We start from the raw sequence: 55,651 nt of genomic DNA on the forward strand, positions 1-55,651 counted from the left end.
AGTATCTGGGCCACCGTGCCCACCACCATACCTTTCGGATACACCGCCACTTGGCGGAAGTCCCTGACCGTCAAGGTCATACCTATACCGATCATGATGATAAACAGGGCAATCGGCAGCCCCGCAGAGATCAGCGGACTCGATTCCACAGTGCCTCCAGGAATTCTTGTTGTGATTAGATTAGCCAGCTAGTGAAAATAGCATAAGCCACCAGAAAAGAGTGAATATGGATTCGCAACAACATGTAATCGCGGGAAGAACAGGAATGGGATTACACGCAAAAAGCTGAACCTTTCAGCGTGCCAGTTCGTGTGATTGTCCCGGTTGTTGCGTATACTTTCGAACAACAACTATACGAATCCAAACGCATCAGATTCAGTGCAGTTTGGCAGCTTCATAAAGCAAGAGGACGATCAATGAAACGCCTGGGCACACTGGACGCTTCCTGGTTGGCGGTGGAATCGGAAGACACCCCGATGCACGTCGGCAACCTGCAGATTTTTTCACTACCGGAAGATGCTCCGGAGACGTTTCTAAGAGACATGCTCGCCCGCATGAAAGCGGATGCCGATGTAGCGCCGCCCTGGTGCTACAAGCTCGCCTTTTCGGGGTTCCTGGGCCGCCTGGTCGCCCCGTCCTGGAAGGTCGACAAGAAGCTGGATCTCGACTACCACGTTCGACACTCGGCGTTGCCGCGCCCCGGTAGTGAACGGGAACTTGGCATCCTGGTATCCAGGCTGCATTCCAACCCGCTGGATTTTTCCCGCCCACTGTGGGAATGCCACATCATCGAGGGTTTGGAGAACAACCGTTTTGCCCTCTATACCAAGATGCATCACTCCATGATTGATGGCATCAGCGGTGTGCGGCTGATGCAGCGGGTGCTCAGCAAGGACCCCGGTGAGGTTAATATGCTGCCGCCATGGTCGGTACGCCCGGAACGTACACGGGGCAGCAAGACAGATTCCGAAGCCAGTATTTCGGCCGCCCTGTCCCAGGCCATGGAAGCCCTGAGGATTCAGGCCGACATGGCGCCGAGGCTCTGGAATGCGATGAACCGCCTGATCCAGTCCGCACGGCACCCGGAAGAGGGGTTGACCGCGCCCTTTGCCGGCCCGGTTTCCGCCCTCAATCACCGCGTCACCGGTCAGCGGCGGTTTGCCACCCAGCACTACCAGCTTGAGCGAATCAAAAAGGTCGCCCAGGCGTCCAACGGCTCCCTGAACGACATTGTGCTCTACCTCTGTGGCACTGCCCTGCGCCGCTTTCTTGTTGAACAGGATGGTTTGCCGGATACGCCACTCACCGCCGGAATTCCGGTGAATATCCGCCCCTCCGATGACCAGGGCACGGGTACCCAGATCAGCTTCATGATTGCCTCACTGGCGACCGACGAAGCCGACCCCCTCGAGCGGCTGAAGAACATCAAACACTCTACCCGCAGGGCCAAGCAGCACCTTCAGAAACTGCCGCGTAAAGCCCTGACCCAATACACCATGCTGCTGATGTCGCCCTACATCCTGCAGTTGATGTCAGGCCTGGGCGGGCGAATGCGCCCGGTGTTCAACGTGACGATTTCCAATGTGCCAGGGCCAGGGGAAACCCTTTACTATGAAGGAGCACGACTGGAGGCGATGTACCCGGTTTCGCTCATTGCCCACGGCGGTGCGCTCAACATTACTTGCCTGAGCTACGCCGGCTCGCTCAACTTCGGTTTCACGGGCTGCCGCGATACGTTGCCCAGTATGCAGAAGCTGGCGGTCTACACCGGTGAAGCTTTGGATGAACTGGAAATGCTTGTTCTTCCACCCGATACCGCCACTCAAAAATCCGTCCGCAGAAAGGTCGCCGCCTCCAACAAAAAGTAGCGCAACACCTGAGAACGGGAGCCAGAGCCATGTCCGAACAACTTTCAATTCCGTCAAAAAGAGATCAAGTCAGCAAGGAAGAATGGCAGCTCCGAGTCGACCTCGCCGCGGCCTATCGTCTGGTCGCCCTGTACGGCTGGGACGATCTGGTATTCACCCACATCTCCGCACGGATACCCGGTGACGAGCACCATTTTCTTATTAATCCATACGGTATGATGTTCGAGGAAATGACAGCCTCCAGCCTGGTGCGAGTGGATCAGGACGCCAACAAGATCAACCCCGACGACTTCGATATCAATCCCGCGGGTTTTACCATCCATAGCGCGATCCACCAGGTCAGGGACGATGCCGCCTGCGTCATGCATTTGCATACCACCGACGGTATTGCTGTATCCGCCCAACAGGAGGGCCTGCTGCCGCTATCCCAGCAGAGCCTGTTTGCACTGGCGAGCCTGTCGTATCACGACTATGAAGGTGTGGCGCTAAGGGAAGACGAGAAGGCCCGCCTGCAAAAGGATCTCGGCAATACCAATTTCATGATTCTTCGCAACCACGGCCTGCTCACCACCGGCACCAGTATTCCCGATGCCTTCCTGGCCATGTACATACTGCAAACGTCCTGTCAGATTCAGATCAGGGCACTGTCGGGCGATCGCCCGCTGACGCCGATTCCTGCCGGCATTGTGGATACCATCCGGCAACAGGCGGATCAGGTGACCAAAGGCCTGGGCGGCAAGCTGGCCTGGCCGGGCCTGCTACGCAAGCTCGACCGCATTGATGCCAGTTTCCGCGAGTAATGGTCGACCTTCAGGACTGACTCTTCCAGTTGGCTGCGCCCACAAATATCAGTTGTAGAAAGCGTGCGGTTCGCTGCCGTACCTGTTCTTCCTGATAGTTGTCGTCGGGAGAAATCCCCAGGATGTCCGTCAGGCTGAAGGCCACACTGCGCACCACCAGCTCACAGGTCATATCCAGATCGGCGTCGCTCAGGTGGTCGACCAGCTTCAATCGACGTAAGTCGTTGGCCAACTCGCTGGCAAAATAACGCATTTCGCTGCGGATGCCTTCCTGTACCGCCCGGCTCTCCCCCGCCAGCCCCTGGGCCATAAACATGAAAAAACTGCGATTATTGCGGGCATGGGAGATAAAAATACCGACTGATTCGTCGATCAGTTTGTCCGCCTGCAATACGTTCGCCCGCGCCTCGCGCATCATCCGTCGAAGCACCAGCCCCAGTTCGTCCACCAACTGCAGCCCAAGGTCATCCATGTTGCGGAAATGCCGGTAAAACGACGTCGGCACCACGCCTGCCTGCCGGGTGACTTCGCGGATGCCCAGGCTGGCAAAGTGCCGCCCCTTTCCCACCAGGGCCAATGCCGCGTTCATCAGTTTCTCGCGGGTTTCACCCGGCTTACGTCGTTGTTTTTCTGCCATCGCCTGGAACTAGCCCATCAGTTGGTCACAAGCCAACAAGTGTACACAGGCCCACACTAAAAATAACCCGAACTTGTCATTAGAGGACAATGTTAATGACTTGATTGCCGCCCAACACTTCGGTGTGTACAGTCGTACACATTAGTGAACACTTGTACACATCAGTACAAAGGAGAGCAATCATGATATCTGTACTGGAAAAGTCACCGACCCTGCACTGGCTGGGCAGGCAGCTTTTTAACCGGGACGACCCGGCTGCCTTTTTTGATCCCCTGCTGGAGCGCATCAACCCAATGTGGGTACGGCAATATACGCCGGCCAGGGTGAAGGCCATCTACAACGAAACCGCTGACACCAAAACCTTTGTCCTGGCGCCGGCCGGGCGCTGGAAAGGCTTTGCCGCCGGCCAGCACGTCAATATTGGCATCGATGTTGACGGTGTGCGTCGCAACCGAACCTTCAGCCTGTCCAGTTCGCCCATTCAATGGCGCGCTGACGGCACCGTCACCCTGACCATTAAACGGCTTCCCGGTGGCCTGGTGACCAACTGGATGCACGACCACCTGGAGCCAGGCGCTGTCATCGGCCTGGGCGAGGCGTTCGGCGACTTCCGGATTCCCGATCCGCAGGAGCCAGCCCTGTACATCGCTGGTGGCAGCGGTATCACCCCGGTGCTGAGCCAGCTGGAAACCATGGCGGCATCAGACTACCGGGCGCCGGTGACCCTGCTGTATTTCGTGCGCACCCAGGCCGATGTGATTGCTGCGGAAAAGCTGCACGCGCTGGCCAGTCGCTGGCCGGCGTTCACCCTGAAGGTGTTTGCCACCAGCGATACCAATCCGCCTCAGTTCCTCGGCGAGCAACATCTGGATGAAGTTCCTGGCATTACGGCCCGGCGGTGCTATCTCTGCGGGCCGAAAGGGCTTATGGATCTGGCCAACGACCTCCTTTATCGAAGGGGCATTGGCGAAGACCGCATTCACAGCACTTTTTTCTCGGCACCGTCCGCAAATCTCGACACCGAGACCCTCGGAGGAGCGGTGCATTTCCAACGCAGCAACCTGGATGTCTCGTCCGAAGGCGATGCGGTGCTGCTGGAGATTGCCGAGGCCGCGAAACTGTCACCACGCTACGGCTGCCGCATGGGCATCTGCCACCAGTGCAGTTGCCGCAAAACCAGCGGCACCGTGATCAACCGCCTGACCGGGAAAGCATCCGGCCCGGGCGAGGAAACCATTCAGCTTTGTGTGTCTGTTCCGAGCGGGCCGGTGACTGTTGAACTCTGACCGGCCGCACCACAACGCCTGAACCCATTATTGGCAGACATGGTTCGACCATTCTGCAAGGAGTCACCATGAAGACGATGAACGAAACACAACTGAAAGAGCTTGAAAACGACCTGGACGCCATTCGTGACCAAGTGATTTCCGATCTCGGCGAACGGGATGCCCGTTACATCCGCAGGATCGTTCGGCTTCACCGATCCCTGGAAATCGGTGGCCGGGTGCTGATGCCCTTCGGGTTTATCCCGCCGGTGTTTCTGGCGGCCACCACGGCACTGGGTATCTCCAAGATTATCGAAAACATGGAGATCGGCCACAACGTCATGCACGGCCAATACGACTGGATGAACGACCCGTCACTCCACTCGCAGACCTATGAATGGGATACGGTTTGCACTGGCGATTCCTGGCGCCGCACCCATAACTACGAGCACCACACCTACACCAATATCATCGGCAAGGACCGGGACTACGGCTACGCCCTGCTCCGCCTGAGCGACGACGACAAATGGAAGCCGGCCCACACCCTGCAGTTCATCAACTACATTCTGCTGAGCGTGTTCTTCCAGTGGGGCGTCGGGCTGCATGAGCTGGAGTCTGAACGAATCCGCCGCCGGGAAATTTCAGTACGGGAAAAGACTCCGTTCCTGAAGGATTTCTTCCGCAAGGGTGGCCGTCAGGCCTTCAAGGACTATGTGTTCTTCCCGCTGATTACCTTTCCGGTTGCCCCGGTGGTGCTGGCGGGCAACATTGGCGCCAACCTGATCCGTAACCTGTGGTCGTCTACGGTCATTTTCTGTGGCCACTTTACCCAGGATGCGGAGACGTTCACCGAAGAAGAGTGCGAAGGAGAAAGCAAGGGGCACTGGTACCTCCGCCAACTGACAGGCTCCAGCAACTTTACCGGCAGTAAGTGGGTGCACCTGCTGAGCGGCCATCTGAGCTATCAGATTGAACACCATGTGTTCCCGGACCTGCCAGCCCACCGCTACCCCGAGATCTCGGAGAAGGTTCAAGCGGTGTGTGAAAAGCACGGTATTCCGTACAACACCGGCACCTTCGCCAAACAGTATTCAACCGTGCTGAAACGCATTTTCGGCTATTCACTGCCTGACCGGATGCGCAACCGGCTGTTGCCGGAATTCAGCGACCGAGCCGTGAGTTAAGCGATTTGCAGGCACGGCCTTCCTTTACTTGCCAAATTGCTATTTTGTCGATATTGGGTTGGGTTATTCACCACACTTTGGTTATGCTGGTTGTATACAAAACCAGACGGGGAATTTACCCATGCCCAACGCCACGCTGACAGACCGTTTTGGTCGCACCGTCAACTATGTGCGTCTGTCCGTCACAGACCGCTGCGATTTCCGGTGCGTGTATTGCATGGCAGAGGAGATGACCTTCCTGCCACGGCAGCAGGTGCTGACGCTTGAAGAGATTGCCCAGGTGGCAAAGACCTTCGTATCCCTGGGCACCGAAAAGATTCGGTTGACCGGGGGAGAGCCGCTTGTAAGACGGGGCATTCTGGAACTGGTCAAGGAAATCGGCACATTGGGCCTGCGGGACTTCGCCATGACCACCAATGGCAGCCAGTTGCCCACCATGGCAGAGCCACTGCGCAAGGCCGGGCTCAAACGATTGAATATCAGCCTGGATTCCCTGGATGCCGAGAAATTCAGCCGCATCACCCGCACTGGCCGGCTTGCCCAGGTTCTTGATGGTATAGACGCCGCAAAAGAGGCGGGGTTTGAGGGCATCAAACTCAATACCGTTGTCATGAAAGGTGGCAACGACCAGGAAGTACCAGAGCTGGTTGAGTTTGCCCGCAAAAAGAAGGTGGACATTACCTTCATTGAGGAAATGCCACTGGGTGAAATTTCCGATCATGATCGCGGTCAGGTGCTGTGCACCAGCGACGAAGTGCGCGATATCATCAGCCAGCGCCATAAGCTGGTTCCCACACCGGAAGATTCCGGCGGCCCCGCCCGCTACTACCGCATGCCGGACAGCGACATCCGGGTCGGTTTCATCTCGCCCCATTCCCACAATTTTTGCTCCACCTGCAACCGCGTTCGGGTCACGGTGGAAGGCCGTCTGCTGCTATGCCTGGGCAACGAGCATTCCGTTGATCTGCGTCGCGTGCTGCGCGGCCACCCGGAAACCGATGACAAACTCCGTGAAACCATCATCAACGCCATGGACCTGAAACCGGAGCGCCATCACTTTTCCAGCGAGGGTGACGTTCAGATTCTTCGCTTTATGAATATGACCGGCGGCTAGCTTCCAGCTGAACCAGCCTTGCGCCGCTGGCGTATCCTTCGTACCACATCGTGGCGATCATGGGTGATTGCTGCCCCAGGTACGGAGGTCGTTTCCCGCTATGCCCAATCTGATTCTGATACTCGGCGACCAGCTGACCACCGCCATCAGCGCACTCGACAACGCTGACAGGGAACGAGACAGAATCGTGATGGCAGAGGTCCACGACGAGGCCAGCTACACCAATCACCACAAGAAGAAACTGGTTCTGCTGTTCAGCGCCATGCGCCATTTCGCACAGCGGCTGGAGGATGACGGCTGGCGGGTCCAATACCAGCGGTACCACCCGGACAACGCTATCCATAGCCTGGAAGCGGTGGTCGCCTGCGAACTGAGTGAGAGCCACGCCGAGAGAATCATCACTACGGAATGCGGCGAATGGCGCCTGCACGATCAGATCAGCCACTGGCGTGAGCGACTGGGCGTGCCCGTGGAAATTCGCCCTGACACACGCTTTATGGCCAGCAAGCAGGAGTTTGCAGACTGGGCCGATGGCCGAAAACAGCTGCGAATGGAGTTCTTCTACCGGGAAATGCGGCGAAAAACCGGTTTATTGATGACGCCAGAAGGCAAACCGGAGGGCGGAGAGTGGAATTTCGATGCCGACAATCGCCGCAAGTGGACGGGAAAACCGGCGGCACCGGCCCCGTTTCGTGTTGAACCCGACGAGGTGACCCGGGACGTGATTGAACTGGTAGAGCAACACTTTACCGATCACTTCGGCACCACGGAGGATTTCCACTTTGCCGTCACCCACGAGGACGCTGAACAGGCGCTGGATTACTTCATCGATTTCGCCCTGCCCTGTTTCGGCGATTTCCAGGACGCCATGTCCGACAATGAAGACTGGTTGTTTCACTCCATCCTGTCGCCCTATATCAATTGCGGCTTGCTGGACCCACTGGCCGTCTGCGAGGCCGCCGCACAGGCCTGGTATTCAGGGCGCGCGCCGATAAACGCAGTGGAGGGTTTTATTCGGCAGATCCTGGGCTGGAGAGAGTTTGTGCGGGGTATCTACTGGTTGCATATGCCAGGGTACGCAAAGGAAAACCGGCTCGGTAATACCCGTTCCCTACCCTGGTTCTACTGGACCGGGGACACCAGGATGCGCTGCATGCACAAGGCTATTGATGCCACCCGTCGCAACGCCTATGCACACCATATACAGCGGCTGATGGTGACCGGTAATTTTGCGCTGCTGGCCGGCGTCAAGCCGGAGGAGATCTGTGACTGGTACCTGGCCGTGTATGCCGATGCCTACGACTGGGTGGAGCTACCCAACGTGCTGGGCATGGTGATGCACGCAGACGGTGGCTATCTGGGATCGAAACCCTATGCCGCCAGCGGCAAATACATCCAGCGCATGTCGGACCACTGCAGCAACTGCCACTACAAGGTCAACAAGGCCACGGAAGACGACGCCTGCCCGTTCAATTCGCTCTATTGGCATTTCATCAATCGCCATCGGGAAGACTTTGCCAGCAATCCACGCATGGGCATGATGTACCGCAACTGGGACAAGCAGAAACCAGAAAGGCGGGAGGCGCTGCTCCAGCGTGCCGACAACTTGCTGGCACACCTGGAGCAACTCTGAAAACAGAGAGGGACTGGCGCGACTATGGGCGGATGCGCTTCTCGCTGTCCGGGTCGAAAAACACGACCTTTCTCATGTCGAACATCAGCTCTGCCTCTTCACCCCAGTTCACCGGGTGCTCTGCATCCAGCCGGCACTGCACATCCACATTGTTGAGGCGAATCACGGCGAGGATATCCGGCCCGGTGGGTTCGGTCACTTCCACCGTAAAACGGCTCTCGGCCACCATCTGGCTATCCCTTTTCTGTTCGTCTGGCTGGCTTATGTGCTCCGGGCGGATGCCGAGCACCACCTGTTTGCCGGCCCACCCCTGCAGGTAATCCGGCACTGGCAGGGCAAGTTTCCGGCCATCGCTGCCCTCAACGTTGACCACCAGACCCGGCCCGGCCGGCTCTACCGTCACGTTAATAAAACTCATGGACGGCGAGCCCATAAAGCCGGCGACAAACAGGTTTTCCGGGGTGTCGTAGACTTCCTTCGGTGTGCCCAGTTGCTGAAGTTCGCCGTCTTTGAGCACCGCGATCCGGTCCGCCAGCGTCATGGCTTCGATCTGATCGTGGGTCACGTACACAATGGTGGTTTTCAGGCGCTGGTGCAGCTTCTTGATTTCGGTGCGCATTTCCACCCGCAGCTTGGCGTCCAGGTTGGACAACGGCTCGTCGAACAGATAAATCTTCGGCCTGCGAGCCAGCGCGCGCCCCATGGCGACCCGCTGTTGCTGACCGCCTGAAAGCCGGGCCGGCTTCTTGTCCAGCAACGCGGAAATCTGCAGCAGATCGGCGACCCGCTCCACTTCCTGCTGGATCTCGTCTTTCGGCATACCACGGATTTTCAGGCCGAAGGCAATGTTCTCGCTCACCGACATGGTGGGGTAGAGCGCGTAGGACTGGAACACCATGGCGATGTCCCGGTCCTTCGGCTCCATGGTGGATATGTCCTTGCCTTCCACCACAATCGACCCACCGGTAATGGATTCCAGGCCGGCAATGCTGTTCATCAGGGTTGACTTGCCGCAGCCGGAAGGTCCAACGAGAGTCAGAAACTCACCGGATGCGATGTCAATATTAATGCCTTTGAGCGTCTCATCGAGAGCCCCCGGGTATGTCTTGCGGATGTCCCGCAGTTCAAGTTGTGACATGTTGTTTTACCCTTTAACCGAGCCGGCCGTCAGGCCGCGTATAAAGTACTTGCCGGCCACGATGTACACCACCAGCGTTGGCAGGGCGGCAATCATGGCGGCGGCCATATCCACGTTGTATTCCTTCACCCCGGTACTGGTGTTCACCAGGTTATTCAGGGCGACCGTTATCGGCTGGCTGTCGCCGCTGGCGAAGACCACGCCGAACAGGAAGTCGTTCCAGATCTGGGTGAACTGCCAGATCAGTGACACCATGAAGATGGGTGTGGACATGGGCAGAAGGATGCGGAAGAAGATGGTGAAAAAGCCGGCGCCGTCGAGCCGGGCCGCCTTCACCAAAGCGTCGGGAATGGCCACGTAATAGTTGCGGAAAAACAGCGTGGTAAAGGCCACCCCGTAGATCACGTGGACCAGTACCAATCCAGCGGTGGTGTTGGCCATGCCCAGCTTGCCAAGGGTTGCTGCCATGGGCAGCAGCACCACCTGGAAGGGCACAAAGCAGCCGAAGAGCAGCATGCCAAACATCAGGTCCGAGCCCTTGAACTTCCACTTCGAGAGCACATAGCCGTTAAAGGCGCCCAGCAGGGTGGAGATCATCACCGCCGGCACAGTCATCTTGAACGAGTTCCAGAAATATCCCTTTACGCCTTCGCACTGCACCCCTGTGCAGGCCTCGGACCAGGCCTTGGTCCAGCCGATGGTTGTCCAGTCTGCCGGCAGTGCCAGCAGGTTGCCGGACCGGATATCCATGGGCGTTTTGAAACTGGTGATCAACATCACGATCAGAGGAATCAGATACACCAGGCAGGCCAGTAACAGCACCCCGTAAATGGCGATGCGGCTGGGGCGAAAGCCGGTACGAACCATATCAGTCATGGCGCTTCTCCCTCAGTTCGGAATACAGGTAAGGCACCAGCAGCGCCAGGATGGCTCCCAGCATTAGCATCGCGCTGGCGGAGCCCAGGCCCATCTGGCCACGGGTGAAGGTGTGTGCGTACATGTACACGGCAGGTAAGTCGGTGGAATAGCCGGGGCCGCCGGCGGTCATCGCCATTACCAGGTCAAAACTCTTGATGGCGATGTGAGCCAGCACCATCACGGAGCTGAAGAATACCGGCCGTAACGAGGGCAGGATGATTTTCCAATAGATCACCGGCAGGCTGGCACCATCCACCCGCGCTGCGCGAATGATTGACGAATCGACGCCCCTCAGGCCGGCCAGGAACAGAGCCATGACAAAGCCAGATGCCTGCCAGACGGCGGCCATCACGATGGTGTAGATGGCAAAGTCGGAGTTCACCAACCAGTCAAAGCTGAAGGACGTCCAGCCCCAGTCATGCATCAGCTTTTCCAGCCCCAGACGCGGATTCAGAATCCATCGCCACACGGTGCCGGTGACAATCATGGACAGCGCCATGGGATAGAGATAGATCGTCCGGATCGCACCTTCCTGGCGGATACGCTGATCCAGGAATATCGCCAGCACCACACCGATCAACAGGCAGATGCCGATAAAGAGTCCACCAAAGATGGCCAGATTCCATGAAGCGACTATCCAGCGCTCGCTCTCCATCAGCTTGGCGTATTGCTCCAGGCCAACGAAATTGTAACTGGGCAGGAAGCTGGAATTGGTAAATGACAGCACGCCCGTCCATAGCATGTAGCCATAGATCCCGATGCCAACCAGCAGGAAGGTCGGGGCCACCACCAGTTTCGGCAACCAGCGCTGCAGGCCATCCATCAGGCCAGACGATGCCCTGGCCACCCCGGTGGGGCGACGTTGAGTGTGTTCCATGAGGAATCCCCTGAAGAAACCCGAAGGCCGCCCACCGGGCGGCCTGATACGGCATTACATCGCGGACTGGATGGCGGCTGCCAGCTGGTCCGTGGTTTTTGCCGGGTCCGGGTTGTTGGAGTTTACGAAGTTGGTGACCACATCAAAGATCTGGCCCTGGATGTAGCTGGTCGTTGCCAGGCCATGGGAGAAGCTCGGCACCAGACCACCATCATCGGCACTGGACTTGAAGGTATCCATTGACGCCTGGGCACAGGTATCGAAATCACTCATGTCCATGTCGGTACGAACCGGGATCGAGCCTTTGTTCTGATTGAACAGGGTCTGGAATTCCGGTTCCAGAATGGTTCGGGCGAGGTCCTTCTGGGCCTTGATGTCCTCTTCCTCGGAGAGGGTGAACATGGCGAAGGAGTCCACGTTGAAGGTAAATTGCCCTGTTGTGCCGGGAGCCGGCGCGCACACGTAATCCTCGCCCGGTGTCAGACCGGCCGCGGTGAACTCGCCCTTGGCCCAATCGCCCATGATCTGCATGGCAGCCTCACCGCGAATCACCATGCCAGTGGCAGTGTTCCAGTCGCGACCCGCCGCATCGTCATCGACGTAGCTCATGACCTTGGCAAACTGTGCGAAGACCTCTTCCATTTTGTCGCTGTTGATCACGTCCATGTCGTGCTCGACAAACGCCTTGCGATAATCATCAGGGCCCAGTTCTGCAAGTGCCACCGCATCGAACACGGTTGCGTCCTGCCACGGCTGGCCGCCATGCGCCAGGGGGATATAACCCTCAGCCTTGAGCTTATCGGCTACCTCGAAGAACTCATCCAACGTGGTGGGCACCTCAACACCGACATCTTTCATGACCTCCGGGTTCACCCACAGCCAATTTACCCGGTGTACGTTGACCGGCACGGCGACGTACTCGCCTTCGTACTTCATGACATCGGAGATCATCGGAGGTATAAGCTGGTCCCAATTCTCAGCCTCAGCCACACTGTCCAGGCTGGTCAAAAAGCCCAGTTCCGCCCACTCACGGATATCCAGGCCCTTGATCTGGGCTGCAGCGGGTGGGTTACCAGAGACAGCGCGGGTTTTCAGGACGGTCATGGCGGCTTCACCACCGCCACCGGCCACGGCGAAGTCTTTCCAGGTGTGTCCCTGCTCTTCCATCATTTTCTTAAGAGCGGCCGCCGCGCGCGCTTCACCGCCAGCGGTCCACCAATGCAGAACCTCGACTTCACCGGCCTGAACGGCCGCTGTTGGCATCAGGGCGGCAGAGACCGCCAGGGCTGTAAGATGATGCTTGAACGTTTTCATAGTGACTCCTTATTTTTGTCGTGCAGACGTTTGTCAGGCTCAGAACCAGACTTCCATCTGGGTACCAAAGGTCCACTGGCTGCCGCCAAAATCTTCCTGTCCCAGGGCATCACCGCCGTCGTAGCGGTTGAGCTCATCGTCCCAGGTGGAGTAAGTAGCGAAAACCCGAATTTCCGGGCGGTTCCAGAAGCCACCGACTTGAGGCTTGAAAGTCGGTGCGATGGTGAAGCGGGCATAGTCGCCATCCACGTCACCTCGGCCTTCGTAGCCTTCCGTTTGCAGGTCCATCACCTGCCAGGAGGCTTCATACTGCATTTCGAAGTTGGCGCCCAGTTCGTTAGCCAGGCGGGTGTTGAAGGTCAACCATTGGTACTCGTCCCCTTCCACATAACGGTCCTTGCTGGTTTCAGCCATGATCGCCGGTGCAATGCGCCAGCTGTTACCCAGCCGAGTGGTGCCGTAGGCCGCTATTCGGGTGCTGGCAGCGTCTTCATGCAGGTTGCCATCGGCACCGATGTTCTTGGTCTCTGCGCCCAGGCCCTGGCCGTGTAGAACAGCTACCTTGAAGCTGCCATCGGAGATTCCAAAGAAGCTGTCACCGTGGTAGGCCAGCATGGTATGCACACCCGAGTCGGCCGCTTCCATAACACCATTGACGATGCGCTCGTCGTTGTCTGCGGCGGACATGCCGCTGATCAGCCACTCAACGTTACCGAAATAGTTATTGGCGGTGAGGATCAGGTTATCGGTGTCGGAGCTGCCATCGGTGGTGGTGGGGTCAGAGGGGAAATCCAGGAAGCTGCGGCCATAGAAAGAGAAGTTGGATTTTACCGACTCGCTGAAGGTCACATCATAGATACCGGCACCGGTCCCTCCCAGAAAAACGATATCGCTGTCGAGCCAGTGAATGTCGAAGTCCAGATCCCGGTCAAAGCGTTTACCGGCCCAAATCGCGGCATCTTCAAAGATACCGGTAAAGCTGGCCAGGTCACTGAACTGGACATAGGCCTGGCGCACGTTCAGGGCACCATCATCGGCGGTCCAGTCGTTGCTGGAGGTCGTGGCATCGGCAATCATCAAGCGGTAATGAGCCTTGGTGCCGTTATCCGCCACGGATTTGTAATTGAGTATCGCTTCCAGATAAGTGTCTGGCTCGTTACCCAACCGACCCACGGCGCCACCAACGGATCCTGCGGGGGTCAGGTAAGGTCCGCCGGGAGCGCTCTTGCCATCGCTGTTGAGTAGTAGGCCGGAGCGGGCATAGGTGTTGAAGGAGAAACCCTGCTCACCGCGGGCATGGGGCTCAACTTCTGCCAGCTGTTGCTCCAGCGCGGACAGGCGCTCTTCCACGCTTTCCTGGGCATACGCTTGACCGGCGAACAGTCCCAACGACACCACGCTTACGGCGGCGGTGAGCCTGTGAAGAGGTTTGGCGCCCAGGGTCAGGGCAGAACGATACGTTTTATGGGTATTCATAATGACTCCTTGTTTTTGTTGTATTAGCAATATCGGAGTCTATGGCAATACCTCGGGGAGGAACGTATCAAACTGAAAGGCCGATGTAACACGGTTGTTACATACGCGATCAATGCCGGGGGAGTGTGAGCGTCACAGTCAGGCCACCGCATAGCCAATTTGCTATTTCAAGGTCGCCACCATGGCTTTGGGCAATGTTACGGGCGATACCAAGGCCAAGACCATGGCCCCGCCGGTGCTCCTGACCCAGGCGGTAGTAGGGCTCAAAGATCCGGCCAAGCTCGGCCTCCGGAATACCCGGCCCGTAGTCCCTGACGTGGATGGTCAACTGCTCTGGAGAGTCCTCCACACTGATCGTCGCCGACTCTCCATACTTGATGGCATTATCCACCAGGTTACCCAGGCAACGCTTCAGTGCCAGCGGCTTGCCGCGGTAGGCGGCACAGGCACCTTCCACGACCACTCGGGGGTTCTCTCCTTCGTAGGCTTCCGCCATTCGGCGCAACATGCCGTCAATATCAACCAACTCCACGTTCTCGTGGATGTCGGTATCCTTCATACCCTGCAGGGCACCCTTTACCAGCAGCTCCAGTTCCTGAAGATCACTCTCGAAACGTTCACGGATCTCTGCATCGTCAATCAGGTCGGCCCGCAGGCGCAGCCTTGTTATCGGCGTTTTCAGGTCGTGGGAAATTGCACGGAACAGCTGATCCCTGTCGCTGATGTAGCTTTGCAAGCGTCGATGCATGGTGTTGAAGCCGCGAGTAACCGCAATGATCTCGGCGCTGCCCTGCTCCCGCAACGGCGGCCGGTGCTCGTCCAGGGGCAGGTCCCGCGCGGCCCTGGCCAGTTTGTGCAAAGGCCGGGTCTGGCGACGCACCAACCAGGCCAGTACCGGGAACAGAACGCCAATCATCACCAGGATAAACACAATCTGCTGGCCAGGAATGCTTTCATCATCCAGCGAGACATAGGGCGCGGGCAGCAACGAGGCCAGATACAGCCACTCATCCTTGGCAACTTCCACCTGGGTGACCAGCACCGGCGGCTTGATGGGCTCAAGGGTAAGCGCATAGTGGGCCCAGGATTCCGGTAACGCATCCAGGGGCAACTGGGTATTGAGGATACGCAGGTCATCCGGATGCACAAACTCCACGTGCAAATTGATCGATTTTCCCAGGCGACTCTTGAGCACCGACACCACTTCGTCCATCACCAGCTGTTTGCGCTCGCTGTCTGGCAGGGCACGCATATCGATACGTTTGTTGTTGAGCGAGACAAAGAACCGCGAGCCCCCCATGTCCCTCAACTGATCCAGCACAATATGCCGGTACTGCAACGGCAGGGACTTGAAGAACTGTGTGGTGGCGGCCGCTGAGGAGGCCAGGTTGCGGGTGGTGTTGACCAGGCCCTCCACCTGTTGGGCGCGGAATGTGCCAACCCAGATCACGCTGGAGGCGACCTGGGCGACCCCCATTGCCAACAGAGTCAGAAGCAGAATGCGCCCGAGAAGCGACGAGGGCACAAGGCGCCAGACCTTGCGGCCAGTCTCTACCGCCCCATTGTTATTCCGCACCATGGGTCACCGTTGCCGCCAGCAGATACCCTGCCCCTCTCACCGTCTTGATCAGCCTGGGGCTGCGCCCCTGATCTCCCAGTCGCTGGCGCAGACGGCTGACGGCCACATCCACCACCCGGTCCAGCGGCATGGATTCCCGCCCCCGGGTAACGCCGGAAATGGTGTCGCGGTCCAGAACTTCGTTGGGGTGTGCCAGGAATAGCTGCAACAACGAAAAATCCGCGCCGGACAACGGCGTTGCTTCCCCCTGGTCCGAGATAAGCTCATGGGCCTGGGTGTCCAGCCGCCAGCGATCAAAACCCACGAACCGGGGATTGTCCGCGCGATTGAACCCGGAACGTCGCAATAGCGCCTTGACCCTGGCCTGCAATTCCCGGGCGCTGAAGGGCTTGGCCAGGTAGTCATCGGCACCGATTTCAAGGCCGACCACACGGTCGGTTTCGTCCGAGCTCGCGGTCAGCATGATGATCGGCACCTGGGAGTGTTCGCGAATCTCACGGCAAAGCGTAAAACCATCATCGCCCGGCAACATGACATCAAGGACAATCAGATCGACCCGCGACTCTGCCAGAGTGCGTCGCATACTGTCGCCTTCGGCCGCGGTCATGACATCATAGCCAACACGAGACAGGTGCTCATGCAACAATTCCCGGATGGCGAGGTCGTCATCCACAACCAGAATCGATGTTTTTACATCAGACATTCAAGAGCCTTTTTTGTTATTCATTCGAGCGAAGAGCTGCCCAGAACTTATCAGTCCATTGTCGGACAAAGTAAGGCAAAACGCCCCGCCGAATGCTAGTCTTCAGTCAGCATTGTCAACAAAAGGGATGACGCAGTCATCATGGATCTTCGGCCTATGGCCCTGAGCGTACTGGGCACCCTTGCTGTTTCTGTGTGCCACGCTGGGCCTCCCACACTCACTCTCTACACATTTGAATCACCGCCTTACCAGATGTCTGCACAGACAGGGGATGGCGTAGCGGATGTGGTCGGCGAAACCGTAGATACCGTGACCTGCGCGGCCAACCAGGCCGGCTGGTCAACGAACATTCGGCTCGCTCCCCAGAATCGGGCTGCGCACTCACTAAGCCGCAATCTTATTGACGGTTACTTTGCCATAGATCCGTCCACAGAGCTGGATATCACGGCCAAACGCAGTGACCCGGTGTCGCTGGAGAAATGGTATTTTTTCACCACAGAAGCCGGGCCAATCCCCAACACCGCACGCGTTGGCGTTGTTGATGGTAGTAATGAGAAAGCCTGGCTCCAAGCCAATGGTTATAACATTTTTCTGAGCGTTTCATCACCAAGCCAATTACCGGCCCTGCTCAGACGCGGGCGAATTGACGCCGCGTTGATGGATGAGCGAACCATGAGCGGCCTGCAACACATGAAACGCACGGGCTACAACGAGTTGAACGCACACTTTCTCCGCTACGCGCCGCTGTATCTGTATATGAGCGAGAATTTCACAGTCAACAATCCGGACTTCATCTCGAACTTTAATCGCTATTTACCCAAGTGTATGGAAGGGCAGATTACACTCTCCGCAGAGGAGGACCGGCGCATAAGAAAACTGGCCGAACGGTTATTCCGCGAGCTCGACAGTATGCTTGACCTGCAACAATCCATTGATGCCGGCCCACGCATGGAAACCTTGGCGGACGTACTGACCTTCGACAGCATGTGGCAGGCACTGGCACCGGGTAAGGCAACCGACCTTGCCAATACCATACTTGAGTTGCCGGGATCGCGAACTCTGAATGCCTGGACGCTTACTCACCCGGAACTGGTCACCGAGGCATTGCTCTCCAACAACATGGGCACCCTGGTCGCCATGAGCCAACTTACCTCGGATTACTGGCAGGGAGATGAGCCAAAATTCAACGCCGTCGTATCAAACATCCGCTCCGGTTTAACCGGGCTGGAGGCCATGTACCTTTCGGATATTCGATACGATGCCTCGACGTCCCGCTTTCAGGTGACGGTCAGCGCCCCCGTTGGGCCCATTACCGACAACCTTCCAAAGGGCATTATCTCCCTAGGACTCGACATAGAAGATGCGCTGGCGAACAGCCAGCCCCACTGAGATCACGGCGGGCCGATTTCGCAGGCCAGCACAAGCGCCCAGAATTCCGAAAAGTCATTGACCACTACATCCGGCTTATCCGGATGCTTGTGAGTGCCCGGAAAAATCCGGTTCAACCATGGCAAGTCCCACTGCGCGCCGTTGAAAAACACCGCCGTCATACCGGCGCGCTTGGCGGCTATCACGTCTGTGGTGCTGTCACCTACGTACCAGACGCTCGGGTCTGGCGGGTAGTCCAGCTTCTGCACTGCGAGATAAAGTTGGTCGGGATGAGGCTTTCTCAGTGGCGTGTCGTCACCGCAGATATCCACGTCAAACAGGTGTGTCCAGCCAGTGTCTTCCACCGCAGCAAGTTCATGCTCAAAGAATTCCCGGTCCCGATTGGTAATGACACCCACCTGAATATTGAGCCGGCGAAGCCCCTCGAGTACGGCTCTCACCTTTGGCTCAAAGGCTTTCACCGTGCCATAGTGTTCTCGGTAGTGACGATTAAAGACCTTGTGTGCGATCTGCTTGGCTTCCTGATCATCCCCGAACAACACCTCGAAGATATCGGTGCGCGAGATCTTGCGGTCGGCCCGAACCTTGGGGTGAAGCTTGGCAAATTCCCGCACGTAAGCCACCAGCCGAGCGTCTTCCGGAGTCTTGCTGTCTTCCGGCGCCAGCATACGGCTAACCAGGCCCAGTTCCTCGAACTCCGGGAACATGTCATCCACCGCGTGGTACATGGCGTCCAGGGTATCCACCAGCGTGGCGTGCCAGTCGAACAGCACCACCGACGGCCGGATCAAGCTGACAACGGCAGGATGCCAATCCGGCTCAATACGGGGCTGTGGCGGTTCAGGACGCGGATAAGGCCGTGGCCGGACTTCTGCGGGGGTGGCCTGAAAGGCATCCGGCTGATGTCGCTCCAACAACGCCAGCAGGTCTATGAGGTCTTCGAAGCTGTCCAGTATGGCGGCCGGAGCGTCGCGATGACTGAACCAACTGTCAATCCGACCAGGCTCCCAGCAGGCACCGTTGTAGAATACACCCGAGACCCCGGCACGGTTGGCCGTGAGCATATCCACGTAGCTGTCGCCCACATACCAGGCCCGTCCGTCGAGTGGCAGGCCCAGCTTCTCCAACACACGGGTAATTACCTCTGGATCGGGCTTGTACTCAGTGACATCGTCAGCACAGACGGTGGCGTCGAACAGGCCGCGCCAGCGCCCCTCGTCCACCATGCTCAGTTCCTTGTCCAGGAACTCCCGGTTGCGATTAGTGGATACCGCCAGCCGGATACCCATGTCTTTCATGGCGGTCAGGTATTCGTATGCCCCCTGCTGGAACGGTCGCACCTTGCCGAAATATTTCCGGTAACAATCGTTGTAGGCCTTGTGGGCGATCAGCTTGGCGTCTTTGTCATCGCCGAAGATGGCGTTGAAGATGTCGGTTCGTGATACCCGACGTTCCGCCAGAATGCGCGGGTGCAACCGTCGAAAGATCCGTATGTAACGGACCAGGCGAGCATCATCAGAGGTGCGACATTTGTCCTCAGGCAGCAGCCGGTCCACCAGGCCCAGGTCTTCCAACTGCGGCAGCATCTCTTCCATGGCGCTGAACATGGCGTCGTGCGTATCCACCAGCGTGCCATGCCAGTCGAACATCAGCACCGACGGTGCAGGCAATCCATCGCTGAAACGAGCCATAATCAGTTTCCTGCTGGTTTCTTGGTAGTCTCCACGTGAACCACCCGCCCGTTGCGCAACTTGACGATGCGGCGGAACTGAGTCTTTCCAGTCTCGTACAGCCATTCTTCCACAGGTACCAGTTGATCGGCACGGTAATGACCAGCGACCGTTGAGCCACCGCCAACTGATTCCCAAGTGACCCGCCGGGAAAGCGGCTCGCCGCAATAGGCCACCATTTCGAATTCGCTGAGTCCGCTTTGCAGCCGCGCCGGAGAACAGTCACCGGCACTGTCGCCGGCGAAGCCATAGCCCAGGCTGTGCTCATGCCGGAGCTTGCCGTTCCTGAACTCAAGGCGGCGGATAAATCCCTGTGGGCCCGGGTTGTAGTACCAATGCTCGACTTCGCCAACAATACCTATTCCGGGAACGGTGGCCGTTGGGTAGGTCGCTACGTAGTCCGGCGCACCGCAGCGCTCTTCAACCTCCACTGGCCAGTCGCCGACATCCACCAGTGATGAGCCACAGCGAAAGGCACCATTGGCGGCACCCGGCAAGGCAGCCAGGCCCGGAAGAACCAAAAGCATGAGCACTCTGATTGATAACGACAAACGCATACCCTTCCTCCCCTATACACTCCTAACCTTCCATAGTAGAAGCATGAAAAGGTGATGGGCACCGGCAAATCGTAAAAAACACGTAAATGCTGGCCTCAAGGGTTTCTTCCAGGCGTTCTTTCACTTCCTGTTCGATGTCGTTATCGGCACAGCTTCTCGCCATTAGCCATGAGATATTCCTCAATCACGGAGCCCCTCATCCGGCCTGAACCGGGCTCCATGGCTGTTCGCCAGGGTTTCCAGTGACTTCCGGATGTCATCCATGCCCCGCTCATGAGCGTAGTTCATGGGGCCGCCACGGAAGGGAGCAAAGCCGGTACCAAAGATCATTGCCCCGTCCACCAGGGATTCATCCTCGATCACACCCTCGCGCAGGCAGGCCATGCAGGCATTCAACATAGGCAACAGTAGCCTGTCGAGGGTGTCGTCCGGGGCTGCCTCTGTTTTGTCCTGCTTGTCGGCCTGGCCTTTCTTCCACCGGTACAGGCCTTCGCCGGTTTTCTTACCCAATTTGCCATCATTAACCTTCTGTTTGAGCCAGTCCGGCGCCGGCGGCATATCGGTATCCAGCCGGTCGCGCAACATGTCGGCCACGCTGAGGCAAATGTCCAGGCCTACCTGGTCGGCCAACTCTATCGGCCCCATGGGCATGCCGAACTCCTCCGCCACCCGGTCAATGCTCTCAGCGGCAACACCTTCATCCAGCATGACCATGGCTTCCACCAGGTAAGGAGTCAGTGCTCGATTCACCAGGAAGCCAGGAGCGGTATTGACCGGTGCCGGTAACCGGTCAATCTGACCAACAAAAGCCCGGGCGCGATCCAGCACCTTTTCATCGGCCTTGTCATGCCTGACAACTTCAACCAGCGGCATCACGGCTACCGGATTAAAGAAATGCAAACCAACCAGGCGTTGCGGATCCTTGAGTTTTTCACCCAGACTTTCGAGAGGAATACTGGAGGTATTTGTGGCCAGGATAGCGCCCTGCTTCAGACGAGGCTCCACCTCTTCATAAACCTTCTGCTTGAGGTCCACCTTCTCGGGTACTGCCTCAATCACCAGGTCGGCCCCTTCAACGCCCCGGTTGTCAAAGTCCGGTGTCAGGCGATCCAGGATATCCCTGCGCTGGGACTCGGAGCGGTGTTTCTTTTCACACAGGCCGGACAGTTTTTTCACCGCTTCCGCCAGTTTTTTCGCCTCCATATCAAAAAGGGTGACACTCAAACCCTGGAAGGCGCACCAACTGGCGATATCAGCCCCCATCTCACCCGCACCGATGACGTGTACGCGCCTGATCGGATCGGCCCCTGTGCGGGTCAGTCCCTTCATTTTTTCACGCAGGAAGAACACCTTCACCAAGTTACGTGAGGTGTCGGTCATCATCAGCCTGGCGAATGAGTCGATTTCAGCCTTGCGCATGGAAGGGCCGGAGTCTCCGCCGTGATTCTCCCACAATTCAATCAATGCCTCGGGGGCGGGGTAATGCTGGGGGGGAGCCTTTTTAGCACTCTGTGAGCGCATTTGGCGGGTTTCCAACTGCCTGGCTGGTTTAGTGGAAAGCACACGCCCGCGCAGGCCACTACTGCTCTGTTCAATATCACCGTCAATAGCCGCTGCAACAGCCGCCTCGACATGGCGTTCTTCCAACACCAGATCCACCAGCCCCAGCTTTTGGGCCTTGCCATGGGGGGCGGTCTTGCCGGTCAGCATCATGGTCATGGCTTCAATGGGGTCCACCAATTTGGTGAAACGGGCGGTACCACCCAAGCCCGGATGCAGGCCCAACTGCACTTCAGGGAATCCCAGCTTGGTTCCAGGGATGGCAAACCGGTAATCACATGCCAAGGCCAGTTCCAGGCCTCCACCCAGACACGAGCCGTGGATAACCGCGATAGTGGGAAACGTCAGTGCCTCGAACCGGTCAACCACGTCATGAGCCCGAGTCAGCTTTTCAACCACCTCGGATTCTGACTTGAGATCGGTGAACTCCGATATGTCCGCCCCGAGGCAAAAGCCTGTGGGCTTGATGGAGCGCAACACCACCCCCTTTGGCGGCTTGCGCTCAAGCTCATCGACAATCTTGGCGAGCTCCTCAAGAACTCCCGCGGAGAGAACGTTCGCTGCGGCATCCTTCTTGTCAAAGATCAGCCAGGCAACGTCACTGCTGTCCCGATCAAGATACCAGTGCTGCCAGCTTCCATTTGTTTTTGCTTTCTCGGAGTTCTCAAATGGCCCACGGGCCATCTCACGGGTGCTGAGTGCTTTCAGAATATGACCAGTCATAGCTATCTCCTGAATCCTGTGGCTTAAGCGTTGGCGCTGTGACAGTCGTCACACGGTCTCAATCAGCATGGCTCCGGATTGACCACCACCAATACACTCGGTGGCAATGCCCCGCTTGGCGCCCTTTCGGTGCAGGGCGTTCATCAAATGCAGGACTATCCGGTTGCCGCTGGTGCCGACCGGATGGCCTATCGCCACGGCACCGCCATCGACATTCAGGCGTTCTGGGTCAAGTTTCCCCATGGGCTTCTCCAGCCCCATGGCCACCTTGCAGAATTCCGGGTCGTCCCAGGCTTTGGTACAGGCCAGCACTTGTGCTGCAAACGCTTCGTTGATTTCCCACAAGTCGATATCATTCAGGTTGGCTTTATGACGTTTCAGCAAGGCGGTTGAACTGAGCACTGGGCCAAGCCCCATAATCTTTGGATCCAGAGCTGCCCATTCACTGTCTACGAGGACCGCCCTGGGCTTTAGGTTATATTTTTTGACTGCCTCTTCGGATGCCAGCACCATCCAGGAAGCCCCGTCAGTTACCTGGGAGCTGTTGCCCGGAGTAACCTGCCCGAACGGCGGCTCAAAGGCCGCCTTAAGCTTGGCCAAAGCTTCGGTGGATGTATCCGCCCGTACGCCATCATCGTGCCGGTACAGTTCGCCGTCCTTAGATATTGCGGGGACGACCTCATCGTCCAGCCAACCTTGCTCCTGGGCGTAGGCAAGGCGCTGGTGGCTGGACACGGCATACTCATCAGCCTCCTGCCGGGTAATATTGAACTGCTGGGCCAATACTTCAGCCGTCTGCCCCATGCTCAATCCAACAATAGGGTCCGTCAGCCCCTTGGCCAGGCTGATTTCCGGCTTGAAATTCTTTGGGTTGAACTGGGTCAACTGGCGGGCGTAATCCTGAGGCGAAGACGCCGCATTCAATCCCGCCAGCCATTCCACTGCCCCGGTTTGAAGAACCATCGGAGCATGGCTGAGAGCCTCCGTGCCGCCGGCGAGAATCAGGTCACTGTCACCATCCCGAATGTACTTGTAGGCGGTATCAATGGACTGCATGCCAGAACCACAATTGATCTGCACCGTAAACGCGGGCGTGGCTTCACCCATTCCCAGGCGCAGGGCAGCAATTCGTGCCGGGTTCACCTCTGAAGGTACCACGTTGACGCAGCCAAGGATTACCTGATCGTAGGCATCGACCGGTATTGGCTGGCGCAATAACAACGGGCGCCCACACTGAACAGCAAGGTCGACTGGGGAAAATGGGCCGGGGCGCCCCCTGGCCTTCAGAAATGGGGTTCGCGCGCCATCCACCAGATAGACCCGGCGCGACTCCGGCTCCCGTTTTGAACGTGAGTTACCAGCTGCAGTTTTCGAATTGCTTCGCGTCATTGGGACCTCTCCGTATGCTGATCCTGAAGTTCGACAAACCTGGGTTTGCCCCTTGATCCGACTGGAAAGAACGGCTCGAAAGCTTTCCGAAACTGACGCCAGTCTAAGCCAGCGTCCTTTTACTATCGTGGCCTCATTGTTGAATGTTTCAAGGGCAGCGTCAGGCGGGATGGTTGAAAAACATCCTGTGGCCTCAAGGTCTATGTCAGTTGACGCAATAAAGGAGGACACTTATGGCACGCCCACAAGACCTATTCCCAACACGCTTGGAACGCAAACTGAGCATGTTTGAGCGACTGGATCCTGTGGTACATACACCCTCGGAGCGACTATCAGACGGCCCACTGTCTGCCAAGCAAGTTCGTGAATTCGATGAGCGAGGGTTTCTGTTCTTTGATTCCTTTTTTTCCAAGGATGAGATGGACGGGTTTATCAAAGAGCTTAAAGAATACGAGGACGATGACGACCTCAAGCTGTCCGAGGGCACCATCCTTGAGCCCGGAAAGGAAGAAATACGATCCATCTTCGGAATTCATGACATTTCGGAACGCTTTGACAGGCTGACCCGTGACGCGCACTTGCTCAACATCGTGCGTCAGTTGTTGGATAGCGATGTCTACATCCACCAGTCGCGGATCAACTATAAGCCCGGTTTCAAGGGCAAGGGGTTCAACTGGCATTCTGATTTTGAAACCTGGCACAGCGAAGATGGCATGCCGCGTATGCGCAGCCTCAGTTGTTCCATAGTGATGACCGACAACAATGAGTTCAATGGCCCATTGATGCTGATCCCGGGTTCCCAGAAGTATTTTATCCCCTGTGTCGGCCGCACACCGGAAGACAACTACAAGGAATCCCTTAAGAGCCAGGATCTTGGTGTACCGGACGCCCCCAGCCTCACCAGGCTAATGGACGAAAACGCCATTGAAGCGCCCAAGGGACCACCCGGTTCATTGATCATCTTTGAGTGCAACACACTGCATGGCTCCAACGTGAATATGTCATGCTGGCCACGAAGCAATCTGTTTTTCGTTTACAACAGCGTTCACAATACTCTGGAAGAGCCCTATTGTGGCAACAAACCACGGCCTGAATTCCTGGCCAATCGTAAAAACCTGGAACCGTTGAAACCGGTAAAAAATCCGTAACGGTCGTGGCACACTGGGTAGACAAACGGCAGGCGAGCAACCATGAAAATCGGCGAAATATCGAAAACCACAAGCATTCCGGTGGAAACTGTTCGCTACTATGAAAAAATTGGCCTGGTGCCAGCACCCGAGCGCCAGGCCAGTGGCTACCGCCATTACCGGCAGAGCCATCTCGACCGCCTACTGTTCATCAAGCGCTGCCGTAACCTGGACATGGCCCAGGATGAAATCCGCGAACTGATACGCCTGGCCGACCAGCCAGACGCGGACTGCAGCGAAGTCGACGCCGTGTTGGTCCGCCACCTCAGCCATGTAAGGGAGCGCCTTCAGGAACTGGCCCACCTGGAAGATACTCTGCAACAACTCCAGCAAGCCTGTTCCGAGGGCCGCACCGTCAGTGAATGTGGCATACTCGGCGGGCTGACATCGGAAACCGTCTCAGATCCCGGAGCAGCTAGCCATAACCATATCCCAGGCACCCACGGCACTCGTTAATCGACCTCCCAAACACCGCCGTTGACTCTGTAGCAACTACAGGGTTTCTAATGAATGCATTCTTATAGAAGGAGGTATTCATGGCCTGTAGTAGCTGCTCCACCCCCACCCCAAAATCTCCCGCGCCAGGCTTTAGAAAAGCGTTGTGGATTGCTCTTTGGGTCAACCTTGCAATGTTTTTGGTGGAAGGCATTGCAAGCCTTCAGTCCGGGTCCGTGTCGTTGATGGCCGATGCCATCGACTTCTTTGGCGACAGTGCCAACTACGTCCTGTCCCTGACCGTTCTATCCATGGGTATGCTTTGGCGCGGCCGGGCCGCCCTGGTGAAAGGCATTACGATGGCCATGTTCGGTGTCATCGTGCTCGCCCGGGCCATCTTGGTACTTCAGAGTGACATTACACCGGAGCCCCTGACCATGGGGGTCGTAGGCTTTATGGCACTTGTGGCAAACGTCATCGTGGCATTGATACTGTTCCGTTACCGGGATGGTGATTCTGACATGCGCTCGGTGTGGCTGTGCAGTCGCAACGATGCTATCGGCAACGTCGCCGTGATGGGCGCAGCGCTGGGGGTGTTCGGCACTGGAACCGCCTGGCCGGATCTGGCCGTGGCAACGGTAATGGGGGCCTTGGCTATTACGGCGGGCATCAGCGTGGTGCGCCATGCCCGGAAGGACATCGATGGCGCAAAACAGGTGTCAGTCCACTCCGTCAGCCCGGAAATCCGATAGTTCGTACTGGAATTCGTCGTCGGCAATCATCTCGTGACCGTCGTAATCAATGCGGCGAGGAAAACCATAACGGGCGTCGTACACCACCTCAAGCCTGTGAGGTTCTTTCGCCGCAGATTGCTCGATAAACAGGAACAGCCCCTCAACGGTGAGCCGCTGGTTGTCCAGCAGGTTCCGGTTCGGCAGGGGCTGCTCGAGGCCTTCAACCTTCAAAATTTTACCGCCCGATACCGACACACGTATCGGCTGGCGCAGGTCCGCTGGGCAAAAGCAGGTTTGCTGCACGGTCACCTGATAACGGTCAATTGCGCGATCAACCCACACGGCTTCCGCCTGCTCCCGGGTTTCTGGCGTGGACACGGGGGTGTGCTCCGTATCCGTGCCGGGAACGGAAGTTCCACACCCGGCCATGGCAAGCCCGATCAACAAAAGCGAAAGCCGCTGAGTCATCGCGAACGCCCGCGGACACGAAGTCCCATGGCGAACGCTGCAGCCATAAGCCACCACCAGGTAACGGAACCACCGCCGCCTCCGCCGGAATCAGAACGAGTGGCTTTCGGAGCACCTGACGAAAACTCTTCGTCGTCGGGCTCTCCCGATGGCCCCGAATCATTGGCGGCTACCGCAATCTCCGTCAGTACAGAGTTGTTCCCCGGCTGGATATCCTTAACGTCACCACTGTTGCTGAGCAGGCTTACGTTCTGTAGCAGACTGAACACCGGGCGATTACCGGCGACCGCCTGAACGCTGAGCTGAAGCCCCGTTCTCGCCTGTACTTCACCACAGTCATAGGCATCGGTACCCAGCAAGGTACAAGCTGCCCCACCTACACTGACGCCCAGCAAGCGCCCTTCCTGATCACCAATCGACCCTGCAACGACAAGGCCATCGGCTGGCTCGGAAGCCTGACGATACGCGATGTCGAAATGCGCCTGGAACGACGACTGCGCCTGAACCGCACTCGGGTTTCCGGATGCAGCGATAAGCCCCGCATCCGCCGGGAAGTTAAAACACTGTTCAACAGAATTTAGCTGGGAAATCCTGCTGGTGATGGCATCGTCGGAGCACTGGGAGAACTTCGTGGCGGAGGAAACCACATACGGGCTCATGATATTTACACCCTCATCGCAACCACTATCCGGCGAGTCATGGCTTGCACCCAGGTTATGGCCGATTTCATGGGCGATCACAACTGCAGTGGTTGTATTGGTGTCGTAAGCGTTGGTAATGCCCGAGGCATACCCATTTGCATAACACACAGTACCAACCCAGGCGAGGCCTGCCGTGGAGCCGGCAAAGTCGCGACCGCTGATCAGGTGAAATATCGAACGTTCGCTTTCCAGGAACGGCAGACTGCGGCTGTCGCGCTGTGCAGTCACGTCATCCAGCAGGGTTCCCGCATCCGTGGTGCTGTTGAACGTTGCCGGCCCGGTGAACGTCAGCGATAAGGTATCGAACACAATGCCGAACTGATCAGCGTAGAAGCCCTCCACCATATTCAGTATGGCTCCTGCACGGCCCTGGAAGTCGTCCGGGAAGCGATCCTGGAACTGCTGGTCAAACGCCAGCTCAAGTTCCAGCATCAGGCAGGCGCCGTCTACCTTGTTAGCGCAGAGTGTGTCGTAACTGGCGGAGACCGCCTGCGACATGGCACGACCGGTCAGGCTTTGCGGAGTGATGAATGTTCGGCCATGGAGATGGTCAAGACCGCACTGCGGCGCCTCCAACTGGCTGGTACTAAAACTGGTCACGCGACTGGCACGAGGGGCATCGCCAATGGCATGCATACGCCCGAAAACGTACGCCAAGCCTTCCCAGCCGCTGTCCAGGCGGGAAACCCTCACCCAACTGTCCGGGTCTTCCGGGAAGTGCCCTTTATAGTGAGTGCCGGCAAGGTCGGAATCCCGGGCGCTGTCCACCCGCAAGTTCTCCTCCAGCACCGCTGCGTAATCATGGCCATCGATCCAGATATCACGAACCATGCTGGTTTCCGCAGCCACAGGGGTTACAGCAAGGAGCATGAGGGTGATTATGGCCGCAACAACCTGTATAAACTTGAACTGCATTGAACATCCCTGTTTATTGTTTAGAGGGGGTGCACAAAATCTAAACAATTCGCAAACAGGGCACCAGACGCTTTGTGTAACGCCGTGTATTTATGACACACACACGATCACCACAACTGTTCCCTTACTGGCCGAGATTCACGATACTGGCAGCGCTGCTGGCGGCTGTATTCCTGTGGCCGGCAAGCACTCTGGAATGGTCTCGTGAGGGTATTCCTGGCGGCGAGTACTGGCGACTGCTCACCGGCCACTGGACTCACCTAGGTCTGAACCACCTGCTACTCAACCTGGCGGGGCTACTGGTAACCGGCCTGTTATTCACAAGGCATCCACCCCTACCGAGCTGGATAAGCTACCTGACTCTCTCCCCTCTCGCCATCTCTTCAGGTCTGTTTCTGGCGGCGCCCGAGGTTGACTGGTATCGGGGGTTCTCAGGCAGCCTTCATGGGCTTCTGGTGTTTACGGCCTTGTTCAATATCAAAACGGATACCCGTTGGAGCATCGCCATACTGGCATTCATTCTGCTAAAGATGGCAACGGAGGTGTTTCTATACCCGGCCGTTGGCGAAAACCCATTGATTGGTGGCCATGTCATCGTCCAATCCCACTGGCTTGGCGCGCTCACCGGTCTGATAGCGGGCTTGTTCACCTTACGGACCGCTCCCCGGGTCACGGCATAACCAAGGCAACCATCACCGGAATAAACGCCAGGGCAAACAAGGTGCTCAGCAAGGCGGTGCCGGCGGCCTGTTTTGGCGCGGTGTCCAGCAGCGTGGCAATGACCACCGTATTGGCGGCAATGGGCGTTATGGAAATCAGGAAAATCGCCTGGTAGACGGCCAGGTTATAGATACCGAAGAAACGGGCATCCAGCCACCAGAGCACGATGGCCGCCAGCGGCCAGGACACGAACTTGCCGAAGAACGCCAAGCCGGTAAAACGCGGGTTACCCGCCAGCCCGCGAAAACTGAGAATTCCCATGCCAATAATCATCATGCCGAGGACGCTGTAGGCACCACGAAGGTTGTCGAAAAGCGGCGTGAAAACATCCGGGATGGAAAATCCGTTCAGGTTCAGCACAACCGCCAACATGAAGGCGTAGACAGAAGGTAGCCGCGCCACCCTCACAAGGGAATCCCTGAGGCTGTATCGTCCCCGGGCGGCCAGATAAAAGCCCACGGAATTCTCAAACAGCGTCGTGCCCAGCATGCACACGATATAAAGCGCCAGGCCTTCCTGACCAAACAGCAGCAATGCCACCGGTATGCCAAAATAACCGGTATTGCCCGTGCCCACCGACAACGGAATAAGACTGGCGCTGCCGTCTGAAATCATACCGCGGGCAATCCTCATGTGCGCAAAACCGAGCACCGAACACAGCGTAAAAACCAGTAATGGCAACAGGATCACTTCCGTCGAGAGCGGTGCCGCCATAACGCCGGAAAACACCACCGAGGGCGTGACAATATAGAGCATGATACCGGCAATATGTTTGCCGCTGGCCTGGAGATAACGCCCGGCAACCCAACCCAGGGCAACCGTGATATACAGGGGGAGTAGTTTATAGAACAGTGCGAGGGCGGCGGCCATACTGACTCCGGTATAGGGCAAGAAAGGCACCGAGTTTAACACCGGCAGGAATATTGATTCAGCCGCTAAGACAAACTGGTTTAATTTATTTTGAATGTATCTATCCAGATGCCAAACTCCGACAACTGACCCAGCCAAGGTGCACCCATGAAACATGAACCGATTGCCAGCTCATCGCCCCCATGCATGCTGGCAGAGCGACACCGGGATATTATCTGGCACGAACCCGCGCCTGAGTCCCATGTGTTACTCAGCGGGCTCAGCCACTGCTTTGGCATTCATCTCAGCAACGATAGCAACAATCCCCAACAGCGCTTTGTCAGCGAGTTGGGTGGCCTGTTTCAGAAATGCCGGGTGGAAGCTGAAACCGACCTGGAACAACACAACCGCCCCTGGGGTAACGTGTACCTGATCCAGCACGGTGTACTTCGGCTGTTCCGGGAATCACTGGCAGGAAAGGTGGCCATCCACCATTTTTTCACGGAAGGGGACCTGATCTGGCCTGTCTTTGGCAGAAGCCGAACCACCCGCAACACTCTGTGCCTCACGTCCGCTACCCCTGCAACCCTCTGGGTGGCCGACTTTTCCGCGTTCCGGGCTGCGGTTCAGGCAAGAGGGGATGGTGCCTGGGAGAAGTTCGCCATCGTGTTGACGGAGGAAATCGCCGAGTTGACCAGCATGAGGGAATTCCGCAAGCAAACCATGCCGGCCCAGGAGCGTTACCGGCTGCTGCTGGACGAGTATCCTGAACTGATCAAGCGGGTCCCAGACAACCAGTTGGCGTCCTGGCTGGGCGTGGTTCCGGCAACCTTCTCAAGGCTGAAGAAGGCCGCCGGCAACGGTTGCGGTTCGGGATAATCCTTCGAATCACATCACCTCAGGTTCAAGTTCACAAACACGTCACACTTCGCCCATTGCGTACACCTGTACGCTGAAGTACTGTGTCGCCATAACAGAACCGGACCCGCTATCCATGAAAGCTCGCGACAAACTCGAAGAATCCGCCCATCACCGTATCGAGGAATGGCTGAACAGCGCCACCCATGGAGTCGGAGCCCTTCTTAGTGTGATCGGCACAATTGCATTGATCGTCGCGGCCAGCCAATTGGGCGATGCCTGGAAGATAGTCAGCTTCAGCATCTTTGGCGCATCCCTGATCCTGCTTTATCTGGCTTCGGCGCTTTACCATGGCGCCCGCCACCCACGCCTGCGGGCGCTGTTCAAGACCCTGGACCACTGCGCCATCTTCCTGCTGATCGCCGGCACCTACACTCCTTTCCTCCTCGTCAACATGCGTAGCACCAGCGGCTGGACACTGTTTGCCATCATCTGGGCCCTGGCTGCTACCGGCGTGGTTCTGAAGGTAATCTTCCAAAACCGCTTCAAACTGGCACGAGTAGGCATCTACATTGCCATGGGCTGGCTGATTACCTTCGCCTCATCGGACCTCGTAGCGAGTATCAGCGACACAGCCCTCTACCTGACTATCGCCGGCGGTGTGGTCTACACAGCCGGTGTCGGCTTCTACCTCGCGGACCGCATTCCCTACATGCATGCGATATGGCACCTGTTTGTGATTGGTGGCAGTGCCCTGCACTTCAGTGCGATCTACTACGGCGTTCTACCCCATACACTGTGACAGCGTGACGATGTCATGGCGGGCCTGACGAGCTGGATTTTGGTTATACTGTATAACCTCACCATGTCGGGAACCGAGCAATGGCAAAATGGCTGGTTAAGACCGAACCGTCCGAATGCAGCATTGATGACTTTAAGAATGCAGAGGATCAAACCATCCCCTGGGACGGCGTGCGCAACTATCAGGCTCGAAATTTCCTGCAGGAAATGGCCGAGGGGGACGACGTGTTTGTTTATCACTCCAGTTGCAAACACATTGGAGTGGCGGGAATCGTCCGCGTCGTCACGTCGGCCTATCCGGACCCGACCCAGTTCAGCACAGATTCACCCTACCACGACCCCAAAAGCACACCGGAAAAGCCACGCTGGCAGGCCGTGGATATGGTCTTTGAGAAAAAACTCCCACGGCTGATCCCACTGGATGAAATCAAGTCCCTGCCGGGGCTTGAGGGCCTGGCACTGATCAGGCGTGGCAACCGCCTGTCGGTGATGCCCGTTACCGAAGAACAGTGGCGGATCATACTCGCCAACGCCTGAGCACAGTTCCCGCTACCCAATCCGGCCCACTCCCTTTAGAATTCAGGCTCCGCGATCGTTATGGAGTTTCTGTCTTCTTATGTCCGCCCAACCAAGCCCCACAACCGGATTTGAGCAACTGCGCCGCATAGAGTCCAGCCGGATATTCCAGAGCGTGGTTATCGGCATTATCATCCTGTCGGCGCTCACCATTGGCGCAAAAACCTATGAGCTACCGCCGCTGGTGGAGGGTTCCCTTAGCGTGATGGACAACCTCATCACCTTGTTTTTCCTGATAGAAATTCTGTTCCGCTTTGCAGCCTGCCCTAACAAGAAACGCTTTCTGATGGATGGCTGGAACCTGTTCGATACACTGGTTGTGGTTGGCAGCCTCATCCCACTGGACAATTCCGACGCCGTACTGCTGGGCCGATTGCTGCGGGTGTTCCGGGTGTTGCGCCTGGTGTCTGTCGTGCCAGAGCTGCGCTTCCTGATCAACTCTCTTCTGAAAGCCATCCCGCGCATGGGCTACATCGCCCTGTTAATGTTTATTATTTTCTACATCTATGCGGCGATGGGCTCGATGTTCTTTGCGGACGTGGACGAGACACTTTGGGGCGATGTCGCCATTGCCATGCTCACTCTGTTCCGTGTTGCCACCTTCGAGGACTGGACCGACGTGATGTATGCCACGATGGAATCCTATCCGCTCAGTTGGCTTTACTATCTGACCTTTATCTTCCTGACTGCGTTTGTGTTCCTGAACATGATGATTGGGGCGATCCTGGAAGTCATGAGTGAGGAACAGAATGCAGAGCAGGCCCAAAAGGCTCATGACGAACGGGACGAGATCGCACGTCAGTTAAAGGCAGTTCAGGAACAGCTGCAGGAACTGACGAAGCAGGTATCCGAAAAATCCGGTGGGCGCTGACCCCCGGAGTCGTTGGCCAGGGTGACTGGGCCATTGCGTGGTGGAAAATGACTGTAGAAATTTTGCGGCTGACTGCAAACTGCAACCAATGGTCAATAGCCTTAGCGATAATTCCAGCTAAAGTATAAGAAACCATTTTGTAACAGGAACACTGGCATTATGACCCCAGACCACTTTACCAAGGCCGACCTGGAAGCCTGCGGACAAGGCACGCTCTTTCCCGGCAAGATGCGACTGCCCATCAATGAAATGCTGATGATGGACCGCGTAACCCATTTCAGTGAAACTGACGGGCTCTATGGCAAAGGCAGCATTGTTGCCGAACTGGACATCAACCCGGACCTCTGGTTCTTCAAGGTTCATTTTGTCGATGATCCTGTCATGCCCGGTTGCCTGGGTCTGGATGCCATGTGGCAGTTGGTGGGCTTTTTCCTGGCAGCCACCGGGGGTGAAGGCAAGGGTCGCGCGCTTGGAAGCGGTGAGGTGAAATTTTCTGGCCAGGTGCTACCCACGAACAAACTCGTTCGGTATCACCTCGACATCAAACGAGTTATCCGCCGCAAGCTCACCATGGCCATTGCCGATGCCCGGATGGAAGTGGATGGCCGAGAAATATACACCGCCAAAGACCTGAAAGTTGGCATGTTCAATTCTACGGATGACTTCTAGGAGCCATTAAATGCGTCGTGTTGTTATTACAGGCATGGGGATCGTCTCCAGCCTCGGAACAAATAAAGACGAAGTAACCCGGTCCCTGCGGGATTCAATACCTGGCATTGGTTTTAGCCAGGAAGCCAAGGACAACGGTCTGCGCAGCCATGTGTGCGGACAGATTGACCTGAACCTGCCGGAACTGATCGACCGCAAACTGATGCGCTTCATGTGCCCGGCCTCCGGCTACACGTACCTAGCGATGAAAGAAGCCATTGAGCAGGCCGGGTTGACGGAAGAGCATATCCGCGCCAACTCAACGGGCGTCATTACCGGTGCTGGCGGCGCATCAACGGTGGAACTGATGGATGCGATCGACACCCACCGCGAGAAAGGCATCCGCCGGGTAGGGCCATACCGTGTGCCCCGCACCATGGGGAGCGCCATTAACGCCTCACTGTCTACCGCATTCGGCATTACCGGTATCAACTACGGCATTACCTCTGCCTGCGCCACCAGCGCACACTCCATTGGCCATGCGGCCGATATGATTGCCCTGGGCCGCCAGGATGTCATGTTTGCAGGTGGTGGCGAAGACATCCACTGGACCCTTAGCCTGATGTTTGACGCCATGGGCGCGCTCTCTACCAAATACAACGACACCCCTGGAAGGGCTTCCCGCACCTATGATCGGGATCGGGACGGCTTCGTTATCTCCGGTGGTGGCGGCATCCTGGTGCTGGAAGCCCTGGAGCATGCGGAAGCACGCGGGGCCAACATCCTGGCCGAACTGGTCGGCTTTGGCGCAACCTCTGACGGCGCCGATATGGTGGCACCCAGCGGCGAAGGCGCTATTCGTTGCATGCAGCAGGCGATGAAGAACATCGATGGCGAGATCAGCTACATCAACACCCACGGCACCAGCACGCCGGCGGGGGATGTCACCGAGCTTAAGGCCCTGAAGGAAACCTTTGGCGACAAGATCCCACCACTGAGCTCAACGAAACCCCTGTGCGGCCATGCCCTTGGGGCGGCCGGTGTGCACGAGGCCATCTACAGCCTGATCATGCAGCGAGAAGGCTTCATTGCGCCATCTGCCAACATCGAGAATCTGGATGAAGGCGCTGAGGGTTACCCCATCGTGAGAGAGCGGCAGGACAACGTGGACCTGCCCCTGGTAATGAGCAACAGCTTTGGCTTCGGCGGCACCAACGGTACGCTGATCTTCAAGAAAGCCTGATTGCGGGATAGACAAATGACCGGGGCATGCGTGAACTCGCTGCCCCGGTCATTTGTGCCTGTATCAGGCCGCCCGTGAGCGGTAAGCACCCGGCGACTTGCCCATCCAGCGCTTGAACGCGCGACTGAACGCACTGAGTTCCGAGAAACCCAACTGTTCGGCAATTTCCACCAGAGATTTACTGCGGTCCTTTAGATAGGCCAGTGCCCGCTCGCGCCGGATGTCCTCAAGCAATGCCGCGAACGTCAGGTTTTCTTCCTTCAGCCTCTTATGAAGCGTATGCCGGCTCATATGCAGCTGGGAGGCGATGGTTTCCACTCCCACCCTACCGCGCTCAAGATGCCCGGCAATCAACGAAGTCACCCGCGCACTGAACGGTGCTTTGGCCGCGCGAGGCTCCATCGGTTCTGAGTGCATGTTTCTGTCTCCTGAGATGTCCAGGCAGGCAACCGCTGCCCACGCCCGTCAGCGTACACATGTTAGCCGAAAATAACCATATTCGGCTTTAGTCGCAGACAGGACGTCATGCGGCTCGGCAATGCAAAGAACCGGCCTATTGGCTCGATTGCCACAGCCTTAGTGCCACAAGGGTCGATTAAGGTATAATCAGCTCGCGTGCAATTTAATACCTGACTATTTTACTCTGGTATTGTATACTCACTCACCAGAAGAAACGGATATTGCCTTTGATTTTCAACAGGGCAACACCCAATCCGTCATCCAAAAACCGATTGCAGAGCGCACCCACCAAGGTGGGAGATCACTGCAACAGCTGAATTTATGACATCCGCCCGGCAGCCCTGAACACGAGACTACCGGCGACACCAGGGGCTGCAAGGCCCGAGATGAGAGAATACGGAGCGACGATCATGGCGACCACCGATAAAGAGGTGAACGAGCTGATCAAACGGGAATACGAACACGGTTTCGTAACAGAAATCGAAGCCGACACGTTCGAGCCCGGCCTTAACGAAGACGTCATTGCCCGCCTTTCCGCCATCAAGAAAGAGCCGGAATGGATGCTGGAATGGCGTCTGAAAGCCTACCGTCGCTGGCTGGAAATGGACGAGCCGGACTGGGCACACGTGGGTTATCCGAAAGTCGATTACAACTCGATTTCCTATTACTCCGCGCCCAAGCGCAAGGAAGACATGCCCCAGAGCCTCGATGAGGTAGACCCGGAGCTGCTCAAGACCTACGAGAAACTGGGCATCCCCCTGCACGAGCGTGAAAAGCTCGCCGGCGTGGCTGTTGACGCCGTATTCGATTCGGTTTCCGTGGCGACCACCTTCAAGGAGCCACTGGCCAAGGCCGGCGTGATTTTCTGCTCCATTTCGGAGGCCATTCAGGACTACCCGGAGCTGGTTAAAAAGTATCTCGGCTCTGTGGTGCCTGCAGGCGACAATTTCTTCGCCGGCCTGAACTCCGCGGTCTTCTCCGACGGCACCTTCGTGTACGTACCCAAAGGCGTGCGCTGCCCCATGGAACTGTCCACTTACTTCCGTATTAACGCGGCCAATACCGGGCAGTTCGAGCGCACCTTGATCATCGCGGAGGATAGCAGCTACGTCAGCTACCTTGAGGGCTGTACCGCGCCGATGCGCGATGAGAACCAGCTGCATGCGGCGGTGGTTGAATTAGTGGCCCTGGACGATGCACAGATTAAGTATTCCACTGTGCAGAACTGGTACCCCGGCGATGAGAACGGCAAGGGCGGCATCTTCAACTTCGTCACCAAGCGTGGCGCGGCCATCGGCAAGAACTCGAAAATCTCCTGGACCCAGGTCGAGACCGGCTCTGCCGTCACCTGGAAGTATCCGAGTTGCGTATTGCGTGGTGACAACAGCGTAGGCGAGTTCTATTCGGTGGCGCTGACCAATAACTTCCAGCAGGCGGATACCGGCACCAAGATGATCCATCTGGGCAAAAACACGTCCAGCACCATCATCTCCAAGGGCATTTCCGCGGGCAGGAGCTCCAACGCCTATCGCGGGCTGGTGAAATTCGCCCCCGGTGCGGAAGGTGCGCGTAACTACACCCAGTGTGATTCGCTGCTGATCGGCGACCGCTGCGGCGCCCACACCTTCCCGTACATCGAAAGCAAGAACAAGTCGGCCATCGTTGAGCATGAGGCCACAACGTCCAAGGTCAGCGACGAGCAAATGTTCCTCTGCCGCCAACGCGGCATCGACCCTGAGCAGGCGGTTTCCATGATCGTGAACGGCTTCTGTAAAGAGGTGTTCAAGGAGCTGCCGATGGAGTTCGCCGTTGAGGCTGGCAAGTTGCTTGAGGTTAGCCTTGAGGGGTCTGTTGGCTAACAGCCAGCAGACAGCCCCGCACCGGAATTCAGAAAACAGAGAGAGAAATCGTCAAATGCTGAGCATCAAAAACCTGCACGCATCCGTTGAGGGTGAAGAGATCCTCAAGGGCATCAACCTGGAAATCAAAGCCGGGGAAGTTCACGCCATCATGGGCCCCAATGGCTCAGGCAAGAGTACCCTGTCCCAGGTGCTGGCAGGCAATGAGACATTTGAGGTAACCCAGGGCGAAATCAGCCTGAACGGCGAGAACCTGCTGGACCTTGAAACCGAAGAGCGGGCTCGTGAAGGTATTTTCCTGGCGTTCCAGTATCCGGTGGAGATCCCCGGCGTCAGCAACCTGCAGTTCCTGCGCACCGCCGTCAACGCCATGCGCACGCACCGTGGCGAGCCGGAAATGAACGCCGCAGAGTTCATGAAACTCGCCAAAGAGGTTTCCAAACAGGTGGACCTGGACCCGGCGTTCCTCAAGCGTGGTGTCAACGAAGGCTTCTCCGGTGGCGAGAAGAAACGCAACGAGATTCTTCAGGCGCTGCTGCTGCAGCCAAAGCTGGCCATTCTGGATGAGACAGACTCAGGGCTCGACATTGATGCCCTGCAGGTGGTTTCCAAGGGCGTAAACGCCCTGCGCGCCGAAGACCGTGCCATTCTGATGGTGACTCACTATCAGCGTCTGCTGAACCACATTGTGCCAGACCATGTTCATGTACTGGCCGGTGGCAGGATCGTCAAATCCGGGGGTCGCGAGCTGGCCCTCGAGCTTGAAGAGCGTGGCTACGGCTGGCTCGGCGTGAAAGACGAAGAAGCCACCCCCAGTGCAGCCAGCTAAGGAGGCCGTGGAATGAAACCAGCACCAACGCTTTCCAGCGCCTTCCTTGAACCGGGCGGGCAATCGCTGCCGGCACCGCTTCTTGAGCTGCGCAAACAACGGGGCACGGCACTGGTGAATATGCCACTGCCGACCCGCAAAACCGAGAACTGGAAATACTCCAGCCGGCACCTGAAGCTGACCGATGAACTCGCCACTACCCTGCCCGCAACCGGCAAGGACGGCTACAGCTTGTCGATTCCCGGTTATCGCGTGGTATTCCATAATGGCGTGATGATTCCGGAAGCTTCGGACTTTCCGGACCTCGACGGCATCCGCATTCAGCGTTTCGCCGATCTGGACGATGACGAAGCCGCGGGCCTGGCCGAGCGCCTAGACAACACGCTGGACACCCGTGCCGTACAGATGGCGCGACTGAACTCCGCTCGCTTTGAAGACGGCCTGTATATCCAGTTGGACAAGGAAGCGGTTCTCGATCAGCCGCTGTTCATCGTGCACGAAGTGACCGGCACGGCTTCCGGTTCGGCGTACCCGCGCATTTATGTGGATGCCGCACGTCACAGCCAGATTACGGTGGTAGAGGAATACCTCTCCAGCGGCGAGGAGCCGGTCATGGTGGATACCGTCACCGAGTTTGTATTGGCAGACGGAGCCCAGGTCACGAATGTGCGATTGGTCATGGAAGGCGAGAACGTACAGCACATCGGGGCTACCGGTGTTCGCCAGGCTGCCAATTCCCGTTTCGAGAGCCACTGCGTTGGCTTCGGCGGACCGCTGCGTCGGCACGACCTGCAAGTTCGACTGGAAGGCGAAGGCGGCGAGTGCAAACTGAATGGCGTAGTCGTCACCCAGGGCAAACAGCACTACGACAACCATACGTCCATTGAACATGTGGCCGCCCACTGCGACAGCGAGGAAACCTATCGCAATATCGCTGCAGACGAGTCCCACGCCGTGTTCAATGGCCGCATCCATATCCACGAGGATGCCCAAAAGTCCAACGCGAACATGAACAACAAGAACCTGTTGCTCTCCACCGGCGCCGAAATCGACACCAAGCCCGAGCTGGAGATCTACGCGGACGACGTTAAATGTGCCCATGGCGCAACGATCGGCCAGCTTGACAGGATATCCCTGTTCTACCTGGTATCCCGTGGCATCGGGCGCCGAGAGGCCAATACCCTTTTAACAATGGCCTTTATTAATGAACTTGTTGAACAGATCCCGGTTCAGGCAGTCAAAGATGCTGCCCAGCTCCGGCTGAATGAATTTTTCGACCAGACATTTCAGGAGGCCTGACCGGTTATGACAGACCTTTCCATGGCCAAAAAAGCGGGCACTGCGGCGTTCGACGTCGAGGCTGTCCGGCGGGACTTTCCGATCCTTGATCAACAGATCAACGGCAAGCCTCTCGTGTATCTGGACAACGGCGCTTCTGCACAGAAACCCGTCGCCGTGCTGGACGCCATGGATCGCTATTACCGGGAAATGCATTCCAACGTCCATCGGGGCGCCCACACGCTTGGCGACCGCGCCACCAGCGCCTTCGAGGGCGCCCGGGAGAAGGTTCGCGCCTTTCTGAACGCTGACAGCACTCGCGAGATTATCTGGACCCGCGGCACCACCGAGGCCATTAATGTGGCGGCCAATGGCTTGGCCGGCCGCCTCAAGCCCGGTGACGAAATCCTCGTCAGCCATATGGAACATCACGCTAACATCGTGCCCTGGCAAATGGTTGCCGAGCGCACGGGGGCGAAGGTGGTTCCCATCCAGGTCACGCCTCAGGGCGAGTTGGACCTCGACTCGTTCAACAGCCTGCTGGGCGACCGTACCCGGATACTGGCACTGACTCACGTGTCCAACGTTCTGGGCACAGTGAACCCGATTGCGCCACTGATTGAACAGGCCAAAGCCCATGGCGTTATCACCGTGATCGACGGTGCCCAGGCTGTGCCACACTTCCAGCCGGACGTACAAGCACTGGGCTGTGATTTCTACGTGTTCTCATCTCACAAGCTGTTCGGCCCCACGGGTGTTGGCGTACTGTACGGCAAGGCCCAGTTGCTGGAAGAAATGCCCCCGTTCCAGGGCGGCGGCGAGATGATCGAACGGGTATCGTTTGAGCGCACCACCTGGAATGTGTTGCCTTACAAATTCGAGGCCGGCACACCGCCGGTTGCCGAGGCCATCGGCCTGGGCGCAGCTATTGATTACCTGGGCGGCATGGATCGCAACGGCATGGAAACGGCGGAAAATGCGCTTCTCACCCGTGCTAATGAACTGGTCGAGTCGGTCCCAGGCATGGAAATCATCGGTACGGCCAGCCAAAAAGTGCCCGTAATGTCCTTTAAAATCGCCGGCTTGCACCCCAGTGATATAGGCACATTGCTGGATCAACAGGGCATCGCGATCCGCACTGGCCACCACTGCGCCATGCCGTTGATGGACTTTTACGGGGTTCCCGGTACAGCCCGGGCATCCTTTGCGTTTTACAATACGCTGGAGGAAGTGGAACAATTGTTCACGGCCCTGCAGAAAATCCAGCGTCTGTTTGCCTGATGGAGGTGGAAATATGACAGCCGAAGTCTTCACACCAACCGTAGCGGTCACCATGACGCCGACAGCGGTAAAGCACGTACGCAAACAATTGGACAAGAAGCCTGAGGCGAAAGGTATCCGCCTGGCTATCAAGAAAAGCGGCTGTTCCGGCTTCAAATACGAAACCCAGTGGGTGGAAGAAGCCGCGACGGACGACAAAGTGTTTCACATCGACGGTGTGGATGTCTTTGTGAAGGAAGAGCACCTGCCTCTGGTGAACGGCATTGAAATTGATTTCGTGACCGAAGGGGTTAATTCCCTGTTTCATTTCCGGAATCCGAACGCGACGGCAGAGTGCGGTTGTGGCGAGAGCTTTACGGTCGCCTGAACCCGACAAACCAGATAGAGAATACGAGGCCCATTAAGGCATGCAAGAACGGGAAGTGGTCCTGACCAAACGCGAAGTGGAGGCACGTCTGGTGCCTGTCGGTACGGAAATCATGATTCCGTCCGATACCTTCGTCACCATCACCCAGTCCCTCGGCGGCAGTTTTACCGTAGCGGTCAACGGTAACCTTGCGCGCGTCGAAGGCCACAACGCCGACGCGCTGGGCAAGAAGCCACTGGAAAGCAGCTTCGACACCCCCGAAGACGGCACCGTAAACGAGAACCAGGTGTGGGAAGCCATGCGTAACTGCTACGACCCGGAAATTCCGGTCAATGTGGTGGAACTGGGCCTGATTTACGAGTGTGAAATTCAGAACGGTACCGAGGAGGGCAACCACGTTTACGTGAAGATGACCCTGACCGCAGCCGGCTGCGGCATGGGCCCGGTGATCACTGAAGACGTCAAGACCAAGCTTGAGCATGTACCCAATGTGGACAAGGTGACCGTCGAACTGACCTTCGATCCGCCCTGGAACAACGATATGCTCACCGACGAAGCCAAGCTTGAACTGGGGATGCTGTAATGACTGCCGCTGAACAGGAGTTTTTGAACAACCCGCTCGGGAAAGACACCACCCTCGAAGACGTTCTGGATGGCTTTGAATTTCTGGACGATTGGGAAGAGCGCTATGCCTTCATCATCGACTTGGGCAAACAGCTACCAGCATTCCCGGATGACGAGCGCAGGGAAGAGAATTATGTGCATGGCTGCCAGAGCCAGGTCTGGCTGATCCATCATTACGATGAGCAAAGCGGCAAGCTGTACCTGCTGATCGACTCCGACGCCATCATCGTTCGCGGCCTCGCCGCCATTATCCTCGTAGCGCTGAACGGCAAGTCTCCCAGGGACCTGCTAGCCACCGACATTGACGAGCTGTTTGAACAACTGGACCTGTTCCGCCATATCTCGCCCACACGAGGAAACGGCCTTCGGGCCATGGTCGGCAAGATACGAGACGTGGCTGCAGAAACAGCTGCAGCCTGATTAACCAGCCCTACCAGACGATAGCCACGTCATCCCGCTGTATATTGATCTGCCCGCCATAGACGGGGATGTTGCCGTTACTGAAATCCGGATGAACGTTATTCACCGTCATGGTGGTGCGACTGTCCACGAGCTCCGGCGTAGCGCCCGGTGAATCGAAAAAACTGGCACTGCGATAGAGTTTCAGTTCATCCCCCGGGCGCAGCCCTGCCGTGGCCCCGGAGTCCAATGTGACCTCATTGCCATCAACTCTCGTCACCCGCGTGATGAATGGCTGACACGCCAACGCGTCATTGACCGCAGACACCATGTCATTCATCAATCCAGCTACAGCCTGTCCGTACTCGGTTTCCTGGAATCCCGCCGACCCGAAACCATTAGAAGACCCCGGCCCCGCATTCCAACGTGCCTCCGTCGAAAATCGCTCCTGATAGACAGGCGCTCCACTGAAGCCGTCATAAACCATCATGTCCACCACAAACCGCCGGTTCTGGTTTACTGCACCAATACTCCGTTGCATGCGGTCGATAACAGAACTCCCCCAGGCGTCCGGATCAGACACGCCAACATCACGGATCACACCGGTAACCACAAACTGCACCCCGAGTTCACGAGCCACCTGGATCACGTTGCTCAATCGATTGTTGAATTTCTGGTGCGTCGGAGCATTGAGCAGGTCGCCAAACAGGCGCTGAGTGGTTGCGCCGAAGACCTGAAGTTTACCGCTGCGCCGAAGATCCGCCTGCAGCAGTTGCGGCAAAACTTCGCCGGCATCCCCTATGCGACCTATCCGGGACTGATCCGGATACACCATGGGAAAACCGGTCACCGCAACACGCTTCCTGAGATCAGCAGCCTCACCAGCCTGGCACTGGCCACTGGCCGACATATCGGCCCGAACCGTGACACGCAACAGATTTCCCCGCCGGTACTCGTCCACAACTTCAACGGACTTTGCCCGTGCCGACGAGGCCACCTGCAGGCGGGATTCAGTCACCACACCGTTTTCCATGGTGTCACGACTACTGATCCTGGCTTCATATTGCAGGGAGACATCCCTTAACGCCGACTTCTTCGCTTCCTGACGTGCACTGTCGACGTCGTCGTTATAAATGGTGGCATGGCCGACGCCCTCCAGCACAACGGCCTGGGCACCGCCACACGCATACACCAACAGCGCTGTGACAACAGAAATAGCCAGCTTCATGGAAAATCGGCCTCTCATTCGAGGTAGTAGAGGGAATCAACGCCCCGGCTCTGGAAATCTCCGGCGCTGTCGTTGCCCCTGGGCATCGGGATTGGGCAAAGGTCCTGCACTTCCCGATCCGTTACGCGGGACACACAGGCGCGGAACCTGGGCTCCAGCTTGAGCTCCATAACGGTTTCCACCACTCCATCACTGTGCTCATTCACTGCCACCATCTTGGCCCCACGAATGTAGCTATCAACGTAGGTGCGGAACATATCGTTCTGCAACACGAAATCGTTCACCGTTGAGCTGCCGTAGATCACCGTGCCGTACACTCGTTCCGCCAGATTGCGATAGGCATCCAACTGGGAAGCACGCCGGGCAAGCAGGCGCTTGCGCGTGTTCAGGCGATCTTTCGACGCTTCCTCATAGGTCCCAAAGCCGCTGACCCTCACCGTAATCGGGTCCAGTTCGGTATGCTGCTGGTCGGCACCGGCGTTCCGGTGCTGGCCCACAGGGGCACAGCCGATCAGCGTTACCACCAGCGCAGGTATCAGTATCCACCGCAGGGTCATGTTGGTTCTCCGAAAAACATCTGTTCACTGTCCTTATGAAAAATTCACGCCAACCTTTGTAATCGACTGAATTTCATTACTTAATTTCTCGAAGTGCTTGCCAGGCAGGATTCATGCGGCAATAAACCACCGCTATTTACAGTAGCAAAACAAATCGTTACCGCTTCACCGGTGAGTCACGCCAGCAACTGAATTAACCTGAACAGCATGTCACCTTTAACTTTAAGAATATCATTGCTTCATCAGGACCCATCATGACCCGTTTCCGTCTGACCAAGCTATCACTGGCCATCAGCCTTTCCATCGCCACCACCTCCGCCATCGCGAGCCCGCAAGCGTTCATGTCATCCCGCTCGTTCGCCATGGGCGGCACCGGTGTCGCCGTCGCCCACCCGGCTGCGGCAGGTGCGACCAATCCGGCGATGATGGCGGCAGATCACCATGAATGGTCCAACGACTTTGGTCTGATCCTGCCCTCCGTCAACGCCCGATTTGCGGACGAAGAGGAAACCGTTGACCAGATCGACGATATTCAGGACACGATTGATCGCTTTCAGGAACTGGACAAGACGTCGAACCCGGAAGATGCCCGCCAAGCCGCCGGTGACCTGAGACGACAGCTCAATGACTTTGACCGCGACACCGTCCGGATTGACGGCGGTCTGGGCCTCGCCCTGGCCGTTCCCACGGAGCCTTTTGCCGTCGGCTTTTTCACCAACGGCAACATACGGGCAACAGTACGTGGAGAGTTTGATGAGGACGATGAGCAGTTCCTGAGTGACCTGGAAACGGCAAACACCGTGGACCTTATTGCCGCAGACCTGGACCGTGACCTGGAATCCCGTGGCCGCATCCTGGCCTCTGCCGTTGCGGAAGTAGGCCTTTCCATCGCCACCTCCATAGAACTTCAGGACAGCTCAAGGCTGCAATTGGGCGTCTCTCCGAAATACGTCCAGTTGCGCACCTTCCAATACACCGAAACCGTCTCAGGGTTTGAAGACGACGAGTTCGACAGCGACGAGTATCAGACCGACAAGAGTGGGTTTAACCTGGATGTGGGTGCCGCCTACGCCTTCGGTTCCCGCAACCAGTGGAATGCCGGCATCGCGGTCAAAAACCTGATTCCCATGGAACTGGATTCGGCGGCGAGCCGCCCCGATGAAGAGGAGCGCACCCTGGAACTCGACCCGATGGTAACCGCTGGCATCGCCCACAAAGGCGACTTCCACGTGCTGACGGCAGAAGTGGACCTGACGGAAAAGAAAGCCTTCGGCTACGAGGATGACACCCAGTGGGTTGCCCTCGGCGCGGAGTTCGACGCTTTCCGCTACGCGCAACTTCGCTTCGGCGTGCGCCAGAACCTCGCCAGCAATGACGACAATGAGGGTATTGAGGAAGACACCCAGTTTACAGCCGGTATCGGCCTGTCTCCGTTCGGTGCCCGCCTCGATATCGGCGGCCTGATCAGCGATGCCGATCTGGGCGTGGCGATTGAGCTCGGTGCTGCGTTCTGACCCTGTTCTAGAAGCAGTTCCACGAAGCCCGGTTTGCTACCGGGCTTTTTTGTGGTCAACCGGTTTGCCTGCGGCCAGCCTTGCCCGGATAATCCCCAGAGCAACATCCCACAAGGAGCAGAACCTGATCCATGAAAACCTATCTGGTGGGCGGAGCCGTCCGTGATGAACTTCTTGGTCTACCGGTCAAAGACCGGGACTGGGTGGTCACCGGTGCAACGCCGGAAGACATGTTGCAACGGGGCTTCAAGCAGGTAGGCGCGGATTTTCCAGTATTCCTTCACCCGGACACCCGGGAGGAATATGCATTAGCAAGAACGGAGCGAAAGCAAGGTCGAGGCTACCATGGGTTTACCGTGTACAGCGCCCCGGACGTGCCCCTGGAGGACGACCTGAAGCGCCGTGACCTGACCATCAACGCCATGGCAAAATCCACCGCCGGTGATATTGTCGACCCTTTCCACGGCTGCCAGGACCTACAGGATCGCAAACTACGCCACGTTTCCGAGGCCTTCGCCGAGGACCCCCTGCGCATACTGCGCATTGCACGCTTCGCCGCCCGACTGCAGCCCCAGGGTTTCACCATTGCCGAACCCACGATGGCACTGATGCGCCAGATGGTGGATCAGGGCGAGGTCAGTCACCTGGTGCCGGAGCGAGTATGGCAGGAAATCCAGCGATCGTTGCATGAGCAGGAACCTGGCACCTTTTTCGAAGCTCTGCGCAAGTGCGGCGCACTGGCTGTTCTTATACCAGAGCTGGAGCCACCCGAGGCATTTTCAGCCGCCATCAACGCCTTACGCCATGCTCACGCATGCAGCGACGACACCAGTGTCCGCTTTGCAGCGCTGCTCTCCCCCCTGGCGCCAACCGACGCCCGGAATCGAGCCGGGGCACTGAAAGCCCCCAACGACTGCCAGGATCTCACCCGCCTCACTACCGATTTGATACCTAAGATCCGCTCCATGGCGCCTCACGATGCCGACCTGTTGTTGAATATGCTGGATGAGGCAGACGTGTGGCGTCGGGCAGACCGATTTTCCGGGCTAATAAATACCCTGAAGTGCGCCCTTCCGGAATCAGAACAGAACAAGGTGGATTGGCTGGAATCCGCGCAACACGCAGCCACCGGAGTAGAGGCAAAAGCACTGATGGAACAGGGGTTTCGCGGAAAAGAACTGGGTAAAGCGATCCACAACGAGCGGTTACGGCGTATCCTCGCATTCCTCAACAACGAGTAAGACACGCTATGGCATCACCAACACTTGTGGCGCTCATTACCGGCGCAGCGCATCGGCTCGGCGCCCATACCGCCAGGCATCTCCACCGACGCGGCTGGAACCTGGTAATCCATTACCGTTCGCGGGAAGCGGACGCCAACGCCCTTCGTGACGAGCTCAACAGCATCCGGCAGGAATCGGCAGTTGCCATCCAGGCCGACCTTGCCGCCCCGGACCAGACGGAATCGCTGGCCAACCAGGCTATTTCCGCCTGGGGCCGGCTTGATGGCCTGGTGAACAACGCCTCGGTGTTCTACCCCACCCCTACAGCGGAAGCCAGTGAAGGCGACTGGGACGCCATCATGAACGCCAACCTGAGAGCGCCTTTCTTTCTCGGCCAGGCCTGCCTCCCGGCCCTGAAGCAGTCACGGGGTGCCATCGTGAATCTTATCGATATCTACAGCCAACGGCCTCTGGCCGACCATCCACTTTACTGCGCCAGCAAGTCCGGGCTCGCTTCACTGACCCTGTCCTGGGCGAAAGACCTGGCACCGGAGGTGCGCGTCAACGGTGTATCTCCTGGCGCCATTTTATGGCCCGAAGGTGATGCCGCTATCACCGAGAGCTACCAGCAAAGCATCGTGGCAAAAACACCTCTGGCCAGCACCGGCAAACCGGAAGACATTGCCGGCGCCATTGCCTTCCTGCTATGTGATGCACCCTTTGTTACCGGTCAGATCCTCGCAGTGGATGGCGGCCGCAGCCTCAATATGTAAAACCATCGCAGCTGCCTGCTTTGGCCTACTCGCGCTTTCCGATACAATGCAATCAGCTTTTAAAATCTGCGTGCAAACTGGAGAGAGTCCATGCGTGATGTAGTTATCGTAGCCGCCAAACGTACCGCCGTCGGCAGCTTCGGCGGCGGGTTGTCCAGCCTCAGTGCCGATCAGTTGGGCAGTGCCGTTATCAAAGCCCTGCTTGAAGAGACCGGCGTCGCCGCCGATCAGGTCAACGAAGTGGTCCTGGGCCAGGTGCTCACCGCTGGTTGCGGACAGAACCCGGCACGCCAGGCCTCCATCAACGCCGGTATTCCAGCCTCGGTACCCGCCATGACCATCAACAAGGTGTGTGGTTCTGGCCTCAAAGCCGTTCACATGGCGGTCCAGGCGATCCGTTGCGGCGACGCCGAACTGATGATCGCCGGTGGCCAGGAAAGCATGAGCCAGGCTCCCCATGTGCTGCCTAACAGTCGCAACGGCCAGCGCATGGGTAACTGGAACATGGTGGACACCATGATTTCCGATGGCCTTTGGGACGCCTTCAATGACTACCACATGGGCGTGACCGCTGAAAACATCGTGGAAAAGTATGGCATCACCCGTGAAGAACAGGACGAGTTTGCGGCTGCCTCACAGCAAAAAGCAGCCGCTGCGATAGACTCTGGTTACTTCGACGGCCAGATTGTTCCAATCACTATCCCTCAGCGCAAAGGCGATCCTCTAATCGTTAATACCGATGAAAGTCCCCGAGCAGGCGTTACCGCTGAAAGCCTGGGCAAACTTCGCGGTGCGTTCAAAAAGGATGGAACCGTCACCGCCGGCAACGCGTCTTCCCTTAACGACGGCGCGGCGGCAGTGATTGTTTGTAGCGCCGACAAGGCCAAAGAACTTGGGCTTGAGCCGCTGGCCACCATCAGGGCTCACGCCAATGCTGGTGTTGACCCGACCATTATGGGCACCGGCCCGATCCCGGCAAGCCAACGCTGCCTTAAGCTGGCCGGTTGGTCAGTGGGCGACCTGGATCTGGTGGAAGCGAACGAAGCCTTCGCTGCCCAGGCCATTTCCGTAAACCGGGACCTGGGATGGGATACCGCGAAGGTCAATGTGAACGGTGGTGCTATCGCACTGGGCCATCCAATCGGGGCTTCCGGCTGCCGAATCCTGGTCAGCCTGCTGCACGAAATGGCTCGCCGGGATGCGAAGAAGGGCCTTGCCACCCTGTGCATTGGCGGCGGCATGGGTGTTGCCCTCGCCGTGGAACGTTGATCACAGGATGTTGAACGTGGTGCTGTTCGAGCCGGAGATACCGCCGAATACCGGCAATATCATGCGGCTCTGCGCCAACACCGGCTGCCGTCTGCATCTGATTGAACCCCTGGGTTTTACCCTGGAAGACAAGCAGATGCGGAGGGCCGGCCTGGACTACAGTGAATACGCAACGGTAACGGTACACTCCAGCTATCAGGCCTTTCTGGAGAGTGAGCAACCTCTAAGGCTTTTCGGGCTGACCACCAAAGGCAGTCATGGTTATCATGAGGTCACGTACCAGAGTGGTGACTATCTGATGTTCGGCCCCGAAACCCGCGGACTGCCACAAAATGTCCGCGACGCGATGCCGGAGCAGTATCGCCTGAGAGTGCCCATGCGACCGGAAAGTCGTAGCCTTAACCTATCCAACACGGTAGCACTGGTGGTTTATGAAGCCTGGAGGCAGTTTGGGTTCGAAGGGTCACAATAGCCACATCCGGGAAAAATGGCCCGCTTTTGCCATTTTGCTCATGCTTACCGCCAGCAATGCCTGGTCCAATAACGATACGCAGGCTACCCGCGTTATAACCACGCCCTCGACAACCTCAGAAGTGTCTGTGGTACTTGGCAAACAGATCATCAGAAAACTCTATGACAGCTGCGAGCTGGACATAAGATATCTGGATGTCCCGGCTGCGCGGGCCGTGCTTATGGCAGAGAAAGGCCAGTCAGACGGCGAGCTTGCCCGAATCCCGATGGCCGTTAACAACAATGCTCCGTTACTCCCCCTGACTACACCGATTCAGGAAGCGCGCCTGGTTTCGGTGGTTCTCAACGACGAAGCAGGCAATTCAAAGGCCTCCTTGAAGGGAAAACGGATTGGCTTCCTCAACGGCTATCGAATGATCGCGCCGGTGCTGCCCGAGAATGCGACACAGGTGACCACCAGTGACACCTTCCAATTGATCGATCTGCTCGAGCGAGGCCGTATCGACGTCGCCCTGACGCTTGAATGGGACGCCCTGGCCGCCAAACGCAAGAACCCAAACCTGTCCATTGGCGAGCCACTGCTGGAAGCCCCCCTCTATCACTGGGTGCACGAATCCCGAAAAAACGATATCCCCTGCCTGTCCCAGGCGCTGGAGTCCATGAAGGCGTCTGGCGAGATCAAACAGATAATCAGTGACGGTATCGGGCCGGAAACCGTCCAATAAAAAACCCCGCGAACCTGAACCGTTGGCGGGGTTTTTCTGGCGTGTACTCCGGGAGCGACTCAGTGAGTCTGCTCTTCCTTCGCTTCCCCTGACGCCTCTTCCTGCTTGCGCTTCAATGCCTGTGCATAGATGGCATCAAAGTTAACCGGTGCCAGCATCAGCGCCGGGAAGCTACCCCGACCGACCACGCCGTCAATGGCTTCCCGAGCGTAGGGGAACAGGATGTTGGGGCAATAGGCACCCAGCATCTGACCAAGCTGCGGGCCTTCAATACCTTTCACCAGGAAAACGCCCGCCTGCTGAATCTCGACGATGTAAGCCACTTTTTCATCGACTTTCGCGGTCACAGTCAGAGACAGGACTACTTCGTACTGGTTATCGCTGATCTTGTTGTGGGAGGTGTTCAGATCCAGATTAACCTGAGGTTTCCACTGGTCCTGAAAAACCGTCGGGGAATTCGGCGACTCGAACGACAGATCCTTCACATAGATACGCTGGAGCGCGAACTGTGGTTGATTCTGGTTTTCGTTGCCTGCTGCGGCCTGCTCATTTTCAGCCATGTTCAATCCTTTCATTCTCGATAAGGGGCAACCAGGGCCCGTTGTTATGTCAGTGCTGCCGGAACAGTGTAATGCCTGGCTCCGCCGGCCGATGTGAAACAGTGCGACAGTTTACCGTTCAGTTCAAGGCCTGGCAGGGCCGTTACTTCTTCACCAACGGCAGATTGCTGCCTTTCCAGTCCGCAACGCCACCGTTGAGGCGAACCACATTGGCGTAGCCTTCCGCATTCAACTGCTTGACCGCCATGGCGGAATGCTGCCCCATCTTGTCAGCCACAATAATCTGCTTGTCCTTGAACTTCTTCAGTTCCGACGCACGACTTTTGATACTATTAAGGGGAATATTGATTGAACCGGTTATCCGGCCCTCGTTAAAATCCTTGCGATCACGGATATCGACGACGACAGCTTCGTCGCGGTTAATCAGATTCACGGCTCCCTGCGCAGAGATTTTCTTGCCGCCACGGCGAGACTCGAGCACCAATATGGCCAGCAGGAAAGCGACAAACAGAGATACCAGAATGTAATGGTTAACCGCGAACTCGAACACCCTTTCCATGAAAACACCTTGCTGAATAGTTTGTGGCGGGATTATACACACCCTTCCCCAAGGACAGAAGGTGACCAGGCCGAAGGTGACGCCACTGGCCGGAGGGTGCGAAAATGTTTAGAATCAATGTTCGTTTTAGTAAATTTACCAAACTACCATCGGACTAAGTGATGACTGCCACGCGTAAGCCTACCGCACTGATCATTCTTGATGGCTGGGGCCACCGTGACCCGGCTGAAGACAACGCCATCAGCAACGCCAACACCCCGTGTTGGGATAAGCTCTGGGAAAATCAGCCGAAAACACTCATCAACACCTCCGGCATGTTTGTCGGCCTGCCCCAGGGACAGATGGGTAATTCCGAGGTTGGGCACATGAACCTGGGCGCCGGCCGGGTGGTTTATCAAAGCCTGACACGCATCGACAAAGATGTAGAAGAAGGTAGTTTTACGGAAAACACCGTACTCTGCGCCGCCATTGATAAGGCAGTCAGTAGCAACCGTGCCGTACACCTGATGGGCCTGCTTTCCCCAGGTGGCGTTCACAGCCATGAAAACCACGTGCTTGCGGCAGCTGAAATGGCAGCCAAGCGCGGCGCGAAAGAAGTCTACATCCATGCCTTCCTTGATGGCCGCGACATGCCCCCCCGCAGCGCAAAAGCCTCCTTGGAAAAAGCCGCCACCAAACTCAAGCACCTGGGCGTGGGCCGAGTGGCCTCCGTTGTCGGTCGCTACTACGCCATGGACCGCGACAATCGTTGGGACCGCGTGGAAGAAGCCTACAACGTTATGACCCTGGGCGAAGCCGAGTTCACTTCTGCCGACCCGGTGTCTGCACTGGAACAGGCCTATGAGCGCGGCGAAAACGACGAGTTTGTGAAAGCCACTCGCATCATTGCCAGCGGCGAAAAGGAAGGCACGATTAACGACGGCGACACCGTTATCTTTATGAACTTCCGCGCCGACCGCGCCCGCGAGATGACACGCAGCTTCGTGGAAAAGGACTTCGACGGCTTTGAGCGCCGCAAGCATCCTGAACTGGCTGACTTCGTCATGCTGACCGAATACGCGGCCGACATCGACACCTCGTGCGCCTATCCGCCTGAGCAGCTGACCAATGGTCTAGGCGAATACGTGTCCAACCTCGGCAAAACCCAGCTGCGGATTTCCGAAACCGAGAAATACGCACACGTTACCTTCTTCTTTAATGGCGGCCTCGAAACGCCGTTTGATGGCGAGGACCGAATTCTGGTTCCTTCACCCAAAGTAGCGACCTACGACCTGCAACCGGAAATGAGTGCGCCCGAGGTCACTGATAAGCTGGTAGAAGCGATCAAGAGCGGAAAATACGATCTGGTAATCTGCAACTACGCCAACGGCGACATGGTAGGCCACACCGGTAAACTGGACGCCGCCATCGAAGCCGCAGAATGCATCGACCAGTGCGTAGCCCGGATTACCGAGGCTCTGCAGGAAGTGGGCGGTGAAGCATTGATCACCGCTGACCACGGCAACTGCGAACAGATGACCGACCCCAATTCCGGCCAGGTACACACGGCCCATACTATCGGCCCTGTGCCGCTTATCTACGTTGGCCCACGCAAGGTTAACCTCAGGGACGACGGCAGCCTCAGCGATGTAGCCCCCACCCTGCTCAGCCTGATGAGCCTGGAACAACCGGCTGAAATGACCGGGCACAGCCTGGTGGAGATCGGTTGACTGTGCGTCTTTGGCTGGCAGTGGCGCTGTTTGCAGCCGCCACACCAGCACTGGCGGAGCAACAGGTCACACCTGGCCAGATAGAAGATCTCAAGGAAGAGATTGCGGATATTGATGAGTGGCTTGCCGACGCCGAGGAAGACCGTTCTTCGCTGGAGCAACAGCTCTCTGGGCTTGAACAGGAAATAGGCCGGCTTACCCGCGAACGCCGTGAACTCCGCCAGCAGGCAAAGGAACAGCAACAGCGCCTAACCGAACTTGGCGAGGAAGAGGCCGAACTTACCCGCGTACTGGAAAGCCAGCGCGACAGCCTGAAGAAGCAGATCCGCGCCGCCTGGATGGAAGGCGACGCGCCTGCGGTCAAAGTCCTGCTCAACGAGATTGACCCGGACAAGATCGCCCGCACCATGACCTACTACGAATACCTCAGCCGGGACACCATCGACCGCCTGGAGGCGTTCGCCGCCAATCTCCGCCAATTAAAAGAGACCCAGAAACAGGTTAAATCCGGGCGAGTGCGGCTGGCTAAACTGGAAGAGAACGTTGCAGAACGACAGCAAAAGCTCAGCGCCAGCAAACAGGAACGGCAACAAACCCTCGCCGCCCTGAACGCAGACATCAACAACCGGCTGAGCGAACGCGAAGAACTCGAAGAAGATCGTAAGCGCCTGGCAAAACTGCTACGGGAAGTGGAAGAAGCCATTGCCAATATCCCCACACCCAACGAGTCAGACCCATTCGGTTCACTCAAGAACAAGCTACCCTGGCCCGCGGAAGGCAAGGTTGTCAGCAGCTTTGGGGACAGTTATGCCAGCGGCAAACTCAAGCACAACGGGCTGTTGATCAACACCACCGAGGAAGGCGATGTCAGAGCGGTTCACTATGGGCGCGTAGTGTTCGCCAACTGGTTGCGTGGATTTGGCCTGATCACCATCGTCGACCACGGTGACGGCTACATGACGCTCTATGGCCACAGCAGCAGCCTGTTCACCAGCCCCGGAGACTGGGTTGAAGCTGGAGAAGCGATTGCCCAGGCCGGCCGAACTGGCGGGACCAACGACCCTGCGGTGTACTTCGAGGTTCGCCACAATGGCAAACCGGACAATCCCCGGCGCTGGCTCGGCAACCGCTGAACCTGATCATGCTACCCTAAAGGCTGACAAATCAGCCCGGTAACGCCATACTGTCCGGCAATACTCGGGAACAATCAGTCATCGGATTAACACAGGACATGTGAATGAGACGGGTAAGAAGTCTACACCACGCCAGCACACGCGCACTCGCCCTTGCCACCTGCTTAACCGCTCTGCCCGGCCTTATTCACGCCCAGGAAGCCGATGAAGACACCCGACGCCTGCTGGAAGGCATCCAGCACGGTGAGCAGGTGGAAATACAGCTACCCGATCCTGAAGAACAACTGCCACTGGACGACCTTCGCAAATTTGCCGAAGTGTTCGGGCGCATTAAGGATGCTTACGTGGAAGAGGTTGACGATCGCCAGCTTCTCGAAAGCGCCATCAAAGGCATGCTGTCGGATCTGGACCCCCACTCCACCTACCTCGCCCCGAAAGACTACGAGCAGCTTGAAGAAAGCACCTCCGGCGAATTTGGTGGCCTGGGAATCGAAGTGGGCATGGAAGACGGTTTTGTAAAAGTTATCTCTCCCATCGATGACACCCCCGCGCAGAAGGCCGGTGTGCAGGCGGGCGACCTGATCATCAAACTGGGTGACCAGCCAGTGAAAGGCATGTCACTGGAAGAAGCCGTCAAACTGATGCGCGGCAAGCCCGGAACCATCCTCACCCTGACCATTATGCGAGAGGGTGAAACAGCGCCGATCGAGATTGATGTGGAACGTGACATCATCAAGGTGACCAGCATCAAGTCCCGCATCATCGAGAACGGCTATGGCTATGTTCGCATAACCCAGTTCCAGGCGGATACCGGCACCCAGTTCACCAAGGCACTTGAAGCCCTGGAGAAGGAACATGGCAGCGACCTGGACGGCCTGGTGATTGACCTGCGCAACAACCCGGGCGGCATCCTTCAGGCCGCGGTGGAATCGGCCGATGCCCTGCTTGATAGCGGCCTGATCGTTTATACCGAGGGCCGCATCCAGAGCTCGCGCCTGCGCTTCAATGCCAAGCCCGGGGATGTGATGCCAGAGACTCCTATCGTGGTATTGATTAACGGTGGCTCGGCGTCCGCGTCTGAAATCCTTGCGGGCGCGCTGCAGGATCATCAGCGTGCTGTCGTCATGGGCACCCAGTCGTTTGGCAAGGGCAGTGTTCAGACCGTCATCCCCCTTGATGAAACCCATGCCATCAAGATGACCACCGCCCGCTACTACACCCCTGATGGTCGCTCCATCCAGGCCAAAGGCATCAAACCGGATATTGAAGTGAAGCCGGCGCAACTGACTGAGCTCGACAGCCAGCCGTTCTTTACGGAAGCGGATCTCAGCGGCCACCTCGAAGGGCAGGATGAAGGTCAGCAGAAAGAGTCGCAAAAGCAAGAGGGCGAAAAAAATACCTCGCCGGCGAACAAGGATTTCCAGCTACGCTCTGCACTGAATCTTCTGAAAGGTCTGGGCATCCTCAATAAGCGAAACAAGCCGGTACAGGAAAGCGCGGATTGAAAGCTCTAGCACTACTGATTGCCGCCACTCTGGTTATGTCCCCGGCTGTCGCCGGGGAACACGACCGGCAACTCCCGCCCACCATCGCCATTATCATTGATGATATGGGGCACAACCTGGTGGAAGGCGAGCGCCTGATCGCCCTGGACCAGCCCATCACCCTGGCGTTCCTGCCTTATCGCAGGTACACCACAAGGTTGGCGGAGCTCGCCCACCGGAAGCATAAAGAAATTATGCTCCACGCGCCGATGGCCAATACCCGCAACATTGGCCTGGGCCCAGGCGGCCTAAGCCCGGATATGGACAGGAACAGCATCGCTACGACTCTGCGCCGGGCACTGCAGTCGATCCCTCATGTCCGTGGCGTAAACAACCACATGGGCAGTTTGCTCACGCAACAACTCCAACCGATGGACTGGGTGATGTCTGAACTGGACCACTATCCGGTTTATTTTGTGGATAGCCGAAC

General features: G+C 57.3%; 56 protein-coding genes (2 of these 56 only partly in view). 34 read left to right on the forward strand and 22 right to left on the reverse strand.

Annotated features, from left to right (window positions below; translation table 11 throughout):
* Positions 1 to 149: the 5' end (the start) of a bile acid:sodium symporter family protein gene (locus tag AC0B60_RS15045; protein ID WP_465086668.1), read on the reverse strand. Its footprint begins 754 nt before the window's first position; the window shows 149 of its 903 coding nt (coding positions 1-149); the start codon lies at positions 147 to 149; its stop codon lies off the left edge, out of view.
* A 267-nt stretch (positions 150 to 416) separates the two neighbouring features.
* Here AC0B60_RS15045 and AC0B60_RS15050 point away from each other — a divergent pair, with 267 nt between their 5' ends.
* Complete coding sequence (locus AC0B60_RS15050) at positions 417 to 1,868, forward strand: WS/DGAT/MGAT family O-acyltransferase (protein WP_465086669.1); 1,452 nt, start codon at positions 417 to 419, stop codon at positions 1,866 to 1,868.
* Between the two features lie 29 nt (positions 1,869 to 1,897).
* A complete protein-coding gene (locus AC0B60_RS15055) occupies positions 1,898 to 2,668 on the forward strand; it encodes a class II aldolase/adducin family protein (RefSeq protein WP_465086670.1) in 771 nt (256 codons plus the stop codon).
* A gap of 10 nt (positions 2,669 to 2,678) precedes the next feature.
* Here AC0B60_RS15055 and AC0B60_RS15060 read toward each other — a convergent pair whose 3' ends face one another.
* Entirely contained in the window at positions 2,679 to 3,305 is a 627-nt protein-coding gene (locus AC0B60_RS15060) for a TetR family transcriptional regulator (RefSeq protein ID WP_465086672.1), read from the reverse strand.
* A 182-nt stretch (positions 3,306 to 3,487) separates the two neighbouring features.
* On the opposite strand from AC0B60_RS15060, the gene AC0B60_RS15065 reads away from it, so the two are divergent.
* From AC0B60_RS15065 to AC0B60_RS15080, 4 genes are all read left to right on the forward strand, one after another.
* Positions 3,488 to 4,591, forward strand: coding sequence for a ferredoxin reductase (locus AC0B60_RS15065; protein ID WP_465086673.1), 1,104 nt, complete (start codon positions 3,488 to 3,490; stop codon positions 4,589 to 4,591).
* Between the two features lie 68 nt (positions 4,592 to 4,659).
* Entirely contained in the window at positions 4,660 to 5,754 is a 1,095-nt protein-coding gene (locus AC0B60_RS15070; protein ID WP_465086674.1) for a fatty acid desaturase family protein, read from the forward strand.
* Positions 5,755 to 5,875: 121 nt separating this feature from the next.
* Positions 5,876 to 6,868 carry a GTP 3',8-cyclase MoaA gene (moaA, locus tag AC0B60_RS15075; RefSeq protein ID WP_465086675.1) on the forward strand — a complete coding sequence of 331 codons (993 nt, stop codon included), beginning with the start codon at positions 5,876 to 5,878 and terminating at the stop codon, positions 6,866 to 6,868.
* A gap of 100 nt (positions 6,869 to 6,968) precedes the next feature.
* Positions 6,969 to 8,501, forward strand: coding sequence for a cryptochrome/photolyase family protein (locus tag AC0B60_RS15080; protein WP_465086676.1), 1,533 nt, complete (start codon positions 6,969 to 6,971; stop codon positions 8,499 to 8,501).
* Positions 8,502 to 8,523: 22 nt separating this feature from the next.
* On the opposite strand, the gene AC0B60_RS15085 is transcribed toward AC0B60_RS15080, so the two are convergent.
* The 7 genes from AC0B60_RS15085 to AC0B60_RS15115 form a co-directional block, all read right to left on the reverse strand.
* Entirely contained in the window at positions 8,524 to 9,639 is a 1,116-nt protein-coding gene (locus AC0B60_RS15085; protein ID WP_465086677.1) for an ABC transporter ATP-binding protein, read from the reverse strand.
* Positions 9,640 to 9,645: 6 nt separating this feature from the next.
* Complete coding sequence (locus AC0B60_RS15090) at positions 9,646 to 10,515, reverse strand: carbohydrate ABC transporter permease (RefSeq protein WP_465086679.1); 870 nt, start codon at positions 10,513 to 10,515, stop codon at positions 9,646 to 9,648.
* Positions 10,508 to 11,434 (reverse strand): carbohydrate ABC transporter permease, encoded by a 927-nt coding sequence (locus AC0B60_RS15095; protein WP_041334029.1) that lies wholly within the window; start codon positions 11,432 to 11,434, stop codon positions 10,508 to 10,510. The genes AC0B60_RS15090 and AC0B60_RS15095 overlap by 8 nt, the downstream gene beginning before the upstream one ends.
* A gap of 54 nt (positions 11,435 to 11,488) precedes the next feature.
* Positions 11,489 to 12,748: an ABC transporter substrate-binding protein gene (locus AC0B60_RS15100; RefSeq protein ID WP_465086680.1), complete on the reverse strand. Its 1,260-nt coding sequence runs from the start codon at positions 12,746 to 12,748 to the stop codon at positions 11,489 to 11,491.
* A gap of 39 nt (positions 12,749 to 12,787) precedes the next feature.
* Entirely contained in the window at positions 12,788 to 14,224 is a 1,437-nt protein-coding gene (locus AC0B60_RS15105; RefSeq protein WP_465086681.1) for a carbohydrate porin, read from the reverse strand.
* A gap of 109 nt (positions 14,225 to 14,333) precedes the next feature.
* Positions 14,334 to 15,803, reverse strand: coding sequence for an ATP-binding protein (locus AC0B60_RS15110; RefSeq protein ID WP_465086682.1), 1,470 nt, complete (start codon positions 15,801 to 15,803; stop codon positions 14,334 to 14,336).
* On the reverse strand, positions 15,790 to 16,506 hold the full coding sequence (locus AC0B60_RS15115; RefSeq protein ID WP_465086684.1) for a response regulator: 717 nt from the start codon (positions 16,504 to 16,506) through the stop codon (positions 15,790 to 15,792). Before AC0B60_RS15115 ends, AC0B60_RS15110 begins: the two co-directional genes overlap by 14 nt.
* Before the next feature lie 141 nt (positions 16,507 to 16,647).
* On the opposite strand from AC0B60_RS15115, the gene AC0B60_RS15120 reads away from it, so the two are divergent.
* A complete protein-coding gene (locus AC0B60_RS15120) occupies positions 16,648 to 17,895 on the forward strand; it encodes a substrate-binding periplasmic protein (RefSeq protein ID WP_465086685.1) in 1,248 nt (415 codons plus the stop codon).
* 2 nt (positions 17,896 to 17,897) lie between these two features.
* Here the strand turns inward: AC0B60_RS15120 and AC0B60_RS15125 are convergent, their stop codons facing one another.
* From AC0B60_RS15125 to AC0B60_RS15145, 5 genes are read right to left on the reverse strand one after another with little or no spacing between them, the layout of a single operon-like run.
* Positions 17,898 to 19,586, reverse strand: coding sequence for an HAD family hydrolase (locus AC0B60_RS15125; RefSeq protein ID WP_465086687.1), 1,689 nt, complete (start codon positions 19,584 to 19,586; stop codon positions 17,898 to 17,900).
* A 2-nt stretch (positions 19,587 to 19,588) separates the two neighbouring features.
* Complete coding sequence (locus AC0B60_RS15130; protein ID WP_465086688.1) at positions 19,589 to 20,152, reverse strand: DUF2845 domain-containing protein; 564 nt, start codon at positions 20,150 to 20,152, stop codon at positions 19,589 to 19,591.
* A gap of 52 nt (positions 20,153 to 20,204) precedes the next feature.
* Positions 20,205 to 20,345: a hypothetical protein gene (locus tag AC0B60_RS15135; RefSeq protein ID WP_465086689.1), complete on the reverse strand. Its 141-nt coding sequence runs from the start codon at positions 20,343 to 20,345 to the stop codon at positions 20,205 to 20,207.
* Positions 20,346 to 20,362: 17 nt separating this feature from the next.
* On the reverse strand, positions 20,363 to 22,465 hold the full coding sequence (locus tag AC0B60_RS15140; RefSeq protein WP_465086690.1) for a 3-hydroxyacyl-CoA dehydrogenase NAD-binding domain-containing protein: 2,103 nt from the start codon (positions 22,463 to 22,465) through the stop codon (positions 20,363 to 20,365).
* Positions 22,466 to 22,513: 48 nt separating this feature from the next.
* A complete protein-coding gene (locus AC0B60_RS15145) occupies positions 22,514 to 23,854 on the reverse strand; it encodes an acetyl-CoA C-acetyltransferase (protein ID WP_465086691.1) in 1,341 nt (446 codons plus the stop codon).
* Positions 23,855 to 24,087: 233 nt separating this feature from the next.
* Between AC0B60_RS15145 and thpD the strand changes: the two genes are divergently transcribed.
* The 3 genes from thpD to AC0B60_RS15160 all read left to right on the forward strand — a co-directional run bounded on the left by thpD (position 24,088) and on the right by AC0B60_RS15160 (position 26,228).
* Entirely contained in the window at positions 24,088 to 25,002 is a 915-nt protein-coding gene (thpD, locus tag AC0B60_RS15150; protein ID WP_465086692.1) for an ectoine hydroxylase, read from the forward strand.
* A 42-nt stretch (positions 25,003 to 25,044) separates the two neighbouring features.
* The gene (cadR, locus tag AC0B60_RS15155; protein WP_465086693.1) at positions 25,045 to 25,497 is read left to right on the forward strand and encodes a Cd(II)/Pb(II)-responsive transcriptional regulator; all 453 of its coding nucleotides are present in this window, start codon (positions 25,045 to 25,047) and stop codon (positions 25,495 to 25,497) included.
* An 80-nt stretch (positions 25,498 to 25,577) separates the two neighbouring features.
* Complete coding sequence (locus AC0B60_RS15160) at positions 25,578 to 26,228, forward strand: cation efflux transmembrane domain-containing protein (protein ID WP_465086695.1); 651 nt, start codon at positions 25,578 to 25,580, stop codon at positions 26,226 to 26,228.
* On the opposite strand, the gene AC0B60_RS15165 is transcribed toward AC0B60_RS15160, so the two are convergent.
* Positions 26,196 to 26,678: a DUF6174 domain-containing protein gene (locus AC0B60_RS15165; RefSeq protein WP_465086699.1), complete on the reverse strand. Its 483-nt coding sequence runs from the start codon at positions 26,676 to 26,678 to the stop codon at positions 26,196 to 26,198. The two genes, AC0B60_RS15160 and AC0B60_RS15165, sit on opposite strands and share 33 nt — an antisense overlap.
* Positions 26,675 to 28,294, reverse strand: coding sequence for a M12 family metallo-peptidase (locus AC0B60_RS15170; protein WP_465086701.1), 1,620 nt, complete (start codon positions 28,292 to 28,294; stop codon positions 26,675 to 26,677). The genes AC0B60_RS15165 and AC0B60_RS15170 overlap by 4 nt, the downstream gene beginning before the upstream one ends.
* 92 nt (positions 28,295 to 28,386) lie before the next feature.
* On the opposite strand from AC0B60_RS15170, the gene rrtA reads away from it, so the two are divergent.
* Positions 28,387 to 28,974, forward strand: a complete 588-nt coding sequence (gene rrtA, locus AC0B60_RS15175; RefSeq protein ID WP_465086703.1) for a rhombosortase — start codon at positions 28,387 to 28,389, stop codon at positions 28,972 to 28,974.
* Here rrtA and AC0B60_RS15180 read toward each other — a convergent pair.
* Positions 28,964 to 29,884 carry an AEC family transporter gene (locus AC0B60_RS15180; RefSeq protein ID WP_465086705.1) on the reverse strand — a complete coding sequence of 307 codons (921 nt, stop codon included), beginning with the start codon at positions 29,882 to 29,884 and terminating at the stop codon, positions 28,964 to 28,966. The two genes, rrtA and AC0B60_RS15180, sit on opposite strands and share 11 nt — an antisense overlap.
* A 147-nt stretch (positions 29,885 to 30,031) precedes the next feature.
* On the opposite strand from AC0B60_RS15180, the gene AC0B60_RS15185 reads away from it, so the two are divergent.
* The 6 genes from AC0B60_RS15185 (at position 30,032) to fabB (ending at position 34,860) form a co-directional block, all read left to right on the forward strand.
* The gene (locus tag AC0B60_RS15185) at positions 30,032 to 30,742 is read left to right on the forward strand and encodes a Crp/Fnr family transcriptional regulator (RefSeq protein ID WP_465086708.1); all 711 of its coding nucleotides are present in this window, start codon (positions 30,032 to 30,034) and stop codon (positions 30,740 to 30,742) included.
* Between the two features lie 115 nt (positions 30,743 to 30,857).
* Positions 30,858 to 31,523: a PAQR family membrane homeostasis protein TrhA gene (trhA, locus tag AC0B60_RS15190; protein ID WP_465086710.1), complete on the forward strand. Its 666-nt coding sequence runs from the start codon at positions 30,858 to 30,860 to the stop codon at positions 31,521 to 31,523.
* A gap of 80 nt (positions 31,524 to 31,603) precedes the next feature.
* Positions 31,604 to 32,059, forward strand: coding sequence for an EVE domain-containing protein (locus tag AC0B60_RS15195; protein ID WP_465086712.1), 456 nt, complete (start codon positions 31,604 to 31,606; stop codon positions 32,057 to 32,059).
* A 79-nt stretch (positions 32,060 to 32,138) separates the two neighbouring features.
* Entirely contained in the window at positions 32,139 to 32,969 is an 831-nt protein-coding gene (locus tag AC0B60_RS15200) for an ion transporter (protein ID WP_465086715.1), read from the forward strand.
* A 159-nt stretch (positions 32,970 to 33,128) separates the two neighbouring features.
* Positions 33,129 to 33,638 carry a bifunctional 3-hydroxydecanoyl-ACP dehydratase/trans-2-decenoyl-ACP isomerase gene (gene fabA, locus AC0B60_RS15205; protein WP_007153372.1) on the forward strand — a complete coding sequence of 170 codons (510 nt, stop codon included), beginning with the start codon at positions 33,129 to 33,131 and terminating at the stop codon, positions 33,636 to 33,638.
* A 10-nt stretch (positions 33,639 to 33,648) separates the two neighbouring features.
* Entirely contained in the window at positions 33,649 to 34,860 is a 1,212-nt protein-coding gene (fabB, locus tag AC0B60_RS15210; protein WP_465086716.1) for a beta-ketoacyl-ACP synthase I, read from the forward strand.
* Between the two features lie 63 nt (positions 34,861 to 34,923).
* Here fabB and AC0B60_RS15215 read toward each other — a convergent pair whose 3' ends face one another.
* Complete coding sequence (locus AC0B60_RS15215; RefSeq protein ID WP_465086717.1) at positions 34,924 to 35,277, reverse strand: helix-turn-helix transcriptional regulator; 354 nt, start codon at positions 35,275 to 35,277, stop codon at positions 34,924 to 34,926.
* A 452-nt stretch (positions 35,278 to 35,729) separates the two neighbouring features.
* Between AC0B60_RS15215 and sufB the strand changes: the two genes are divergently transcribed.
* The 7 genes from sufB to AC0B60_RS15250 are packed head-to-tail and all read left to right on the forward strand — an operon-like array spanning position 35,730 to position 41,977.
* The gene (sufB, locus tag AC0B60_RS15220; RefSeq protein ID WP_465086718.1) at positions 35,730 to 37,178 is read left to right on the forward strand and encodes a Fe-S cluster assembly protein SufB; all 1,449 of its coding nucleotides are present in this window, start codon (positions 35,730 to 35,732) and stop codon (positions 37,176 to 37,178) included.
* 55 nt (positions 37,179 to 37,233) lie between these two features.
* On the forward strand, positions 37,234 to 38,007 hold the full coding sequence (gene sufC / locus AC0B60_RS15225; RefSeq protein WP_007153376.1) for a Fe-S cluster assembly ATPase SufC: 774 nt from the start codon (positions 37,234 to 37,236) through the stop codon (positions 38,005 to 38,007).
* 12 nt (positions 38,008 to 38,019) lie between these two features.
* The gene (gene sufD, locus AC0B60_RS15230) at positions 38,020 to 39,306 is read left to right on the forward strand and encodes a Fe-S cluster assembly protein SufD (RefSeq protein WP_465086719.1); all 1,287 of its coding nucleotides are present in this window, start codon (positions 38,020 to 38,022) and stop codon (positions 39,304 to 39,306) included.
* Positions 39,307 to 39,312: 6 nt separating this feature from the next.
* Positions 39,313 to 40,566 carry an aminotransferase class V-fold PLP-dependent enzyme gene (locus AC0B60_RS15235; RefSeq protein WP_465086721.1) on the forward strand — a complete coding sequence of 418 codons (1,254 nt, stop codon included), beginning with the start codon at positions 39,313 to 39,315 and terminating at the stop codon, positions 40,564 to 40,566.
* Positions 40,567 to 40,579: 13 nt separating this feature from the next.
* The gene (locus tag AC0B60_RS15240; RefSeq protein ID WP_465086723.1) at positions 40,580 to 40,933 is read left to right on the forward strand and encodes a HesB/IscA family protein; all 354 of its coding nucleotides are present in this window, start codon (positions 40,580 to 40,582) and stop codon (positions 40,931 to 40,933) included.
* 40 nt (positions 40,934 to 40,973) lie between these two features.
* Entirely contained in the window at positions 40,974 to 41,516 is a 543-nt protein-coding gene (gene sufT, locus AC0B60_RS15245; RefSeq protein ID WP_465086724.1) for a putative Fe-S cluster assembly protein SufT, read from the forward strand.
* Positions 41,516 to 41,977, forward strand: a complete 462-nt coding sequence (locus AC0B60_RS15250; protein WP_007153381.1) for a SufE family protein — start codon at positions 41,516 to 41,518, stop codon at positions 41,975 to 41,977. Before sufT ends, AC0B60_RS15250 begins: the two co-directional genes overlap by 1 nt.
* Positions 41,978 to 41,987: 10 nt before the next feature.
* Here the strand turns inward: AC0B60_RS15250 and AC0B60_RS15255 are convergent, their stop codons facing one another.
* Positions 41,988 to 43,184 carry a flagellar assembly protein T N-terminal domain-containing protein gene (locus tag AC0B60_RS15255; protein WP_465086725.1) on the reverse strand — a complete coding sequence of 399 codons (1,197 nt, stop codon included), beginning with the start codon at positions 43,182 to 43,184 and terminating at the stop codon, positions 41,988 to 41,990.
* 14 nt (positions 43,185 to 43,198) lie between these two features.
* Positions 43,199 to 43,741 carry an LPP20 family lipoprotein gene (locus AC0B60_RS15260; RefSeq protein WP_465086726.1) on the reverse strand — a complete coding sequence of 181 codons (543 nt, stop codon included), beginning with the start codon at positions 43,739 to 43,741 and terminating at the stop codon, positions 43,199 to 43,201.
* A 254-nt stretch (positions 43,742 to 43,995) separates the two neighbouring features.
* Between AC0B60_RS15260 and AC0B60_RS15265 the strand changes: the two genes are divergently transcribed.
* The 6 genes from AC0B60_RS15265 to AC0B60_RS15290 all read left to right on the forward strand — a co-directional run bounded on the left by AC0B60_RS15265 (position 43,996) and on the right by AC0B60_RS15290 (position 49,716).
* Positions 43,996 to 45,255: a conjugal transfer protein TraF gene (locus AC0B60_RS15265; RefSeq protein WP_465086727.1), complete on the forward strand. Its 1,260-nt coding sequence runs from the start codon at positions 43,996 to 43,998 to the stop codon at positions 45,253 to 45,255.
* 131 nt (positions 45,256 to 45,386) lie between these two features.
* A complete protein-coding gene (locus AC0B60_RS15270; protein WP_465086729.1) occupies positions 45,387 to 46,496 on the forward strand; it encodes a multifunctional CCA tRNA nucleotidyl transferase/2'3'-cyclic phosphodiesterase/2'nucleotidase/phosphatase in 1,110 nt (369 codons plus the stop codon).
* Positions 46,497 to 46,504: 8 nt separating this feature from the next.
* On the forward strand, positions 46,505 to 47,251 hold the full coding sequence (locus AC0B60_RS15275; protein WP_465086730.1) for a pteridine reductase: 747 nt from the start codon (positions 46,505 to 46,507) through the stop codon (positions 47,249 to 47,251).
* Positions 47,252 to 47,341: 90 nt separating this feature from the next.
* Positions 47,342 to 48,520 (forward strand): acetyl-CoA C-acetyltransferase, encoded by a 1,179-nt coding sequence (locus AC0B60_RS15280; protein ID WP_465086731.1) that lies wholly within the window; start codon positions 47,342 to 47,344, stop codon positions 48,518 to 48,520.
* A gap of 7 nt (positions 48,521 to 48,527) precedes the next feature.
* Positions 48,528 to 48,992, forward strand: a complete 465-nt coding sequence (gene trmL / locus AC0B60_RS15285; protein WP_465086732.1) for a tRNA (uridine(34)/cytosine(34)/5-carboxymethylaminomethyluridine(34)-2'-O)-methyltransferase TrmL — start codon at positions 48,528 to 48,530, stop codon at positions 48,990 to 48,992.
* A complete protein-coding gene (locus tag AC0B60_RS15290) occupies positions 48,970 to 49,716 on the forward strand; it encodes a substrate-binding periplasmic protein (protein WP_465086733.1) in 747 nt (248 codons plus the stop codon). Before trmL ends, AC0B60_RS15290 begins: the two co-directional genes overlap by 23 nt.
* A gap of 59 nt (positions 49,717 to 49,775) precedes the next feature.
* Here the strand turns inward: AC0B60_RS15290 and secB are convergent, their stop codons facing one another.
* Both secB and AC0B60_RS15300 read right to left on the reverse strand, forming a co-directional pair.
* A complete protein-coding gene (gene secB, locus AC0B60_RS15295; protein ID WP_007153391.1) occupies positions 49,776 to 50,276 on the reverse strand; it encodes a protein-export chaperone SecB in 501 nt (166 codons plus the stop codon).
* A 142-nt stretch (positions 50,277 to 50,418) separates the two neighbouring features.
* Complete coding sequence (locus AC0B60_RS15300) at positions 50,419 to 50,835, reverse strand: rhodanese-like domain-containing protein (protein ID WP_007153393.1); 417 nt, start codon at positions 50,833 to 50,835, stop codon at positions 50,419 to 50,421.
* Between the two features lie 161 nt (positions 50,836 to 50,996).
* Between AC0B60_RS15300 and gpmM the strand changes: the two genes are divergently transcribed.
* The 4 genes from gpmM to AC0B60_RS15320 all read left to right on the forward strand — a co-directional run.
* Positions 50,997 to 52,544, forward strand: a complete 1,548-nt coding sequence (gpmM, locus tag AC0B60_RS15305) for a 2,3-bisphosphoglycerate-independent phosphoglycerate mutase (RefSeq protein ID WP_465086734.1) — start codon at positions 50,997 to 50,999, stop codon at positions 52,542 to 52,544.
* A 2-nt stretch (positions 52,545 to 52,546) separates the two neighbouring features.
* Entirely contained in the window at positions 52,547 to 53,677 is a 1,131-nt protein-coding gene (locus AC0B60_RS15310; RefSeq protein WP_465086840.1) for a murein hydrolase activator EnvC family protein, read from the forward strand.
* A gap of 104 nt (positions 53,678 to 53,781) precedes the next feature.
* On the forward strand, positions 53,782 to 55,182 hold the full coding sequence (locus tag AC0B60_RS15315) for a S41 family peptidase (protein WP_465086735.1): 1,401 nt from the start codon (positions 53,782 to 53,784) through the stop codon (positions 55,180 to 55,182).
* Between the two features lie 35 nt (positions 55,183 to 55,217).
* Positions 55,218 to 55,651, forward strand: partial view of a divergent polysaccharide deacetylase family protein gene (locus AC0B60_RS15320; RefSeq protein ID WP_465086841.1) — the 5' portion only. Its footprint extends 346 nt past the window's final position; only the first 434 of its 780 coding nucleotides appear in the window; the start codon lies at positions 55,218 to 55,220; its stop codon lies beyond the right edge, outside the window.

The organism is Marinobacter sp. V34 (assembly GCF_055524115.1).

What these genes read in the sequence shown, in the direction of transcription:
- AC0B60_RS15070 (WP_465086674.1), top strand. Translation starts at nt 4,660, where the DNA reads ATGAAGACGATGAACGAAACACAACTGAAAGAGCTTGAAAACGACCTG.
- AC0B60_RS15300 (WP_007153393.1), bottom strand. Translation starts at nt 50,835, where the DNA reads ATGGAAAGGGTGTTCGAGTTCGCGGTTAACCATTACATTCTGGTATCT.
- AC0B60_RS15145 (WP_465086691.1), bottom strand. Translation starts at nt 23,854, where the DNA reads ATGACGCGAAGCAATTCGAAAACTGCAGCTGGTAACTCACGTTCAAAA.
- rrtA (WP_465086703.1), top strand. Translation starts at nt 28,387, where the DNA reads ATGACACACACACGATCACCACAACTGTTCCCTTACTGGCCGAGATTC.
- sufT (WP_465086724.1), top strand. Translation starts at nt 40,974, where the DNA reads ATGCAAGAACGGGAAGTGGTCCTGACCAAACGCGAAGTGGAGGCACGT.
- AC0B60_RS15125 (WP_465086687.1), bottom strand. Translation starts at nt 19,586, where the DNA reads ATGGCTCGTTTCAGCGATGGATTGCCTGCACCGTCGGTGCTGATGTTC.
- sufB (WP_465086718.1), top strand. Translation starts at nt 35,730, where the DNA reads ATGGCGACCACCGATAAAGAGGTGAACGAGCTGATCAAACGGGAATAC.
- AC0B60_RS15255 (WP_465086725.1), bottom strand. Translation starts at nt 43,184, where the DNA reads ATGAAGCTGGCTATTTCTGTTGTCACAGCGCTGTTGGTGTATGCGTGT.
- AC0B60_RS15260 (WP_465086726.1), bottom strand. Translation starts at nt 43,741, where the DNA reads ATGACCCTGCGGTGGATACTGATACCTGCGCTGGTGGTAACGCTGATC.
- AC0B60_RS15250 (WP_007153381.1), top strand. Translation starts at nt 41,516, where the DNA reads ATGACTGCCGCTGAACAGGAGTTTTTGAACAACCCGCTCGGGAAAGAC.
- sufD (WP_465086719.1), top strand. Translation starts at nt 38,020, where the DNA reads ATGAAACCAGCACCAACGCTTTCCAGCGCCTTCCTTGAACCGGGCGGG.
- AC0B60_RS15165 (WP_465086699.1), bottom strand. Translation starts at nt 26,678, where the DNA reads ATGACTCAGCGGCTTTCGCTTTTGTTGATCGGGCTTGCCATGGCCGGG.
- AC0B60_RS15280 (WP_465086731.1), top strand. Translation starts at nt 47,342, where the DNA reads ATGCGTGATGTAGTTATCGTAGCCGCCAAACGTACCGCCGTCGGCAGC.
- AC0B60_RS15185 (WP_465086708.1), top strand. Translation starts at nt 30,032, where the DNA reads ATGAAACATGAACCGATTGCCAGCTCATCGCCCCCATGCATGCTGGCA.
- AC0B60_RS15120 (WP_465086685.1), top strand. Translation starts at nt 16,648, where the DNA reads ATGGATCTTCGGCCTATGGCCCTGAGCGTACTGGGCACCCTTGCTGTT.
- thpD (WP_465086692.1), top strand. Translation starts at nt 24,088, where the DNA reads ATGGCACGCCCACAAGACCTATTCCCAACACGCTTGGAACGCAAACTG.
- AC0B60_RS15135 (WP_465086689.1), bottom strand. Translation starts at nt 20,345, where the DNA reads ATGGCGAGAAGCTGTGCCGATAACGACATCGAACAGGAAGTGAAAGAA.
- AC0B60_RS15095 (WP_041334029.1), bottom strand. Translation starts at nt 11,434, where the DNA reads ATGGAACACACTCAACGTCGCCCCACCGGGGTGGCCAGGGCATCGTCT.
- AC0B60_RS15275 (WP_465086730.1), top strand. Translation starts at nt 46,505, where the DNA reads ATGGCATCACCAACACTTGTGGCGCTCATTACCGGCGCAGCGCATCGG.
- AC0B60_RS15080 (WP_465086676.1), top strand. Translation starts at nt 6,969, where the DNA reads ATGCCCAATCTGATTCTGATACTCGGCGACCAGCTGACCACCGCCATC.
- AC0B60_RS15180 (WP_465086705.1), bottom strand. Translation starts at nt 29,884, where the DNA reads ATGGCCGCCGCCCTCGCACTGTTCTATAAACTACTCCCCCTGTATATC.
- secB (WP_007153391.1), bottom strand. Translation starts at nt 50,276, where the DNA reads ATGGCTGAAAATGAGCAGGCCGCAGCAGGCAACGAAAACCAGAATCAA.
- trmL (WP_465086732.1), top strand. Translation starts at nt 48,528, where the DNA reads ATGTTGAACGTGGTGCTGTTCGAGCCGGAGATACCGCCGAATACCGGC.
- AC0B60_RS15130 (WP_465086688.1), bottom strand. Translation starts at nt 20,152, where the DNA reads ATGCTTTTGGTTCTTCCGGGCCTGGCTGCCTTGCCGGGTGCCGCCAAT.
- AC0B60_RS15235 (WP_465086721.1), top strand. Translation starts at nt 39,313, where the DNA reads ATGACAGACCTTTCCATGGCCAAAAAAGCGGGCACTGCGGCGTTCGAC.
- AC0B60_RS15170 (WP_465086701.1), bottom strand. Translation starts at nt 28,294, where the DNA reads ATGCAGTTCAAGTTTATACAGGTTGTTGCGGCCATAATCACCCTCATG.
- moaA (WP_465086675.1), top strand. Translation starts at nt 5,876, where the DNA reads ATGCCCAACGCCACGCTGACAGACCGTTTTGGTCGCACCGTCAACTAT.
- AC0B60_RS15265 (WP_465086727.1), top strand. Translation starts at nt 43,996, where the DNA reads ATGACCCGTTTCCGTCTGACCAAGCTATCACTGGCCATCAGCCTTTCC.
- fabB (WP_465086716.1), top strand. Translation starts at nt 33,649, where the DNA reads ATGCGTCGTGTTGTTATTACAGGCATGGGGATCGTCTCCAGCCTCGGA.
- AC0B60_RS15055 (WP_465086670.1), top strand. Translation starts at nt 1,898, where the DNA reads ATGTCCGAACAACTTTCAATTCCGTCAAAAAGAGATCAAGTCAGCAAG.
- AC0B60_RS15050 (WP_465086669.1), top strand. Translation starts at nt 417, where the DNA reads ATGAAACGCCTGGGCACACTGGACGCTTCCTGGTTGGCGGTGGAATCG.
- AC0B60_RS15315 (WP_465086735.1), top strand. Translation starts at nt 53,782, where the DNA reads ATGAGACGGGTAAGAAGTCTACACCACGCCAGCACACGCGCACTCGCC.
- AC0B60_RS15200 (WP_465086715.1), top strand. Translation starts at nt 32,139, where the DNA reads ATGTCCGCCCAACCAAGCCCCACAACCGGATTTGAGCAACTGCGCCGC.
- AC0B60_RS15105 (WP_465086681.1), bottom strand. Translation starts at nt 14,224, where the DNA reads ATGAATACCCATAAAACGTATCGTTCTGCCCTGACCCTGGGCGCCAAA.
- AC0B60_RS15065 (WP_465086673.1), top strand. Translation starts at nt 3,488, where the DNA reads ATGATATCTGTACTGGAAAAGTCACCGACCCTGCACTGGCTGGGCAGG.
- AC0B60_RS15085 (WP_465086677.1), bottom strand. Translation starts at nt 9,639, where the DNA reads ATGTCACAACTTGAACTGCGGGACATCCGCAAGACATACCCGGGGGCT.
- AC0B60_RS15240 (WP_465086723.1), top strand. Translation starts at nt 40,580, where the DNA reads ATGACAGCCGAAGTCTTCACACCAACCGTAGCGGTCACCATGACGCCG.
- gpmM (WP_465086734.1), top strand. Translation starts at nt 50,997, where the DNA reads ATGACTGCCACGCGTAAGCCTACCGCACTGATCATTCTTGATGGCTGG.
- AC0B60_RS15090 (WP_465086679.1), bottom strand. Translation starts at nt 10,515, where the DNA reads ATGACTGATATGGTTCGTACCGGCTTTCGCCCCAGCCGCATCGCCATT.
- AC0B60_RS15110 (WP_465086682.1), bottom strand. Translation starts at nt 15,803, where the DNA reads ATGGTGCGGAATAACAATGGGGCGGTAGAGACTGGCCGCAAGGTCTGG.
- fabA (WP_007153372.1), top strand. Translation starts at nt 33,129, where the DNA reads ATGACCCCAGACCACTTTACCAAGGCCGACCTGGAAGCCTGCGGACAA.
- trhA (WP_465086710.1), top strand. Translation starts at nt 30,858, where the DNA reads ATGAAAGCTCGCGACAAACTCGAAGAATCCGCCCATCACCGTATCGAG.
- AC0B60_RS15270 (WP_465086729.1), top strand. Translation starts at nt 45,387, where the DNA reads ATGAAAACCTATCTGGTGGGCGGAGCCGTCCGTGATGAACTTCTTGGT.
- AC0B60_RS15160 (WP_465086695.1), top strand. Translation starts at nt 25,578, where the DNA reads ATGGCCTGTAGTAGCTGCTCCACCCCCACCCCAAAATCTCCCGCGCCA.
- AC0B60_RS15195 (WP_465086712.1), top strand. Translation starts at nt 31,604, where the DNA reads ATGGCAAAATGGCTGGTTAAGACCGAACCGTCCGAATGCAGCATTGAT.
- AC0B60_RS15215 (WP_465086717.1), bottom strand. Translation starts at nt 35,277, where the DNA reads ATGCACTCAGAACCGATGGAGCCTCGCGCGGCCAAAGCACCGTTCAGT.
- cadR (WP_465086693.1), top strand. Translation starts at nt 25,045, where the DNA reads ATGAAAATCGGCGAAATATCGAAAACCACAAGCATTCCGGTGGAAACT.
- sufC (WP_007153376.1), top strand. Translation starts at nt 37,234, where the DNA reads ATGCTGAGCATCAAAAACCTGCACGCATCCGTTGAGGGTGAAGAGATC.
- AC0B60_RS15100 (WP_465086680.1), bottom strand. Translation starts at nt 12,748, where the DNA reads ATGAAAACGTTCAAGCATCATCTTACAGCCCTGGCGGTCTCTGCCGCC.
- AC0B60_RS15115 (WP_465086684.1), bottom strand. Translation starts at nt 16,506, where the DNA reads ATGTCTGATGTAAAAACATCGATTCTGGTTGTGGATGACGACCTCGCC.
- AC0B60_RS15060 (WP_465086672.1), bottom strand. Translation starts at nt 3,305, where the DNA reads ATGGCAGAAAAACAACGACGTAAGCCGGGTGAAACCCGCGAGAAACTG.
- AC0B60_RS15140 (WP_465086690.1), bottom strand. Translation starts at nt 22,465, where the DNA reads ATGACTGGTCATATTCTGAAAGCACTCAGCACCCGTGAGATGGCCCGT.